At 58.5% G+C, this 57,671-nt stretch carries 49 protein-coding genes and 1 tRNA gene (1 of these 50 running past the window's edge); 22 read left to right on the top strand and 28 right to left on the bottom strand.

The genetic code is table 11. The features are described from left to right. Positions 1–18 precede the first annotated feature (18 nt). From ABCS64_RS03610 to ilvB, 6 genes are all read right to left on the bottom strand, one after another. Positions 19–378, bottom strand: a complete 360-nt coding sequence (locus ABCS64_RS03610) for a cupin domain-containing protein (RefSeq protein WP_418890554.1) — start codon at positions 376–378, stop codon at positions 19–21. A gap of 55 nt (positions 379–433) precedes the next feature. After that, positions 434–1,402, bottom strand: a complete 969-nt coding sequence (locus ABCS64_RS03605; protein WP_418890553.1) for a C-terminal binding protein — start codon at positions 1,400–1,402, stop codon at positions 434–436. A gap of 40 nt (positions 1,403–1,442) precedes the next feature. Then, complete coding sequence (locus ABCS64_RS03600; protein ID WP_418890552.1) at positions 1,443–2,093, bottom strand: phosphatidylserine decarboxylase; 651 nt, start codon at positions 2,091–2,093, stop codon at positions 1,443–1,445. Between the two features lie 245 nt (positions 2,094–2,338). Next, the gene (gene ilvC / locus ABCS64_RS03595; RefSeq protein ID WP_418890551.1) at positions 2,339–3,355 is read right to left on the bottom strand and encodes a ketol-acid reductoisomerase; all 1,017 of its coding nucleotides are present in this window, start codon (positions 3,353–3,355) and stop codon (positions 2,339–2,341) included. 70 nt (positions 3,356–3,425) lie between these two features. Next, positions 3,426–3,923 carry an acetolactate synthase small subunit gene (ilvN, locus tag ABCS64_RS03590; RefSeq protein ID WP_418890550.1) on the bottom strand — a complete coding sequence of 166 codons (498 nt, stop codon included), beginning with the start codon at positions 3,921–3,923 and terminating at the stop codon, positions 3,426–3,428. 11 nt (positions 3,924–3,934) lie between these two features. Beyond that, complete coding sequence (gene ilvB, locus ABCS64_RS03585; RefSeq protein WP_418890549.1) at positions 3,935–5,644, bottom strand: biosynthetic-type acetolactate synthase large subunit; 1,710 nt, start codon at positions 5,642–5,644, stop codon at positions 3,935–3,937. 125 nt (positions 5,645–5,769) lie between these two features. Between ilvB and ABCS64_RS03580 the strand changes: the two genes are divergently transcribed. From ABCS64_RS03580 to ABCS64_RS03555, 6 genes are all read left to right on the top strand, one after another. Then, positions 5,770–6,357, top strand: coding sequence for an RNA polymerase sigma factor (locus tag ABCS64_RS03580; protein WP_418891867.1), 588 nt, complete (start codon positions 5,770–5,772; stop codon positions 6,355–6,357). Further along, positions 6,354–6,731 (top strand): DUF3619 family protein, encoded by a 378-nt coding sequence (locus tag ABCS64_RS03575; protein ID WP_418890548.1) that lies wholly within the window; start codon positions 6,354–6,356, stop codon positions 6,729–6,731. The genes ABCS64_RS03580 and ABCS64_RS03575 overlap by 4 nt, the downstream gene beginning before the upstream one ends. After that, the gene (locus tag ABCS64_RS03570; RefSeq protein WP_418890547.1) at positions 6,707–7,267 is read left to right on the top strand and encodes a DUF3106 domain-containing protein; all 561 of its coding nucleotides are present in this window, start codon (positions 6,707–6,709) and stop codon (positions 7,265–7,267) included. The genes ABCS64_RS03575 and ABCS64_RS03570 overlap by 25 nt, the downstream gene beginning before the upstream one ends. A gap of 834 nt (positions 7,268–8,101) precedes the next feature. Beyond that, on the top strand, positions 8,102–8,563 hold the full coding sequence (locus tag ABCS64_RS03565) for a hypothetical protein (RefSeq protein ID WP_418890546.1): 462 nt from the start codon (positions 8,102–8,104) through the stop codon (positions 8,561–8,563). Between the two features lie 1,139 nt (positions 8,564–9,702). Next, a complete protein-coding gene (locus ABCS64_RS03560; protein ID WP_418890545.1) occupies positions 9,703–9,840 on the top strand; it encodes a hypothetical protein in 138 nt (45 codons plus the stop codon). A 12-nt stretch (positions 9,841–9,852) separates the two neighbouring features. After that, the gene (locus tag ABCS64_RS03555) at positions 9,853–10,479 is read left to right on the top strand and encodes a hypothetical protein (protein ID WP_418890544.1); all 627 of its coding nucleotides are present in this window, start codon (positions 9,853–9,855) and stop codon (positions 10,477–10,479) included. Positions 10,480–10,762: 283 nt separating this feature from the next. On the opposite strand, the gene ABCS64_RS03550 is transcribed toward ABCS64_RS03555, so the two are convergent. The 13 genes from ABCS64_RS03550 to gyrA all read right to left on the bottom strand — a co-directional run bounded on the left by ABCS64_RS03550 (position 10,763) and on the right by gyrA (position 27,166). Then, on the bottom strand, positions 10,763–11,101 hold the full coding sequence (locus ABCS64_RS03550) for a P-II family nitrogen regulator (protein ID WP_418890543.1): 339 nt from the start codon (positions 11,099–11,101) through the stop codon (positions 10,763–10,765). A 79-nt stretch (positions 11,102–11,180) separates the two neighbouring features. Then, the gene (locus ABCS64_RS03545; RefSeq protein WP_418890542.1) at positions 11,181–12,926 is read right to left on the bottom strand and encodes an NAD+ synthase; all 1,746 of its coding nucleotides are present in this window, start codon (positions 12,924–12,926) and stop codon (positions 11,181–11,183) included. A 94-nt stretch (positions 12,927–13,020) separates the two neighbouring features. Further along, the gene (locus tag ABCS64_RS03540; protein WP_418890541.1) at positions 13,021–13,833 is read right to left on the bottom strand and encodes a 3'-5' exonuclease; all 813 of its coding nucleotides are present in this window, start codon (positions 13,831–13,833) and stop codon (positions 13,021–13,023) included. Between the two features lie 3 nt (positions 13,834–13,836). Then, the gene (gene cysM, locus ABCS64_RS03535; RefSeq protein ID WP_418890540.1) at positions 13,837–14,736 is read right to left on the bottom strand and encodes a cysteine synthase CysM; all 900 of its coding nucleotides are present in this window, start codon (positions 14,734–14,736) and stop codon (positions 13,837–13,839) included. Beyond that, on the bottom strand, positions 14,729–15,727 hold the full coding sequence (gene rfaD, locus ABCS64_RS03530) for an ADP-glyceromanno-heptose 6-epimerase (protein WP_418890539.1): 999 nt from the start codon (positions 15,725–15,727) through the stop codon (positions 14,729–14,731). Before rfaD ends, cysM begins: the two co-directional genes overlap by 8 nt. Before the next feature lie 32 nt (positions 15,728–15,759). Then, complete coding sequence (gene rfaE1 / locus ABCS64_RS03525; RefSeq protein ID WP_418890538.1) at positions 15,760–16,737, bottom strand: D-glycero-beta-D-manno-heptose-7-phosphate kinase; 978 nt, start codon at positions 16,735–16,737, stop codon at positions 15,760–15,762. A 19-nt stretch (positions 16,738–16,756) separates the two neighbouring features. Next, positions 16,757–17,923: a lipopolysaccharide assembly protein LapB gene (lapB, locus tag ABCS64_RS03520; protein WP_418891866.1), complete on the bottom strand. Its 1,167-nt coding sequence runs from the start codon at positions 17,921–17,923 to the stop codon at positions 16,757–16,759. A 187-nt stretch (positions 17,924–18,110) separates the two neighbouring features. Then, entirely contained in the window at positions 18,111–18,413 is a 303-nt protein-coding gene (locus tag ABCS64_RS03515; RefSeq protein ID WP_418891865.1) for an integration host factor subunit beta, read from the bottom strand. A gap of 15 nt (positions 18,414–18,428) precedes the next feature. Then, entirely contained in the window at positions 18,429–20,123 is a 1,695-nt protein-coding gene (gene rpsA, locus ABCS64_RS03510) for a 30S ribosomal protein S1 (protein ID WP_418890537.1), read from the bottom strand. 308 nt (positions 20,124–20,431) lie between these two features. Continuing rightward, positions 20,432–22,393 (bottom strand): bifunctional 3-phosphoshikimate 1-carboxyvinyltransferase/cytidylate kinase, encoded by a 1,962-nt coding sequence (locus ABCS64_RS03505; RefSeq protein WP_418890536.1) that lies wholly within the window; start codon positions 22,391–22,393, stop codon positions 20,432–20,434. 40 nt (positions 22,394–22,433) lie between these two features. Next, entirely contained in the window at positions 22,434–23,318 is an 885-nt protein-coding gene (locus tag ABCS64_RS03500; RefSeq protein WP_418891864.1) for a prephenate dehydrogenase, read from the bottom strand. Positions 23,319–23,360: 42 nt separating this feature from the next. Then, positions 23,361–24,443, bottom strand: a complete 1,083-nt coding sequence (gene pheA / locus ABCS64_RS03495) for a prephenate dehydratase (RefSeq protein WP_479686661.1) — start codon at positions 24,441–24,443, stop codon at positions 23,361–23,363. 116 nt (positions 24,444–24,559) lie between these two features. Further along, complete coding sequence (gyrA, locus tag ABCS64_RS03490; protein WP_418890534.1) at positions 24,560–27,166, bottom strand: DNA gyrase subunit A; 2,607 nt, start codon at positions 27,164–27,166, stop codon at positions 24,560–24,562. A gap of 405 nt (positions 27,167–27,571) precedes the next feature. Between gyrA and ABCS64_RS03485 the strand changes: the two genes are divergently transcribed. From ABCS64_RS03485 to ABCS64_RS03435, 11 genes are all read left to right on the top strand, one after another. Then, positions 27,572–28,222: a YiaD family glycine zipper/OmpA-like lipoprotein gene (locus ABCS64_RS03485; RefSeq protein WP_418890533.1), complete on the top strand. Its 651-nt coding sequence runs from the start codon at positions 27,572–27,574 to the stop codon at positions 28,220–28,222. Between the two features lie 187 nt (positions 28,223–28,409). Next, the gene (locus tag ABCS64_RS03480) at positions 28,410–29,765 is read left to right on the top strand and encodes a TRZ/ATZ family hydrolase (RefSeq protein ID WP_418890532.1); all 1,356 of its coding nucleotides are present in this window, start codon (positions 28,410–28,412) and stop codon (positions 29,763–29,765) included. A gap of 77 nt (positions 29,766–29,842) precedes the next feature. Beyond that, positions 29,843–30,523: an OmpA family protein gene (locus ABCS64_RS03475; protein ID WP_418890531.1), complete on the top strand. Its 681-nt coding sequence runs from the start codon at positions 29,843–29,845 to the stop codon at positions 30,521–30,523. A gap of 215 nt (positions 30,524–30,738) precedes the next feature. Next, a complete protein-coding gene (ubiG, locus tag ABCS64_RS03470) occupies positions 30,739–31,452 on the top strand; it encodes a bifunctional 2-polyprenyl-6-hydroxyphenol methylase/3-demethylubiquinol 3-O-methyltransferase UbiG (RefSeq protein WP_418890530.1) in 714 nt (237 codons plus the stop codon). Between the two features lie 144 nt (positions 31,453–31,596). After that, positions 31,597–31,681: transfer RNA gene (locus ABCS64_RS03465), tRNA-Leu, on the top strand. Positions 31,682–31,795: 114 nt separating this feature from the next. After that, complete coding sequence (gene queA / locus ABCS64_RS03460; protein ID WP_418890529.1) at positions 31,796–32,827, top strand: tRNA preQ1(34) S-adenosylmethionine ribosyltransferase-isomerase QueA; 1,032 nt, start codon at positions 31,796–31,798, stop codon at positions 32,825–32,827. 11 nt (positions 32,828–32,838) lie between these two features. After that, positions 32,839–33,960, top strand: coding sequence for a tRNA guanosine(34) transglycosylase Tgt (tgt, locus tag ABCS64_RS03455; protein WP_418890528.1), 1,122 nt, complete (start codon positions 32,839–32,841; stop codon positions 33,958–33,960). A 31-nt stretch (positions 33,961–33,991) separates the two neighbouring features. Then, positions 33,992–34,345 carry a preprotein translocase subunit YajC gene (yajC, locus tag ABCS64_RS03450; protein ID WP_479686646.1) on the top strand — a complete coding sequence of 118 codons (354 nt, stop codon included), beginning with the start codon at positions 33,992–33,994 and terminating at the stop codon, positions 34,343–34,345. A 69-nt stretch (positions 34,346–34,414) separates the two neighbouring features. Continuing rightward, on the top strand, positions 34,415–36,301 hold the full coding sequence (secD, locus tag ABCS64_RS03445) for a protein translocase subunit SecD (RefSeq protein WP_418890527.1): 1,887 nt from the start codon (positions 34,415–34,417) through the stop codon (positions 36,299–36,301). 12 nt (positions 36,302–36,313) lie between these two features. After that, positions 36,314–37,258 (top strand): protein translocase subunit SecF, encoded by a 945-nt coding sequence (gene secF, locus ABCS64_RS03440; protein WP_418890526.1) that lies wholly within the window; start codon positions 36,314–36,316, stop codon positions 37,256–37,258. Positions 37,259–37,721: 463 nt separating this feature from the next. Beyond that, a complete protein-coding gene (locus ABCS64_RS03435) occupies positions 37,722–38,813 on the top strand; it encodes an SEL1-like repeat protein (protein WP_418890525.1) in 1,092 nt (363 codons plus the stop codon). Positions 38,814–39,528: 715 nt separating this feature from the next. Here the strand turns inward: ABCS64_RS03435 and pgeF are convergent. Further along, positions 39,529–40,458: a peptidoglycan editing factor PgeF gene (gene pgeF / locus ABCS64_RS03430; protein ID WP_418890524.1), complete on the bottom strand. Its 930-nt coding sequence runs from the start codon at positions 40,456–40,458 to the stop codon at positions 39,529–39,531. Continuing rightward, positions 40,439–41,611 carry a 23S rRNA pseudouridine(1911/1915/1917) synthase RluD gene (gene rluD / locus ABCS64_RS03425; protein ID WP_418890523.1) on the bottom strand — a complete coding sequence of 391 codons (1,173 nt, stop codon included), beginning with the start codon at positions 41,609–41,611 and terminating at the stop codon, positions 40,439–40,441. The genes pgeF and rluD overlap by 20 nt, the downstream gene beginning before the upstream one ends. On the opposite strand from rluD, the gene ABCS64_RS03420 reads away from it, so the two are divergent. Beyond that, positions 41,583–42,380, top strand: coding sequence for an outer membrane protein assembly factor BamD (locus ABCS64_RS03420; RefSeq protein ID WP_418890522.1), 798 nt, complete (start codon positions 41,583–41,585; stop codon positions 42,378–42,380). The two genes, rluD and ABCS64_RS03420, sit on opposite strands and share 29 nt — an antisense overlap. 833 nt (positions 42,381–43,213) lie before the next feature. Here the strand turns inward: ABCS64_RS03420 and ABCS64_RS03415 are convergent. The 5 genes from ABCS64_RS03415 to ABCS64_RS03395 form a co-directional block, all read right to left on the bottom strand. After that, positions 43,214–43,690, bottom strand: a complete 477-nt coding sequence (locus ABCS64_RS03415; RefSeq protein ID WP_418890521.1) for a DUF3293 domain-containing protein — start codon at positions 43,688–43,690, stop codon at positions 43,214–43,216. A 66-nt stretch (positions 43,691–43,756) separates the two neighbouring features. Next, positions 43,757–45,121, bottom strand: coding sequence for a DNA recombination protein RmuC (locus ABCS64_RS03410; RefSeq protein ID WP_418890520.1), 1,365 nt, complete (start codon positions 45,119–45,121; stop codon positions 43,757–43,759). 169 nt (positions 45,122–45,290) lie between these two features. Continuing rightward, complete coding sequence (locus ABCS64_RS03405) at positions 45,291–48,797, bottom strand: DUF748 domain-containing protein (RefSeq protein ID WP_418890519.1); 3,507 nt, start codon at positions 48,795–48,797, stop codon at positions 45,291–45,293. A gap of 316 nt (positions 48,798–49,113) precedes the next feature. Beyond that, positions 49,114–49,581: a DUF1178 family protein gene (locus tag ABCS64_RS03400; protein ID WP_418890518.1), complete on the bottom strand. Its 468-nt coding sequence runs from the start codon at positions 49,579–49,581 to the stop codon at positions 49,114–49,116. A 249-nt stretch (positions 49,582–49,830) separates the two neighbouring features. Continuing rightward, complete coding sequence (locus tag ABCS64_RS03395) at positions 49,831–50,391, bottom strand: hypothetical protein (RefSeq protein WP_418890327.1); 561 nt, start codon at positions 50,389–50,391, stop codon at positions 49,831–49,833. Between the two features lie 835 nt (positions 50,392–51,226). Here ABCS64_RS03395 and ABCS64_RS03390 point away from each other — a divergent pair. The 4 genes from ABCS64_RS03390 (at position 51,227) to ABCS64_RS03375 (ending at position 56,074) form a co-directional block, all read left to right on the top strand. Continuing rightward, complete coding sequence (locus ABCS64_RS03390; RefSeq protein WP_418890517.1) at positions 51,227–51,670, top strand: META domain-containing protein; 444 nt, start codon at positions 51,227–51,229, stop codon at positions 51,668–51,670. A gap of 27 nt (positions 51,671–51,697) precedes the next feature. Then, the gene (gene mutS, locus ABCS64_RS03385; RefSeq protein WP_418890516.1) at positions 51,698–54,325 is read left to right on the top strand and encodes a DNA mismatch repair protein MutS; all 2,628 of its coding nucleotides are present in this window, start codon (positions 51,698–51,700) and stop codon (positions 54,323–54,325) included. A 690-nt stretch (positions 54,326–55,015) separates the two neighbouring features. Beyond that, the gene (locus tag ABCS64_RS03380) at positions 55,016–55,342 is read left to right on the top strand and encodes a hypothetical protein (protein ID WP_418890515.1); all 327 of its coding nucleotides are present in this window, start codon (positions 55,016–55,018) and stop codon (positions 55,340–55,342) included. Between the two features lie 66 nt (positions 55,343–55,408). Next, positions 55,409–56,074 carry an OmpA family protein gene (locus ABCS64_RS03375; protein ID WP_418890514.1) on the top strand — a complete coding sequence of 222 codons (666 nt, stop codon included), beginning with the start codon at positions 55,409–55,411 and terminating at the stop codon, positions 56,072–56,074. Between the two features lie 80 nt (positions 56,075–56,154). Here ABCS64_RS03375 and ABCS64_RS03370 read toward each other — a convergent pair whose 3' ends face one another. Continuing rightward, positions 56,155–56,508, bottom strand: a complete 354-nt coding sequence (locus ABCS64_RS03370) for a hypothetical protein (RefSeq protein WP_418890513.1) — start codon at positions 56,506–56,508, stop codon at positions 56,155–56,157. 879 nt (positions 56,509–57,387) lie between these two features. Continuing rightward, a protein-coding gene (locus tag ABCS64_RS03365; RefSeq protein WP_418890512.1) for a tetratricopeptide repeat protein crosses the window boundary here: on the bottom strand, positions 57,388–57,671 show its 3' end. It continues 691 nt past the right edge of the window; 284 of the gene's 975 nt are visible here — the last part of the coding sequence; its start codon lies off the right edge, out of view; its stop codon occupies positions 57,388–57,390.

Below are 57,671 nucleotides of genomic sequence, written 5' to 3'. Positions count from 1 at the left end.
CGGGTAATTGACCGGCAGCTACGGTTTTTTGCCGAGAAAATCCTCGCGCTGCGGCGTAAAAATATCGAGCAGCCTGCCCTCGACAAGACAAGTCGCCCCGTGCGGCACCGAAGGTGGCACATAAACCGAATCGCCCGCCTTGAGCAGATGCCGCCGACCGTCCAGCAAAAATTCAAATTCCCCCTCCAGGCAATAACAGATTTGCTCGTGCGGATGATGATGCACATCGCCGACCGCGCCCTGCTGGAGAAAAATTTCGACGATCATCAAGCCGCCGCCATGGGCGCGGATTTTGCGGCTGACCTTGCCTGCTACGAGCGTTTCCGTCGTCAGCGCCGCATCCGGGAAAAACAAAGGGGTATTCAACGTCTCATTCATCACGCGCTTTTTCCTTATTCACCACCATACGGCGACACCACATGCCACACTGCCCTTAATTAACCCGGTAATGCGGCGCTTCGCCGAGCAATACCCGCCGTGCTTCTTCCGCCGCCTTGCGCTTGAGTTCCTGCGCCGATTCCGTCGAATGCCAGGCCATGTGCGGCGTGCACAAAAAGTTTTCGTGCGCGAACAGGGGATGATCCGCGCGCGCCGGCTCCTCGGCCAGCACGTCAAAGGCCGCGCCCGCCAGCCGTCCTTCAGCCAGCGCCCGCGCCAGCGCCGCTTCATCGACGATCCGACCACGCGCTGTATTGATCAGATACGCCGTCGGCTTCATATGGCGCAGGCGCGCTTCGTCAAGCAGATGGGCCGTGGAATGCGGCGCATCCGTCGTCAACGGGCAATGCAGCGACACGACGTCGGAGGTTTGTAGCAAGGTTTCCAGATCAGCGGACGCCATAAAATCCGGCAAGCCCTCCGGCGCGGCATACGGATCGTGCACCAGGATCCGCATTCCCAGCGCCTGGCAGCGGCCCGCCATTGCACGCCCGATGCGGCCGCCGCCGATAATGCCCAACGTCTTGCCCTGCAAACGGAAGACCGGCCGCGTTTCACGAAAGTCCCAGACACCGCGCTTCACCTGCGCATTGGCCAGCGCAATTTTCCGCGTCAGACAAAGCATCAGCGCCAGCGCATGGTCGGCCACTTCCTGCGTGCCGTAATCAGGGACATTGCTGACGACGATGCCGCGTTCAGCGGCCGCTTTCAGATCAACCGTATCGACGCCCACGCCGTAACGGACGATAACGCGGCACTGCCGCAGATGCGCCAGCACCCGGCGCGTCAGCGGCGCATACTGGACAAGCAGCGCCTCCGCCTCGGCGCACTGTACGATCACTTCATCCTCGGTGCGGCAATGCAGCCAGCGCACATTCTGGCAGACATCCGCCAGCGCCTGCCGCTCGGCCTCAATATTTGCGTGGTCGCAATCCGCAACGATGACGGTACGATCGTGACTCACACCGCGCTCCTTTCCATGTCAAGGTTGAAGGGCCCGGCCATCAATGCGATCCGGACGGCACCAGTTCAGCCAGAACCGTGCTCGATGCGAACACTTTTTCCCCGATCACGACCTTGACTTTCGCGTCAAGCGGCAGATACACATCGACGCGCGAGCCAAAGCGGATAAAGCCATAGCGTTGCCCTGCCACCAGTTTCATACTGACCGAAGCGTAATTGAGGATTCGCCGGGCAATGAGTCCGGCGATCTGCACGCAGGTCACATCCTGCCCATCGGTCGTTTTCAGGTGCAGGGCGCAGCGTTCATTCTCGCTTGAGGCTTTGTCCAGCGAAGCATTGAGAAAAGAACCGCGGTTGTACCATTTTTCCTGCACGACGCTGGCAACCGGCGCGCGGTTGGAGTGCACATTGAAAACATTCATGAAAACGCTGATCTTGAGCGCCCGGCGTTTCAGGTAGGGATCCTCGGCCTCCTCAACGACGACGATACGCCCATCCGCCGGCGCAACGATGCTGTTTGATCCGCCGGCGATGGTACGTGCCGGATCGCGGAAAAACTGCAGGCAAAAAAAGAAGGCCAACCAGAACGGCACAGACCAAAAGCCATACGGCGACACAATCAGCGCCAGCACCAGACTCACGGCGATGAAGCGCCAGCCTTCCCTGGCAATGATGGGATGCGGATAATTCATTAATACCTCATTGGTTGGGCCTCAGAATCCGGGCAATCCGGAGCACTGCGGCGGTCAATCCAAAAAAACCAGTTCAAAAAACCCGCCCGGAAACGCCTTGGGCGGCGCCGCACGATCGGCAAGACCGCCCAAGATTCCGGGATGCGCAGCAAAAACGACGAACCATGCCTTGACCGCCGCACGCTTCCGGCCGGTTGGGCGATTACCTATCGACGGTTCCGCTGCATTGGCAGATCAGTTAAAAGTTAGTTTTTCGACTGATCGACCAGCTTGTTTTTCTTAATCCAAGGCATCATGTCGCGCAGCTTGGCGCCGATCTTTTCAATCTGGTGTTCGGCGGTCAAACGGCGGTAGGCGGTCATCGACGGATAGTTGGTGTTGCCCTCAAGGATAAACTGCCTGGCGTATTCGCCATTTTGGATACGCGCTAGCGCTTCACGCATGGCGGTACGCGACTGCGCGTTGATGACCTTCGCCCCGGTGACGTATTCACCGTATTCGGCATTGTTCGACACCGAGTAATTCATCGTGGCGATACCGCCTTCGTACATCAGATCGACGATCAGCTTGAGTTCGTGCAGACATTCAAAGTACGCCATTTCCGGCGCATAGCCGGCTTCAACCAGCGTCTCGAAACCCATTTTGACGAGTTCGACGCAGCCGCCGCATAGCACCGTCTGTTCACCAAACAGGTCGGTTTCGGTCTCTTCGCGGAAGGTCGTTTCGATAACGCCCGCCTTGGTACCGCCATTGGCCGCCGCATACGACAAAGCGATGTCCCGTGCCTTGCCGGATTTATCCTGATAGACGGCGATCAGCTGAGGCACACCGCCGCCTTTGAGGTATTCGGAACGCACCGTGTGGCCCGGCCCTTTGGGCGCAACCATAATGACATCGAGATCCTCGCGCGGCACGACCTGGTTGTAGTGAATATTAAATCCGTGGGCAAAGGCAAGGGTTGCGCCTTTTTTGATGTTCGGCACCACTTCGCTGGAATACACGCCCGGAATATTTTCGTCGGGCAGCAGCATCATTACGACATCGGCGCCTTTGACCGCTTTGGCGACTTCTTCAACCTTGAGGCCAGCCTTTACCGCCTTGCTCCAAGAAGCACCGCCTTTGCGCAGACCCACCGTGACCTTGACGCCGGAGTCGGTCAGATTCTGGGCATGCGCATGGCCTTGCGAGCCATAGCCGATGATCGTCACCTTTTTGCCTTTGATGAGCGAGAGGTCGGCGTCCTTGTCGTAATACACTTTCATGTTTTGCCTTTCAACTGTGCGATGAAAAAAACCGTCTATCAACAAACAAACGGCATGCTGTTAAACCCGATCATGCCTGGACTCTGAGAATCCGGTCCCCGCGGCCAATACCGCTAATGCCCGTGCGAACCGTTTCAAGAATCAGTCTGGCGTCGATGGCCTGAATGAAAGAGTCCAGTTTCGAGCAACTGCCCGTTAATTCAATGACATAGGTCGTTTCGGTCACATCGACGACATGACCGCGGAAAATATCGACCATCCGCTTCATCTCCTCACGATCCTTACCGGAAGCACGTACCTTGATTAGCATCAGTTCGCGTTCAATGTGCGCCGCTTCGGAAAGATCGACGACTTTGACGACGTCGATCAGTTTGTTCAGCTGCTTGGTGATCTGCTCAATGATCTCGTCGCTGCCATTCGTCACGATGGTCAGGCGCGAGAGCGAGGCATCCTCGGTCGGTGCGACCGTCAGCGTTTCGATGTTGTAGCCGCGCGCCGAAAACAGCCCGGCCACGCGGGAAAGCGCGCCAGATTCGTTCTCCAGCAAAACTGAAATAATGTGTCGCATATCGGGCTTCCTCATAAACATTCGGCCAGAACGATTTCAGACAGCCCTTTGCCGGCCGCCACCATCGGGAACACATTGGCTTCCGGATTCGTACGAATATCCAGAAATACGGTTTCGTCCTTGTGCTCGAAGAACGCCTTGCGTAAGGCCGGTTCCAGATCCTCCGGCCGCTCGACACGCAGTCCGATATGACCGTAAGCCTCGGCCAGCTTGACGAAATCCGGCGCAAACTCCATATGGGTTTGCGAATAGCGCCGGTCGTAGAACATTTCCTGCCACTGCCGCACCATGCCCAGATAGTTGTTGTTCAGGCAAAGAATCTTGATCGGCAGGCGATATTGCTTGATCGTCGCCAATTCCTGGATGCACATCTGGATCGACCCGTCGCCGGTAATGCACGCAACCGGCTGCCCGGGGTGAGCCATCGCCGCGCCCATGGCATAGGGAAGACCCACGCCCATCGTGCCCAGACCACCCGAATTGAGCCAGCGGCGCGGCATGTCGAATTTGTAATACTGCGCAGCCCACATCTGATGCTGCCCGACGTCGGAAGCGACAAACGCCTTGCCTTCAGTCACTTTCCAAAGCGTTTCAATGGCGAACTGCGGCATGATTTTTTTGCCCATCTTGTACTTCAGACACGCCCTCGCCCGCCATCCTTCAATTTCTTCCCACCATTTCGCCAGATCGGGCTTGCCGGATTCAGTCTCCAACAGCCGATTCATTTCTTCGAGCACGTCGGCAACGTCGCCAACGATGGGCACATCGACCGGCACGCGCTTGGAAATCGACGCGGGATCGACGTCGATATGAATGATCTTGTGCGGCACCGAAAGGAAATGTTCGGGGTTGCCGATCACCCGGTCATCGAAACGCGCGCCGACGGCCAGCACCACGTCACTATGCTGCATCGCCAGATTCGCTTCCAGCGTGCCGTGCATGCCCAACATGCCCAAAAACTGCGGATCGGTTCCCGGAAACCCGCCCAAGCCCATCAGCGTATTGGTTACCGGCGCCCCCAGACGGCGCGCCAGCGCGGTCAGAGCTTCGGCGGCATTGCCCAGAATCACCCCGCCACCCGTATAGATAATCGGGCGTTTGGCGTTTAGCAGCAGATTAACCGCTTTCCTGATCTGCCCGGAATGCCCTTTCACAATGGGGTTATAAGAGCGCATATGAATCTCGGCCGGGTATTCAAACCTGCATTTGGCCGCTGTAACATCCTTGGGAATATCGATGACGACGGGCCCCGGGCGACCTGTCTGAGCGATGTAGAACGCCTTTTTCATCGTCACGGCGATATCCTCGACGTGCTTGATCAGGAAATTATGCTTGACGCAATGTCGGGTCACACCAACGGCATCGACTTCCTGAAAGGCGTCCTGACCGATATAGGAAGTCGGCACCTGCCCCGTGAGCACAACCAGGGGAATCGAATCCATATAAGCCGTCGCAATGCCCGTCACGGCGTTGGTCGCGCCCGGTCCGGAAGTCACCAGCGCCACGCCGACCCTGCCGGTCGATCGCGCCAGTCCATCGGCCGCGTGTACGGCGCCCTGCTCATGCCGGGTCAAAATATGGCGAACCCTGGGAACCTTATCCTGCTTGAAAAGTTCGTCATATAGATGTAAAACGGCGCCTCCGGGATAACCGAACACGTAATCAACTTTTTCTTCCTGAAGGCACCTGATCACAATTTCGGCGCCGGTCATCATCGTCATTGGTGTTTGCCTTATCATTCGTTTTAACAAGCGGAAATACGGCGTAACAGTACCGTTTAGCCGGTCATTGGTCAAGGCTACAAGGCCTTGGAAACCCTGGAAAACGCCGGGAAACATCGACTTAAATTTTCAGCAAGGATCCCTCTCTGGCCAGTCAACGCGAACTCTCTGATTTTCTTACCGCAACCGAACGCCGCGCCTTCAAACAGGCGGTTTTTGCGGTCAAGGACGAAGACACCGCGCTTGACATCGTGCAGGACGCGATGCTGCGCCTTGCCGAAAAATACGGAGACCGCCCGGCGGGCGAATTACCGCTGCTCTTCCAGCGCATCCTGCAAAACGCAATTCGCGATTACTACCGGCGCAGCAAAGTGCGTTCACTGTGGACAACCCTACTCTCTTCGCTGACCACCAGCGACAAGGACGAAGAGTTCGACCCGCTCGAAACGCTGGAAGTCAACACCGAAACCAGCACCCCCAACACCCCGCACGGACAACTGGAACAGTCGGAAATCCTCAAAGCCATCGAAAACGAAATAAAATCTCTACCGGCGCGTCAACGCCAGGCTTTTCTCATGCGTTACTGGGAAGAAATGGATGTTGCGGAAACCGCCGCAGCAATGGGCTGCTCCGAAGGCAGTGTCAAAACGCACTGCTCCCGCGCAACGCACACGCTCGCCAAGGCATTGAGAACCAAAGGAATCACGCTATGAACGAACAACAGTTTGCCTGCCAGATCCGGAAACACCTGGAGCAAGGGCTGCACGACCTGCCGCAGGCAACGGCGGATCGCCTGGCGCAAGCGCGCCGCATCGCACTGGCGCATCAAAAACAGGCCGTCGCGCAATCATCGCTAGCAACGGCCGGCAGCTTCCTGAATATTCATCTCGACATCCCGCGCCACTACAACCAACTCATCGCAGCGCTGGCGCTGGTCGCAGCCGCCGTATTGACGACATTCTGGCTGGCCGACCGGCAAGTCAACGAACTGAGCGAAATCGACAGCGCCCTGCTGGCCGGCGACCTTCCGGTCAATGCCTACACCGACAAAGGATTCAACGCATGGCTCAAACAGGCATCGCCCTAGCAGCGATCGCCGGCATATTCCTAACGGCGCCTGCCTGGGCGGCGCCCTCCGGCCCGGTACTCATGGCCACGCCGCCGCAGCCCATGTGGTATGAACTGACGACTGCGCAGAAAATCATCCTCGCCCCGCTTTGCGACGACTGGGATGCCATGGAAGCCTACCGCCAGAAAACCTGGCTCACCATCGCCAGCCGCTTTCCTGAAATGACCCCGCAAGAACAACGGCGGGTTCAGGAACAGATGCAAACCTGGTCCAAACTGACAAACGAAGAACGCATCGCCGCCCGCGAATTTTTCCAGGAAATGGCGCAAATGCCTGCGGCGCAAAGAGAACAGCTGCGCCAGCAATGGAAAGCCTACTCCAGCCTTCCGGAAGAAGAAAAAGAAAAACTCAAGAAAATGGCCGCCAAGCCCCCGCAATCGCAAACAACGCGCCCGGCCGCCCCACCCCCCACCCCCTCCCCAGCGCCCAATCCCGCCGACACGCCGGCAGCGCCCGCCCCGACCGAATCCCCCCAAACCCCCGACGCCCAATAACACACCCAATCGTTTCCTAGGGCACGGCAGCACGGCAAAGCGCCGCGACCGCCAGCCGCGCAGGAAGGACGCATTGCCGGCTGAATTACCACCGCTGGCGGCCGCAGACCCACCACAGCACCCACCACAGACCGACGACAACACCTGCCATACCCCCGCCACAAGGCCGCCCTGAACCCCGCGTAAAACGGGCATTTCCGGAGGGGCTGCCCGCAAGCCCACTGTTTACGGGCGTTTCCAGCCGACTTATCCGCTAGCCCACTGTTTACGCGGGTTTCCGGGCAGCCTACCCGCAAACGCCCTATTGACGCGGGCTTGCGGCCGGAAGATTTAGATAACCGAGCACATCTGAAAGGCGCAGACAGCAACTCGGCAAGCCACAGTAAAAAACGAGTAGTGTGCCTCATCGCCGTCGCTATCGCCGCAAACCACAAATCAGCCGGCCGCGTACCACCAGCGCATCACTGCCTCTTTTCGTACAAAGCCACGCCCCAAAAATTTAAGAGCACTACATCCACTGCACTTTTCCACAATCCTTATTCCAACCCATTGACAATTGGGTAACGCAGGACTAGCCTGCCACGTATTACTTTCTGATATTGAGACAGCGCTCAAAGCTAACGTATCGAAATATCTTCATACTCAGTGTCTCATCAAAGCAAGAGGCACAAGGATGAAAAATACAACGTCTTTTACAAAACACTCTATATCCTGTAATCATTACAGCACTTTTTCCAGAAATTTGTTAAGCCCCATAAATAATATTTTATTGCAAAAAAGTATATTGTGGTATTTGAATATTAAAAATACTCAATCTATCAAAAAGGGCGAGAAATGAAAAACTCCACAAATAAAAATACTACTGACACGTCGGTAGATAAAGAAATGCCATTAAAGAAGAGAAAAGCGCTCTATAAAAGAACAAAGGATATGCTGCGTACACACTCCTTGGGTGGAGTAGTAGCAGGAGTTTGTACTACATATGTGTCTTTAGAAAGTGCACCTGATAAAAATATTCCCGTTATAGATTTTATCAAGAGCAATATGCTGTATATTTACTTATCAATATTATTTATGTGCATTGTTTTTGCTATTCACTTTTATAGAAAAGATATTTCTATTTATTCTGAGTTCTTTAAAAAACTCAATCAATCAGATTATCTTCGTGACATTAGTGACGAAGAAAGTGCTTTAATATCAACTCAGTCTCTCTTTCAAGCCTTTGCGGTGCTCATTTTCTCTATGTTTGTTTCGTCTTTTATAGCATTCATGATTCTTCGGGAAGCCTTTGCCTGAAGCTTTGCCGACCAGCCCCAAACCCGCAAAGTATGGACAATGACGAAAGATTTCGTACTGCCTGCCCTAAACCCCGCGTAAAACGGGCATTTCCGGAGGGGCTGCCCGCCAGCCCAGCATTTACGGGTGTTTCCAGCCGACCTATCCGCTAGCCCACTGTTTACGCGGGTTTCCAGACTACCAGCCCGCAAACACCCTATTGACGCGGGCTTGCGGCCGGCCGATTTAGATAGCCGAGCACATCTGAAAGGCGCAGACAGCAACTCGGCAAGCCACAGTAGAAAACGAGCAGCACGCCTCGTCGCCATCGCTATTGCCGCGAGCTACAAGTCACAAGCCGGCAATGCCGCTACGGAAAAATGAGCTGTACGCCTCGTCGCCGTGAACCGCAAACCGCGAGCAACGAGCCAGCACAGCCGAAAAAACGAAGTTTCTGCAAAGCGTGGATAAATCTTGGTTTGCCGTCTCGAACATCCCGCAGCCGCCCGCGCATCACCGGCGCACCACTGGTCACGCAAGAGCAAAGCATCACTTCGGCTGTCGGCGCTTCGACAGTGCCTTACCTTGCACCGCCGGTCGCGCGGGAAGGAAACATCGCCGGTTGAACCGCTGGCGGCCGCATACCTGCCATAACACCACCACAGACCTACGACAACAATCGCCACAACACCTGCCCCGAACCCTGCGTAAAACGGGCATTTCCGGAGACTCTGCCCGCCAGCCCACTGTTTACGGGCATTTCCGGTCACCCACGGCTGAAACACCTATTCCACGCGGGTTTCCAGCCTACCTGCCCGCAAACGCCCTATTGACGCGGGCTTCAGGCCAGCCGATTTAGATAGCCGGGCGTCACACCCAGAACACGCAAACAGCAACTTGGTAAGCCACAGTAAAAAACGAGCAGCACGCCTCGTCGCCGTCGCTATCGCCGCAAACCACAAGCCAGCCGGTCGCGTACCACCAGCGCATCGCTGCCTCTTTCCATATAAAGCCACGCCCCAAAAATTTAAGAAGCGCTGCATCTTTCCACACTTCCTATTCCAGCCCATTGACAGCCGTATATCAGAAGACTAGCCTGCTCGCATCGTTTTTGCTGACGGTGCCTGACTCTCAAGAGACTTTACCCAAGGAGACGCTGTATGGCCTATCGCCAGATGCAAGGCAAAAATCAAATTCGTATGCCGCACGTCAGGCGGCCGCTGTGGGCAATTTGTTTTTCGGATCAGACGGGCGGAAGAGTGATTAAACAAATCAAGAATATAAATAATAAAAAGTGAAAAACTGTATTAATGAATATCAGTCAGAATGGTTTTTTATTCGTATTAAAAGCTTCTATGAAAAGTACCAAAATACAAGATTATAAAATAAAACATTACCGCGGAATGGCAGCAGCATGGTTTTTTATAATACTATGCGTTGAGTTTGGGCTGGCTTATTTACCGATTGAAAAAATAGGTTTGTTATCTCAATTAACCTTGATTCTTGAGTCAAGAATTCCATCAATATGGTCCGTAGCTAATGAAAAAGCAAGAATATATATGGTCACGACACTCATTTTTATTCCGTTAAAATTGTGGAATGCTTATGCAATAGGTACAATAACAGATAATTGTAAAACTGAAATTCCATTACCCTCCAAAAAGAATAAGATTACATTACGCATGACCATATGTTTTATAGCTTTGTTATCATTTTTTGGGTATGCAATATATCTTACTTTTATTGAAAAATTTATAGGAGACGTACCTTATATGTCTCAACATGAGCAAAACTATAGTGCATTCGTAATATGGTATGAATGGTCGTTTTATAGGTTGGGTTTTTTCTGTATCATAACAGTAGTAGTTTTTACTTCAATAAAAGCTTATTTTAAATATTTTATGTATTTAATCAGTAAAGATTATTATAAGGAATAGTATCAGAAAAACTGTATAGATTGCAGCGTTAATGCAATTAGGGGATTACAAAAAATACTAAAAAATAAATAGCAGAAATCCCGCCGCTATTGCCCGCTTGGGTTCGCAGCGTTTTCCGGCGCCAGATCATCAGTGCTTTACCTGCAAACCGCGTGAGCATGATTGAAGGGCGGCGGGTCAATGCTTGGTCAATGCCATCCGGGCGTTCGTTGCTCTTGTGCGTGGTGCGGCGTGGTGTGGGCGGCCTGGCGTGGCTGCCCCCGATCCTGAACGCCTCTCCCGATCAGAGGGCGTTTTCGCCCATTTCGCCGGTGCGGATGCGCACGACCTGCTCGACGCCGGAGATGAAAATCTTGCCGTCGCCGATCTTGCCGGTTCGGGCCGCCTTGATGATGGCTTCGATGACGCTTTCGACGGTATCGTCCGGCACGACGACTTCGACCTTTACCTTGGGCAGAAAATCAACCACGTATTCCGCCCCGCGATACAGCTCGGTATGGCCTTTCTGCCGCCCGAATCCTTTGACTTCCGTTACGGTCAGGCCGGAAACGCCGGTTTCGGAAAGGGCTTCGCGCACCTCGTCGAGTTTGAAGGGTTTGATAATGGCTTCGATTTTTTTCATTGCCGGATGCTCCGAAAAGAATAATGCCCATGCGGCGCCGGTTGCGGCCGCCGCACGAAGCGGGCGGAACGCTCAAGATTCAATAGGCGCCGCGATAGCGGTTAGTCACCGGGTAACGCCAGTCCTGGCCGAAACTGCGCCGCGTCACGCGGATGCCGATCGGCGCCTGGCGGCGCTTGTATTCGTTGATGCGCAGCAGACTCAGCACGCGCCGCACGTCGGCTTCGGCAAAGCCCTGCGCAATAATCTCCTGCGCGCTTTGGCCGTATTCCACATACGCTTCGACAATGGCGTCGAGCGTTTCATAAGGCGGCAGGCTGTCCTGATCGGTCTGCCCCGGCTTGAGTTCCGCCGAAGGCGGGCGGGTGATGATGCGCTCCGGAATGACGCTAGAGACGCTGTTGCGCCAGCGCGCCAGCCGATACACCAGCGTTTTCTTGACGTCCTTGAGGACGGCAAGGCCGCCGGCCATGTCGCCATAGAGGGTGCAGTAGCCAACGGCGATTTCCGATTTGTTGCCGGTTGTTAGCACCAGCGCGCCCGTTTTGTTGGAAAGCGCCATCAGCAGCGAGCCGCGAATGCGCGCTTGAATGTTTTCTTCCGTCGTATCGGCGGGCAGCCCGGAAAAGGCGGGCGCCAGCATCGTCTCAAACGCCGCCATGCCCGGCGCGATCGGGATTTCTTCGTAGCGCACGCCCAGCCGGCGCGCCATGTCGCGCGCATCGGCCAGGCTGATTTCGGCCGTGTAGGGCGAAGGCATCATGACGGCGCGAACCTTGTCGGCACCCAGCGCATCGACGGCAATCGCCAGCACCAGCGCCGAGTCGATGCCGCCGGACAGGCCGAGGAGCGCACCGGGGAAGCCATTTTTCCCCAGATAGTCGCGCACGCCCAGTACGAGCGCCTGGTAGACCTCCGCTTCAAGCGCTTGCTGCGCAGCAACCTGACCCTGGCGTAAAGCGCCGGTGAGCGCTGCGCCCTCTCCGCCTTCGCCACCCTCTCCGCCTTCGCTGCGCGCTCCGGCAAATTCGACGATTTCCAGCGCTTCCTCAAAAGCCGGCAGGCGGCAGCACAGTTCGCCGTGCGCATCGAGCGCAAAAGAAGCGCCGTCGAACACCTGCTCATCCTGCCCGCCCACCAGATTGACCCGGATGACCGGCAACCCCGCCGCCTTGGCCCGTGCGCGCAAGCGGGCAACGCGCTCAGACGGCGCGCCCATGCGATACGGCGACGCAGCGGGCGAGAGCAGCAATTGCGCCCCGGCAGCACGCGCCGCCTCGGCAACACCCTCCGCCTCCGCATCCGTGCCGATGGCGACAGCGCAGCGCACCCCATTGATGTCGATCACGCAAACATCGTCGGCCGATGCGCAATTCGTCGCACGATTCGTCTCACAATCCGCCGCATGATTCTGGGTCGCCCCCTCGCCCGCCGCAAAGTAACGCTGTGCATCAGCGGCCTGAAAATCGGAAAAATCCGGAAAGTAGCGTTTGTGGCAGGTGGCCAGCCGGCGACCTGCCCCCAGCAGGGTCGCTGCGTCAAAACGCCGCCCTTCGTGCATCAGCGGATGGCCGACGAGCAGCAGGATGCCCGCCGCTTCCGGCGCCGTGGCAAGGGTTTCGAGCGCGGCATCGCACGCTGCATAAAAATCCTGGCGCAGCAGCAGATCTTCCGGCGAATCGCCGCACAGCGCCAGTTCCGGCGTCAGTAAGAGATCGGCCCCCTGCGCCCGGGCGCGCCGGGCCGCAGCAAGAATCTTCGCCGTATTCCCCGCCAGATCGCCCAGTACCGGGTTGATCTGGGCCATTGCAATCTTGAGTGACATAGGTATGAACAATCAGCGTAATAACCGTAACGATCGATGCGGCAGCGGGCGGCCACGATGCGCTTGCCGCCGCCTGCGCCTTCTTTCCAGAAACTCAGGGCAGCGTATCGACAGCCGGCGCCGGCGGCCAGGCCGCGAGGAATTCCCGCCAGTGCGGCTTATCCAGCCGGGCCAGTTCCGCGCGCACATAGGCAATTTCCGCCTCGTACTCTGTTTTCGTCAGCTCGCCGCGCATCAGGCGGAAACGGAGCGAAACAAGATAGGTATTTATAACGTCGGTTTCGCAATAATCGCGGATACCGGCGATTTCGCCGGCCAGCCATGCCTCCCAGACCTTGCCGCCATCCATGCCCAGCTTGCCGGGAAAGCCGATCAGTTTAGCCAGGTCGTCCAGCGGCGCATTGGCGCGCGGCTGATACAGCGCCAACAGATCCATCAGGTCGAGATGGCGCGTGTGGTAGCGGTTGATGTAGTTGTTCCACTTGAAATCGCGGCTGTCGGCAAAATCACCGTCACCGAAATCCCAGTAGCGCGGCGCGGCGACGCCATGAATCAGCCCGCGGTAGTGCAGCACGGGCAGGTCGAAACCGCCGCCATTCCACGAGACAAGCTGCGGCGTAAACCGCTCGATGCCGTCGAAAAAACGCTGAATGATTTCGCCTTCATGCTGTTCCGGTTCGGCCAGCGACCAGACTTTCAGGTCTTTTGCCGTGCGCAGTGCACAGGAAATCACCGCGATGCGCTGTAAATGCAGGGGCAAAAAATCGCTGCCGTTCTGGGCGCGCCGCTGCTGGAAGGCAAGTTCGGCGACCTCCGCGTCGGAGAGGGCAGCGTCAAGGTTGTACAGGCGACGCACGCCGGCCACGTCAGGAATCGTTTCAATATCGAAGACAAGTACGGGAAACATCGATCAATCCGGAAATACGCCGGTGGACAAATAGCGATCGCCACGGTCGCAAACGATGGTCACCAGCGTGGCATTTTCTACTTCCGCGGCCACACGCAGCGCCGCAACCAGCGCACCGCCGGAGGAAATGCCGGCAAACAGCCCCTCTTCGCGCGCAAGACGCCGCGCCATTTCCTCCGCCTCGCCCTGTGACACCGCTTCGATGCGGTCGACCAAAGCCGGGTCGTAAATCTTGGGCAGGTAGGCTTCCGGCCACTTGCGAATGCCGGGAATCTGCGATTCCTCATCCGGCTGGCAGCCAATGATGCAAACCGCCGGGTTTTGCTCCTTGAGGAAACGCGCAACGCCCATAATCGTTCCCGTTGTTCCCATGCTGCTGATGAAATGCGTCACCCGCCCCTGCGTCTCGCGCCAGATTTCCGGCCCCGTGCTGTCGTAATGGGCGCGCGGATTGTCCGGGTTGGCGAACTGGTCGAGGACGACACCGCGCCCTTCAGCGCGCAGCTTCTCGGCCACATCACGCGCCAGTTCCATGCCGCCATCCTTGGGCGTGAGCATCAGTTCAGCGCCCAAAGCGCGCATCGTTTGCCGGCGCTCCAGGCTCTGGTTTTCCGGCATGACGAGAATCATCCGGTAACCGCCAGTAGCCGCCGCCATCGCCAGGGCAATGCCGGTATTGCCGGATGTCGCCTCGATCAGCGTATCGCCCGGCCGGATTTCGCCGCGCTGCTCGGCGCGCCGGATCATCGACAGCGCCGCCCTGTCCTTGACCGAACCGGCCGGGTTGTTGCCTTCCAGCTTGGCGAGGAGAACATTGCCGCGCGCCGCCACCGCCGCGCCCGGCAGGCGCTTCAGGCGCACCAGCGGCGTATTGCCGATCACATCTTCCAGCGTTTTATACATGGCGCCGGCTCAACCAGTCGACATACAGCGCAACACCCGTTTCGACATCGGCAAACGGTGCCTCGTAACCGGCTTCACGCAGGCGCGTCAGATCAGCCTGCGTGAAACTTTGGTACTTGCCCTTGAGCGCTTCCGGGAAAGGCACGTATTCGATCAGCCCCTGTTCCAGCAGGGCGGCAAGCGGCAGTTTCGGCGCGCCGCTGAGCGCCCGGCAACTATTGACGTTGGCCGCCGCCAGTTCGTTAAAGCTCTGCGCCCGCCCGGTGCCTAGGTTGAAAATGCCCGATTTGTCGGGGTGATCGAGAAAAAAGAGTTTGACCTTGGCAACATCGCCAACATAGACGAAATCGCGCTTCTGTTCGCCGGCAGCGTAGCCATCGCAGCCCTCGAAAAGCCGAACTTTGCCTTCGGCGAGGAACTGGTGATAGTGATGAAAGGCGACCGAGGCCATCCGCCCTTTGTGCGATTCGCGCGGGCCATACACATTGAAATAGCGGAAACCGGCAATCTGTGAATTGGCGTGTGGCAGGCGCTGGCGAACGACCTGGTCGAACAGGAATTTTGAATATCCGTATACGTTGAGCGGGGCTTCGCACGCCCGTTCTTCGCGGAATTGATGACTGGCGCCGTAGGTTGCCGCACTCGATGCATAGAGAAACGGCACTGCCTGATCCAGGCACCAGTCCAGCAGATCCTGCGAGTAGCGGAAATTGTTTTCCATCATGTAACGACCGTCAGATTCCATCGTGTCCGAGCAGGCGCCTTCGTGGAAAACCGCCGCGATATCACCATCGAAATCCCCGGCCAGCAGGCGGTCCAGAAAATCTTCCTTATCGAAATAATCGGCGATCTCGCAATCGACCAGGTTGCGGAACTTGTCGGCGCGCTTCAGGTTATCGACGGCGAGAATCCGCTGCTCGCCGCGTTCATTAAGTGCCTTGACGATATTGGATCCGATGAATCCGGCCGCGCCGGTGACGATGACATACATTAGGTTTCTCCTCAGTCCATTTTCAGCGCCGCTCAGCGCCCGGCCCCTAGCGCCGCTTCCAGCTCCTTGCGCGTACAGACGGCCGTGCCCAGCTTTCCAACGACGATGCCGGCGGCCATGTTGGCCACATGAATGGCCCGGCTCCAGCTGGCGCCGCTTGCCAGCATGACCGCCAATGTGGCGATGACGGTATCGCCCGCACCGGAAACGTCATACACTTCACGCGCCACGGCTTTTTCATGCATCGTACCACCGTCCCGGAACAAGGACATGCCCGCTTCGCTGCGCGTTACCAGCAAAGCGTCCAGTTTCAGGGATTCGCGCAATGCGGTAGCCTTGCGTTCAAGTTCCTCCTCATTCTGCCAGCGGCCAACGATCTGGCGCATTTCCGCACTATTGGGCGTAATGACCGTCGCGCCCGCATAGACCGAATAGTCCTCGCCTTTGGGGTCGACGAACACCAGTTTATCGGCGGCCCGCGCCAGCTGGATCATTTCGCTAACATGCGTCAGCCCGCCTTTACCGTAGTCGGAAAACAGCACGGCATCGAATTCCGGCAAACGCCGTTCAAATTCGGACAGTTTGGCAAGCAGCACGTCACGCGACGGCACATTTTCAAAGTCGATACGCAGTAATTGCTGCTGGCGCGCAATCACGCGCAGCTTGACAACCGTGTCGATGGCTTCGTCGATGTAGAAGCAGGTGTCGATGCCCTCTTTCTCCATCATCCGCTTCAGGCTCACCCCCGGTTCGTCATCCCCCGTCAAGGCCAGCAGCGAAACGCTCGCGCCGAGCGCCGCGGCATTGCGCGCCACATTGGCCGCGCCGCCCGGTCGTTCTTCACTGCGTTCAATTTTGACGACCGGCACCGGCGCTTCCGGCGAGATGCGCGAAGCATCGCCAAACCAGTAGCGGTCAAGCATCACGTCGCCGACGACCAACAGGCGAACGTTCGAAAAATCGCCAAGCGGCGCGGACGCTGCGGCAGACATTGAGGGCATTGCGCTCATTTTCCAGGCTTTCCTTTTATCAGGGCATCAGTTCAAATTCTTCACTGCGCTTCGGTGAATAGGTTTCCCAGTCACCGCAGGCCGGGCAGCGCCAATAGAACTGGCGCGCCTTGAAACCGCAGCTATCGCAGCGGTAACGGGCCAGCCGGCGGGTATAGCCCTGGATGATACTCTTGGCCAGATCGAGGTCGACGCGCATTTCGGGCATCGCCATCAATACACGCGCTTCGACCAGCTTGTCCAAGCCGAGCAGGGTTGGATTGCGTTTCAGCTCGTCACGCACCAGCACATAGGCGGCCTCCGCGTCCTCGCTCTCCAGCACCAGCTGGAAGACGACATTGAGAAGATCGAATGATGGGTAGCGCTCAAGATAGCCGCGCAGTAACTGCGCACCTTCATCACGCCGGTCGAGCTTGCGAAAGGCGTCAAGCAGGCGGTTGGCCGCCAGTGCCAGAAAGGCCGGATCCTGCCGTTCGATACGCTGCCAGCAGGCAATGGCTTCGTCGTAGCACTCCCGCGAGACTTCGATGTCGCCTTGCAGCAGGCTGGCACGCACGCACTGCCGGTTTTTTTCCAGCGCTGTCCGCAGATACTCCGATGCCTCATCAAGGCGCGAGCGGATCAGCGCCGCTGCCGCCAGCTCACAGTAATACTCGGCGATTTCCTTGTGGGTGGCGACATCGGGCAGTTCCTCGGCAATGGTAATGGCGCGCTCCCAGTCCTTTTCCAGCTGGTAAATTTCCAGAAGACTGCGCTTGGCTTCCTCGTTCAGATCGGTACTGCGCAATTGCTCAAAAATGGCTTCCGCACGGTCAAGCAACCCCGCTTTGAGAAAGTCTTGCCCCAGTTCGGCCATGGCCTGCAATTTGAGATCCTGCGGCAGATCGTCGCGCTCGACGAGGTTCTGGTGCATACGGATGGCGCGTTCGGTCTCGCCACGCCGGCGAAATAGGCTGCCCAGCGTAAAGTGCAATTCAACGGTCTGCGGATCGATTTTCACTGCCTCGACGAAGGCTTCGACGGCGCGATCCTGTTGTTCATTGAGCAGAAAGTTCAGCCCCTGGAAGTAAGAACGCGGCAACGCGCGCGATTCCCTGACCAGATGCTTGATGTCGATGCGCGCCGCCAGCCAGCCCATGCCAAAAAACAGGGGACATAACAGCAGCTCCCAGTATTCGAATTCAATCATCTTTTGTCCCCTTGTACCGCCCGGGGCTTTTCGTGCCCGCATTTGCCCTGCAAAAAAATAGGCGGCAAACCGCTGTTGCCGCCTAGGGTCGATACATTCAATGTTTCTGCTATAGCTCGCCCTGCTATCCCGCCCTCAGCGGGCGGCCTTGCATGGAAAGCCGGAGTCATCGATTACACGCGCTTCACTGCGCCTTACCGGCTTTGACGGTGCGATCAACGCATTCGCGCAATTCCTTGCCGGCCTTGAAATGGGGCACCCATTTCTCGGGGACGCTTACCTTGTCGCCGGACTTGGGGTTTCGCCCCATGCGCGGCGGCCGGTAATTGAGTGCAAAACTGCCGAAGCCGCGGATCTCGATACGATCGCCCCTGGTCAGTACCTCAGACATCGTATCGAGTATCATCTTGACGGCCAGATCGGCATCTTTCGCACCCAACTGTGGAAACCGCTCCGCGAGGCGCGCGACCAGATCTGACTTGGTCATCATTCCCAAGTCCCTCTATTGCTGGTTGAGCTTGGCCTTCAGCAAGGCGCCGAGGTTGGTCGTACCGGAGCTGGCACTGCTTTCCGCAGACAGTTTCTGCATCGCCTGATGCTGCTCGGCCTGATCCTTGGCCTTGATCGACAGGTTGATCGAACGCGTCTTGCGGTCGATGTTGATGATCATCGCCTCAACTTCGTCGCCTTCCTTGTAAACCTTGGTCAGATCGTCGATACGCTCGCGCGAGACTTCGGAAGCACGCAGGTAGCCTTCCATCTCGCCTTCCAGCGCAATCACGGCACCACGCGCATCCACCGACTTGACGGTTCCCTTGACGATGGCGTTCTTGTCATGCGTTGCGATAAACGCGGTGTAGGGATCGCCGTCAAGCTGCTTAATACCCAGCGAAATACGCTCTTTTTCGGTGTCGATCGCCAGCACGACGGCTTCCACCTCGTCGCCCTTCTTGAAGTTGCGAATCGCCTCCTCGCCTGGCGTCGACCACGACAGATCGGAAAGATGCACCAGACCGTCGATACCGCCCGGCAGGCCAATGAAGATACCGAAATCGGTAATCGACTTGATTGCGCCCTTGACCTTGTCCCCTTTCTTGTAGTTCATCGCAAAGTCATCCCACGGATTCGGCATGCATTGCTTCATACCGAGCGAGATACGGCGGCGATCTTCGTCGATTTCGAGGATCATTACCTCGACTTCATCGCCCAGCTGGACGACCTTGGACGGATGGACGTTCTTGTTTGTCCAGTCCATTTCCGAAACGTGAACCAGGCCTTCGATGCCCTGTTCGATTTCGACGAACGCGCCGTAATCGGTCAGATTGGTCACCTTGCCGAACAGGCGCGTGCCCTGCGGGTAACGGCGGGCAATACCAACCCACGGATCTTCGCCCAGTTGCTTGAGACCGAGCGATACGCGGTTCTTCTCCTGATCGAATTTGAGAATCTTGGCCTGCACTTCGTCGCCCACCGCCAGCACTTCGGACGGATGGCGCACACGACGCCAGGCCAGATCGGTGATGTGCAGAAGGCCGTCGATACCGCCGAGATCAACGAATGCGCCGTAATCGGTAATATTCTTGACGACGCCCTTGATGATGCTGCCTTCCTTGAGATTGGCCAGCAGCGCTTCGCGTTCTTCGCCGACTGTCGCCTCAAGCACGGCGCGCCGCGACACAACCACGTTGTTGCGCTTGCGATCCAGCTTGATCACTTTGAATTCGAATGTTTTGCCTTCGTACGGCGTCGTATCCTTGACCGGACGCAAATCGACCAGCGACCCGGGCAGGAAGGCGCGCACGCTATGCGCCATGACGGTCAGACCACCCTTCACCTTACCGGTGATCGTTCCGGAAATCAGAGAACCTTGCGTTAGCGCTTCTTCGAGGTAATTCCAGGCTGCGACGCGCTTGGCGCGTTCACGCGAGAGACGGGTTTCACCAAAACCGTTTTCGAGCTGGTCGATGGCCACCTGAACAAAATCGCCCACTTGCACTTCAAGCTCACCCTGGTCGTTGAGGAATTCCTCACGATCGATATAGCTCTCAGACTTCAGTCCGGCGTTGACAACAACAAAATTCTGATCGATGCGCACGACTTCGGCGGTAATTACTTCGCCCTGGCGCATTTCCTGACGGTGCAGGCTGGCTTCGAAAAGATCGGCAAAACTCTCTTGCGTGGAAGGAATGTTGGACATAAAAGAAAATTAAAAATTGAATGAATAAATTGACCGCATGATTGCGGGATACACTAAAAAACGCTGCCTGAGCTTAAAACCGATGCACTGTTCCGACTAACATCCGCGGAATACGCCCAATCCTCCGTCAGACAACCCCAAACGCCTGAACAAGAAGCCTGCATAATTCCCGCCGTTTCATCCGGTCACTTCCGAAAAAACCGCAGAATCTGCCGCAACCCACAGCGCGCTTACTACACTTGCTTTACCGCTACTACAAAAAACACAAAAGCCCATCAAGCCCATCGCTGCCGGCATTGAAAAGCGCCCTAAACCGCTTCGCCATGCCAGGCCAATACTTTTTCGACGGCCTGCTCGATCGTCAGATCGGAGGTATCGAGTAGACAGGCCTCTTCACTTTGCCGGAGCGGCGCAACCGGACGTTGACTATCGCGTTCGTCGCGCTCACGCAAATCCTGCAAAATGGGCTGAATGCTAGCAGACATCCCATTTTCTCTCAACTGCTGATAGCGTCTTTGCGCACGAACTTCGACACGTGCGGTCAGAAAAATCTTGGTCTGCGCATCAGGAAAAACGACCGATCCCATATCACGCCCATCCGTCACCAAGCCCGGCGCGCGCCGGAAAAGGCGCTGACGGAATAGCAATGCTGCACGCACGGCCGGCCATGCCGCGACCTGCGAGGCGCCCGCGGAAATTACCTCGCTGCGAATTGCCGCGCTCACCGGCTCGCCGGCAAGCCACACTGAGTCCGAATCAAACCTGACATTCAGCCGGGCGGCGATCACCGCCAACGCCTGTTCATCATCCCAGGTGACGCCGGCACGCTGTGCCGCCAGCGCCGTCAGACGATACAGCGCACCGGAATCGAGATAATGCCAGCCGAGCGCCGTTGCCACGCGCGCCGCCACGGTTCCCTTTCCCGATGCCGAAGGCCCGTCGATGGCGATCACCGGAACCGCCTGCGTCACCTCGGCAAAGCGGGCAAAGTAATCGGGAAAAGTCTTGGCGACACATCCCGGATCGTTGATGCGCACCGGCGCCCCGAACGCGGCCAATGAAAAACACATCGCCATGCGATGATCCTCATACGTATCGACGCCTTCCGGCGGCGAAGACAGCCCGCCCGATGGCGGATGGATACGCAGCCAGTCCGCCCCCGCATCCACCGTGGCGCCCAGTTTTTTCAGCTCGGCGGCCATCGCGGCAATACGATCGGTTTCCTTGACGCGCCAACTGGCGATATTCCTCAGCGTCGTCTCCCCTTCGGCAAAGAGCGCCGTTGTCGCCAGCGTCATCGCCGCATCAGGAATCGCATTGGCGTCGAGGTCGATGCCGTGCAAACGCCCACTTGCCGGCGCACGCGCGGTAATGGCGCGGTCGCCGACATCAATACGTGCGCCCATCTGAGCCAGCGCCTCGGCAAAACGCACATCGCCCTGTACCGAGTCGGCACCGACGCCTTCGACACGCACCGGCCCGCCCCCCAGCGCACCCAGCGCCAGGAAATACGAAGCAGAAGACGCATCGCCTTCGACGCGCACCCGCCCCGGCGAGCGATAAGCACTGCCCGCTGGTACGACGAAGCGCCGCCCGCCTTCACGAATGACCTCAACACCAAAGCGTGCCATCACGGCCAACGTCATTTCGACATAAGGCCGGGAAATCAGCTCACCGGTCACCTCGACGGCCGTTTCCACGCCGCCCAGCGGAAGCGCCATCAGCAGGCCGCTGAGAAACTGGCTGGACACGTCGCCGCGAATTTGCACGCATCCGCCCGGCCGAACCGTCCCCGGACGGATGGCCAGCGGCGGGTAATTTTCATTACCCAGATAATCGATGTGCGCTCCCAGACGGCGAAGCCCATCGACCAGATCACCGATCGGCCGTTCGTGCATGCGCGGCACGCCGGAAAGCGTGTAATCGCCGCCAGCCAATGCCAGTACGGCGGTCAGCGAGCGGAAGGCCGTGCCGGCATTGCCCAGAAATAACGCCGCTTTTCGCACGGGAAAGCGTCCGCCGACCCCCTGCACCCGAACCCCCGACACACCCTGCGGTTCGATGCGAACGCCCAGAATCCGCAGGGCATCCAGCATACGTGCCGTATCATCGGATGCCAGCAGGCCGGAAATTTCGGTTTCACCCGCAGACAACGCGGACAGCAGCAGCAGACGGTTGGACAGACTCTTTGAACCAGGCAGGCGCACGACGCCGCCCGCCGAGCACACGGCCGGCAGATCAATAAATGCCTGTTTTTTCGTCACCCCCATACGCCTGCCTTCTCCAGTGCTTCCGGTTTTTCTGTTGTTCCTATTTTTCCGCCTCGCTAGCCCAGGCGCGGCGCGCGGCGCGCGCGGCGGTAAAGACATCGTTCAAGCGCCCGCCATCATTGGCCTCCAGCGCCGCATACAGCGCATCGAGCTGCCGTCGGTAAGCTTCCAGTTCCGCCAGGAGCGGAAGGCGGTTGGCCAGGCAGATATCGCGCCACATTTCCGGATGGCTGGCGGCAATACGGGTGAAGTCGCGGAAGCCACTGGCGGCAAAGGCAAACAACCGTCCGCTGTCCTCGCGCTGCGCCAGATCGTACACCAGCGCATACGAGAGCAGATGCGGCAAATGGCTAACGGCAGCGAAAATACGGTCGTGCTCTGCCGGCGACAATTCATGGATCTGCGCTCCGCACCATTCCCAAGCCGAACGGATACGGGCGACATCGAGCGGGGTGTTTTCCGGCAGCGGTGTCAGAACGACCTTCTTATTACGGTAAAGATCCGCGCGCGCCGCCGCCGGCCCACTGTGCTCGGCGCCTGCGATCGGATGGCCGGGGATGAACTGTCCGATCCTGCCGCCGAAAAATTCGCGCGCGGCAGCCACCGCATCCATTTTGGTGCTGCCGCCGTCAGTCACCAGCGTCCGCTCGCCGAGGTAGGGGGCGATACGTGCCATGACTTCTGGCATCTGCGCCACGGGCGAGGCAATCAGCACGAGGTCGGCATCGGGAATTTCATGCCCCGGATTGATGCCGACACGATCGACGATACCGAACTCCAGCGCCTGTTTCATCCCTGACAGGCTGCGGCCGAAGCCGACAACCTCCTGCACCTGCCCGGCAGCCTTGAGCGCCAGGGCAAAGGAGCCGCCCACCAGTCCCGCACCGAAGATGACCAGCTTGCCGAATTCTGCCTGTTCGCGCATTGCCATGCTCTGCCGCCTCCCGATTCCCTGTTTTCCTGCCACTCAGTAGAGCGCCGCCGGGTAGGAGCCCAGTACGCGCAGATAGGCCGCGCGCTGCTCCAGCGCCGTCAGTGCCTGGGTAACGTTGGCATCCTGCCGATGCCCGTCGATATCGACGTAAAACACGTATTCCCACAGGGTATGGCGCGCGGGGCGGGATTCCAGGCGCGTCATCGACACGCCGTGCTCGGTAAAAGGCATCAGCAGGTCGACCAAAGACCCCGTTCGGTTTGGCGCCGACATGATCAGCGAGGTCTTATCGCGGCCGGAAACACCGGCATCCTGATGACCCAGCACCAGAAAACGGGTCGTATTGTTCGGTTCGTCCTCAATATTTTCCGCCAGCCGTGGCAAACCATAGCGCTCGGCCGCCGCATCGCCGGCAATTGCCGCCGCCCCTGCTTCACCGCCAGCGGCCATCTGCGCCGCCTGCGCATTGCTGCCCACCGAAATGCGCTGCGCTTGCGGCAACATACGGCTCAGCCACTCATGGCATTGCGCCAGCGACTGTGCATGCGAATACACTTTGGTGATTTTTTCCAGCGCCGTTTCACGGGACAGTAAATGCTGCTGGATGCGCATGAGAACTTCGCCGCAGATACGCAAGGGCGTCGTCATCAGCAGATCCATCACCCGCCCGATGGCGCCTTCCGTTGAATTTTCAGTGGGAACAACGGCATAGTCGGCATGGCGGGCTTCGACCACACGGAAAATGCGGTCAATCGAATCTTGCGGGAACAAACGCGCCGCATGGCCGAAATGCTTGACGGCAGCGCTTTCCGAAAAAGTGCCGAGCGGTCCGAGAAAAGCCACGCCCAGCGGCCGTTCGAGCGACAAGCAGGCGGACATAATTTCACGAAAGAAACGGACAACCCCTTCGTCAGACAAAGGCCCGCGGTTCATCTCCCGAATGCGCCGCAGTACCTGGGCTTCCCGCTCGGGGCGATAGATTACGTCCGCTTCGCCATGTTCCGCCTTGATGGCGCCGACGCGCTGCGCGCAGGCTGCACGCTGGTTGAGCAGCGCCAGCAAACGCGCGTCGATGGCGTCAATCTGGTCGCGCACTTCCGCTAGTTGGCGGGACAGCGCCTCATTCGGCTTCATTCATCGCCCATTCCTGAATAGTCCTTCTGTATCGCAGACTCATCCCGCGCCCTTCCTCCAGCCAGACCGCCCGCTGGGCGACACCGGATGCATGAGATTCAAGCGCTGTCTTCTCCGGCGGAGTGCGCATCGTTTTCCGCCGCCTCGTCGGTATTGTCGTCGGCCTCGGCGATCTTTTCCAGACCGGCCAGCTTTTCACCCTCATCCAGCGCAATCAGCGTCACCCCTTGTGTTGCCCGACCCAGTTCGCGAATTTCGCGCACATTGGTGCGAATCAGCACGCCGCCCGTAGTGATCAGCATGATTTCGTCTTCGTCCTTGACCAGGCATGCCGCGACGACCTTGCCGTTACGTTCGCTAGCGGCAATGGCAATAACGCCCTGTGTGCCACGCCCGGAATGGCGGAAATCAGCCAGCACCGTGCGCTTGCCGAAACCATTTTCGGTCGCCACCAGCACGCTCTCCTGATGATTGTCGGCCACCAGCAGCGAGAGTACCTGCTGCCCTTCGCCCAGCCGCATACCGCGCACGCCGCGTGCTGTACGCCCCATCGGCCGCACGTCTTCCTCATCGAACCAGACGGCCTTGCCACCGTCAGAAACCAAAACGATGTCCTGTACGCCATTGGTAATTTGTGCACCGATCAGGTAATCGCCTTCATCGAGCGCCACGGCAATGATGCCGGCTTTACGCGGATTGGAAAAATCGGACAGCGGGGTCTTTTTGACCGTGCCGCGCGCCGTGCACATGAAGACGAAGCGATCGTCGGCGAATTCTTTGATCGGCAAGATGGCGCTGATTTTTTCCCCTTCTTCAAGCGGGAACATATTGACGATCGGTTTACCGCGGCCATTACGCGAACCTTGCGGCACTTCATAGACGCGCAGCCAGTAGAGACGCCCGCGGTTGGAGAAACAGAGAATCGTATCGTGCGTGTTGGCGACGAACAGCTGATCGACGAAATCGTCTTCCTTGATCGCCGCCGCCTGTTTACCGCGCCCGCCGCGCCGCTGCGCCCGGTAGTCGGCGAGCGGCTGCGATTTGATGTAGCCGCTATGCGTCATCGTCACCACCATATCCTGCGGCGTGATGAAGTCTTCGATGCTCAGATCGTGGGTATCCAGCACAATCTGTGAGCGGCGTGCGTCGCCGAACTGGGCGCGCACGGCGCTCAGCTCTTCGCGCAGGATATCGGTAATCCGTTCCGGCCGCGCCAGGATATCCATCAGATCGGTGATTTTTTCCAACAGATCGGCAAAGTCGGCGACGATCCTGTCTCGCTCCAGTCCGGTTAAACGCTGCAAGCGCAAATCCAGAATCGCCTGCGCCTGCGCTTCGGACAACAGATAGCCATTGTGCGACAGTCCGTATTCCAGCCCCAGCCCCTCCGGCCGCGTGGCGTCAAGCGCAGCGCGTTGTAGCATCTCCGCCACCGTTGTCGAGACCCACAACCTGGCCATCAGTCCGCGGCGCGCATCGGCGGGTGTCGGTGAGGCCTTGATGAGCGCGATAATTTCATCAACATTGTCCAGCGCGACGGCTAAGCCTTCCTGAATATGCGCCCGTTCGCGTGCCTTGCGCAATTCGAACTCGGTACGCCGCGTGACGACTTCACGGCGATGGAACAGGAAGCAATCGAGCAATTGCCGAAGATTGAGCAGACGCGGCTGGTTATCGACCAGCGCCACCATGTTCATACCGAAGGTATCCTGCAACTGCGTCATCTTGTACAGATTGTTCAGGACGACTTCGGGGACTTCGCCGCGCTTGAGTTCAATGACGATGCGCATGCCGGATTTGTCCGACTCGTCGCGCAGATCGGAAATGCCCTCGATCCGCTTCTCGTTGACCAGCTCGCCGATTTTTTCAAGCAGGACGCGCTTGTTAACCTGGTAAGGAATCTCGTCAACGATGATGGCCTGACGATCGGCGCTGCCCTTGATGTCTTCAAAATGCGTCCTGGCGCGCATGACGACGCGTCCGCGTCCGGTGCGGTAGCCTTCACGCACGCCAGAAACGCCGTAGATGATGCCGGCTGTCGGAAAGTCAGGCGCCGGCACGATCTCAATCAGTTCATCGATGCTGATTGCCGGATTGTCCAGGACGGCCAGGCAAGCATTGACGATTTCGTCAAGGTTGTGCGGCGGAATATTGGTCGCCATACCGACGGCGATCCCCGATGAGCCGTTGATCAGCAGATTGGGAATACGCGCCGGCAACACCTGCGGTTCCTGCTCGGCACCATCGTAGTTTGGCCCGAAATCGACAGTTTCCTTGTCGATGTCGGCCAGCAGCTCATGCCCAATGCGCGCCATGCGCACCTCGGTGTAACGCATGGCGGCCGCGCTGTCGCCGTCAATCGAACCGAAATTTCCCTGCCCGTCGACCAGCATATAGCGCAGTGAAAAATCCTGGGCCATGCGCACGATGGTGTCATAGACCGCCGTATCGCCATGCGGGTGATATTTACCGATCACGTCACCGACGATACGCGCTGATTTTTTGTATGCCTTGTTCCAGTCGTTACCCAGCTCATGCATGGCATAGAGCACGCGGCGATGCACCGGTTTGAGGCCGTCGCGCGCATCGGGCAGCGCCCGGCCGACGATGACGCTCATCGCGTAATCGAGATACGAACGGCGCATTTCATCTTCGAGGCTGACGGGGAGTGTTTCCTTGGCAAAGGCGTCTACAGGCTGTTCCATTTTTCTCGCACAGAGTTGGAGTGTTTTTCTGAACGCATCGCGATTCTTGGCGGAAAATCGTCAAACCCTACCGGATTTGCCGTTCAGAACCCCACGATTGCGCGCAAGTTGGCGCAATACAAACAGGATTTCAGACTTCCCCAAGAACCTGCGCAACAATAAATATATAGAGGCATAATTTTAGCATGGAGCCAATGCCCTTCCTGGGAGCGCATGACAGCACAGCCAATGCACCATAGAAACATCAAGCCGCGAAAAACTGTCACATGAATGACAAAAGCTGGCGAATTCACTCGCGTTATATGAAATATAGAATGGTTTACCATGCGTTTGCTGGAACAGCCTACGACTATGGCGATAGGCCGGCGATATATCCATAACGACTGCATGAAAGGAGATCGCATCATGAAAAAGAGCTTTATTTACCTGACAGCCGCAACACTGACCCTCGGCGCCTGTGCGACCATGGAGCCGCCGAACTCTACGACGGCAACGCACACCGGCATTGGCGCAGCAGCAGGCGCGGCTGTCGGCGCCGCCGTCACGCGCGGCAACAACCGCCTGCGCGGCGCGGCCATCGGCGCAGCCATCGGCGGTGCGGGCGCCTATCTGTGGTCAAAGCACATGCAGGAGCAAAAAGCGGCCATGGAACAAGCAACGCAAGGCACGGGCGTGACGGTCAGCCAAACGGAAGATAACCGCCTGAAGCTCGACATCCCCAGCGATATTTCCTTCGACAGTGGCCGCTATACCGTCAAGTCCGCTATGTATCCGGTACTCGACCGCTTTGCCACAACGCTAAATCAGCATCAGGCAACCCGCGTCACCATCATCGGCCATACCGACAGCTCTGGATCAGACGCAATCAATAACCCCCTGTCGATCAATCGTGCAGCCGCTGTGCGGGATTACTTAGTTGGCCGAGGCGTCAATATCAACCGCATCACCGTCGATGGCCGCGGATCGCGCGAACCCATTGCGGACAACGCCAGCGCAAGCGGTCGTGCCAGAAACCGGCGCGTAGAAATCTTTGTTGCCGAAAATACCGGCTCCTGAGCGCTATCGCATTTCATAGGCCTTTTGCCATAAGGCGCCTCTGAAGCCCTTGTAAACAAATAGAGCCCCTCCAAGGGGGTGCCCGGAATCCCTTATAAACAGGGCATCTCCGGGCGCCCTGCCCGGAGATCCTTTATCCACGCGGGTTTCAGAGCGCCCGTCCGAAAATCCGCTTAGGCGCCATCCCATGAACAACACTGCCCACGCGCCGAAACTATCGCCGCCTGTTCCCATCGACCTGCTGATCGAAGCGTGCTGGATCATCCCTATCGAACCAGCGAACGTCACGCTGGAAGACTATGCACTTGCGATTGATCAGGGCAACATCATCGCACTCTTGCCGCAAGCCGAGGCGCGCACGCGCTTTGCGCCCCGCGAGACGGTTCTGCTGCCCAACCACATCCTGATGCCCGGACTGGTCAATCTGCACACACATGCCGCCATGACGCTGCTGCGTGGGCTGGCCGATGACCTTCCGCTTATGGAATGGCTGAAAAACCATATCTGGCCGGCCGAAGCCAAACATGTTTCACCACAGTTTGTTTATGACGGCACACGGCTTGCCTGCGCCGAAATGCTGCAAGGCGGCATTACCTGCTTCAACGATATGTATTTTTTCCCGAAAGCGGCAGCCGAAGCGGCCCTTCATGCGGGCATACGCGCCTCCATTGGCCTGGTGACCATGGAATTCTCCACTGCCTATGCGACCGATGCGGACGATTATCTGGATAAAGGTATGACGGTGCGCGACCAATTGCGCAATGAAACATTGCTCAGTTTCTGCCTGGCACCCCATGCGCCCTATACGGTCAGTGATCAGAGTTTTGCCAGAATTCTGACATTATCCGAACAATGTCATTTGCCGATTCATCTGCACCTGCATGAAACCGCACAGGAAATTACTGATGCCGAAAAACAGTACGGTCAGCGGCCGCTGGAACGCCTGCGCCAGATCGGCTTGCTCAGTCCGGGATTGATTGCCGCACACGCCGTTCATCTGACCTGCGACGAAATCGATACATTGGTTGCGCATGGCTGTTCCGTCGCACATTGCCCAAGCGCCAACCTCAAACTGGCCAGCGGCATTGCCCCGGTTGCTGACATGATCGCTCATGGCCTCAACGTCGGCCTGGGCACAGATGGCGCAGCAAGCAACAACCGACTCGACATTTTTATGGAAATGCGCATGGCCGCGCTGCTTGCCAAGGCGCAGAGCGGAGATGCCGAGGCTGTCGGCGCACACCAGGCATTACGTATGGTGACACTAGCCGGTGCACAAGCACTCGGCCTAGATGCTCGCATCGGATCACTCCGTCCAGGCAAAGCCGCCGACCTATGCGCCATCGACACGGCAAAAATCCCACTCACCCCCTGTTACGACGCGGCTTCACTCGCCGTTTACAGCGCCGGTCGTGAGCATGTCAGTGACGTATGGGTTGCAGGAATACAACGCTTAAAAAGCGGTCAACGGGTTGAAAATGACGAAATCGAGTTGATAAACTCCGGACGCCTATGGCAGAATCGGGTTCGTCTAAGTAAGTGATGTTTGACATTTTTTAACTGAGGCGTTTCGGGCTTGTCGGCTACCACCGCAGGCTTTAACCATTAGAGGACTTTCAGATGAAGAAGACAGCAAAACATAATTTGATGGCCGCACTGGCCGTTACCCTCGGCTGCTGCGCGTCATTCGCCCAGGCTCAGGCCTCTGAAAATTTCACCAGCGTTTACGTTATTGACCAGCGCGGCGAAGTGGTTCTCAACAATTATGGTCAATGCTGGCGCACCGGCTACTGGACGCCGGCAGCCGCTGCACAGGACAAGAATGGTTGTAAATGTGACAAAGATCTGATTCCGAGAGAAGTTTGCGAACCGGCTGCTGCGCAACCCGTACCGCAACAACCTGCTGCTTTCGGTGAAAAAGTGACAATTGCCGCTGACGCGCTGTTCGACTTCAACAAGTCTGTGCTGCGTCCGGAAGGCAAGGCCAAACTTGATGAAGTTGTCGCCAAGGCTGGAGAACTTGAACTTGAAGTCGTGATTGCCGTCGGCCATACCGACCGCATCGGCGGCGCCGCTTACAACCAACGTCTGTCCGAAAAACGCGCGGCTTCCGTCAAGGATTATCTGGTTTCCAAGGGTATCCCGGCTAACCGCGTTTACACGGAAGGTAAGGGTAAGACCCAACCGAAGACCAAGCCGAATGAATGCCGTGGTCCGAAGAGCAAGAAGGTTATTGCTTGCTTGCAACCTGACCGCCGCGTCGATATTGAGCTGATCGGTCGCAGAATCACGAAGAAATAATCGGCAGTATTGAGGAACTTAAAAGCCCTGCTCCGGCAGGGCTTTTTATTTCCCATATTTGTTCGGCGCGGTCTTTTTGCCGCTTCTGGCGCTACCCACACCTCTTTTCTCCAGCAAGCCTCGCCTCCTGCATTATTTTTGTGACGCTATAGCACTCTCAAATTTCTCCTGTTGCTTTATCCTATTTTGAGTCTATTTTTAAAAACTCCAAAGTCATGCAAAACGCCGACCTGAAAGAATTGGATAAATTCAGCCAACTAGCCCATCGTTGGTGGGATCTAAACAGTGAATTTCGCCCATTACACGACATTAATCCGCTCCGTATCGGCTGGATCAACGAGATTATCTCGGTCAACGAGAAAAAAATTCTTGATGTCGGTTGCGGTGGTGGCATTCTGGCGGAAGGGCTGGCAGCGCTTGGGGCACAAGTCACCGGCATCGATCTGTCCGAAAAAGCGCTAAACGTCGCTAAATTACACTTGCTGGAAAGCGGGCACAGTATCGATTACCGCCACATCGCGGCAGAAGATCTGGCTGCACAATCGCCGGAGACCTACGACATCGTTACCTGCATGGAGATGCTGGAACATGTTCCTGATCCGGCCAGTATCGTCACAGCCTGCGCCGCACTGACCCGGCCCGGCGGGCATCTCTTTTTCTCTACGCTTAATCGCAATCCAAAATCTTTTCTTTTTGCTGTGATTGGTGCCGAATACCTGCTACAACTACTCCCCAAAGGCACTCATGAATACGCCAAATTTATCCGCCCTTCAGAACTGTCGCGCTGGGCAAAAAATTCCGGCCTATCACCGAGCAGGCTTATTGGCCTGAGCTACAACCCTATTACACGTACCTACTCCCTGGGCAGCGACACCAGCGTCAATTATCTGATGCATGCCGTCAAACCAGCACTTTGCATGACACAATAGCGCCACCAGAAAAACCTGAAAACACAAAGCACCGCACAGCGACGAACACACCGCTTCTTTACCGTCGTTCTTCCCGCCACTTGTTCTCATCCCCTGAATCAAGGATAATTCGCGCTCCTTCGGTGCAAACCGAATGCGCGTGATGCCCCGATGGCGGAATCGGTAGACGCAGCGGATTCAAAATCCGCCGCCGCAAGGCGTGCCAGTTCGACTCTGGCTCGGGGCACCAGAATTTTCTAGATACCTAAAATTACAGCGCTGCCGAAATGCCGTCCTACGGCAATCTCCCGCCCCTCCCCCGTACCGCGCTACCCCACATCGAAACTGGCGGGGGAAATTTCGTATGCTGACCCTTGACGATTTCGACTTCGACCTGCCGGCCGAATTGATCGCCCAACACCCCTCCAGTCAACGCACGGACAGCCGTCTGCTCCATGTCGAGGCCAATGCGCTGCACGACCTGCGCTTCGGTGATCTGCTGCAATGCATTCTGCCCGGTGACCTGCTGGTATTCAACGACGCCCGCGTCATCAAGGCGCGACTGTACGGCCGCAAGGCCAGCGGCGGACACATTGAAGTCATGATTGAACGGATCATCGATCCTCACCATGCTATCGCCCAGATCCGCGCCAGCAAAGCCCCCCGGCCAGGCAGTGTGATCGAGCTGGAAAACGCCTTTACCATGACAGTGCTCGGACGTGCCGGCCGACACGGCGAATTCTTCGAACTCCGCCTGACGGAACAGGGCGACTTGTACGCATTGACCGAACGCCACGGCCACTTACCGTTACCGCCCTATATTACCCACACGGCCGCAGCCGAGGACGAAACCCGCTACCAGACGGTTTACGCCCGCCACGCCGGCGCGGTGGCAGCGCCCACCGCTGGCCTGCATTTCGACACAGCGCTACTTGCCGCATTCGAACGCAAAAACGTCGCACTTGCCTACCTCACCCTGTATGTGGGCGCCGGCACCTTCCAGCCTGTACGCGTACATAACATTGCCGAACACCGTATGCACTCGGAGCGCTTTGAACTGCCGCAAGCCACTGTCGATGCCATCGCCCATACCCAGGCAAATGGCGGTCGCATCGTCGCCGTCGGCACAACCAGTCTGCGTGCGCTGGAAGCCGCCGCACAAAGTGGAACCCTGCGCGCTGGCGCAGCCGAAACCGATATTTTCATCACGCCCGGTTATCGTTTTCGCGTCGTCGACCGGCTCATCACCAACTTTCACCTGCCAAAATCGACGCTGTTGATGCTCGTCTCAGCCTTCGCCGGGCAGGATGTCATCCGTACCGCCTATGCACACGCCATTGCCAAACGCTACCGCTTCTTCAGCTATGGCGACGCCATGCTTTTAGAGCGGCAGTAAAGGACGCAACCATGCAGTTTGAACTCCTCGCTCACGACGGCGCCGCCCGCCGCGGCCGCCTGACACTGGCCCACGGCGTTATCGAAACCCCCGTGTTTATGCCTGTCGGCACATACGGCACGGTCAAGGCGGTCACGCCGCGCGATCTGGCCGGCATCGGCGCACAAATCTGTCTCGGCAACACCTTCCACCTGTGGTTGCGCCCCGGACTCGAAACGATTGCCCTGCACGGCGGCCTGCACCGCTTCATGGGCTGGGACAAACCCATTTTGACCGACTCCGGCGGCTTTCAGGTTTTTTCACTCGGCGCGTTGCGCAAAATCAGTGAAGAAGGCGTCCGCTTCGCTTCACCGATCGACGGCAGTCAGCGTTTTCTGACGCCGGAAGAATCAATGCGCATCCAGCATACGCTCAATTCAGACATCGTCATGATTTTTGACGAATGCACGCCTTATCCGGCGGATTTTGATACCGCCGCGCAGTCGATGCGCCTGTCGCTGCGCTGGGCGCAGCGCTCGCGCGAGATGCACGATCGCCTGGGCAATCCCAATGCCCTCTTCGGCATCGTCCAGGGCGGTATGCACGAAACGCTGCGCGACGAATCGCTGGCCGGCCTAGCCGACATCGGGTTTGATGGCTTTGCCATCGGCGGCCTCTCCGTCGGCGAACCCAAAGAAGAAATGGCGCGCATCCTGGCGCATACCGCACCGCGTCTGCCGCAGGAAAAACCACGTTACCTGATGGGCGTCGGCACGCCGGAAGACCTGGTGCATGGCGTACAAACCGGCATCGACATGTTCGACTGCGTCATGCCGACGCGCAACGCCCGCAACGGCCACCTGTTCACCCGCCATGGCGACATCCGCATCAAAAATGCGCAGTACAAAAACGACCTGCGCCCCCTCGACGAGACCTGCGACTGCTACACCTGCCGGCACTTCTCCCGCGCCTACCTGCATCACCTGTTCCGCGTCGGCGAGATCCTCGGCGCCCAACTCAATACCCTCCACAACCTGCGCTACTACCAGACGCTCATGAGCGAATTGCGCACGGCGATCGCAGAGGGCGGCCTGGAGGCTTTCACCCGGCGTTTCCGCGCCGGGCGCGCGCAGCAGGGTGATATAATCCGCTGATTATTTTTTTGACCTTTTTCAGGAGATTACCGTGCTGATCAGCTCCGCTTATGCCCAAGCCCAGGCTGCCGCACAGCCAGGCGGCGGTTTTGAACAGATTTTCCTCATAATTCTGATGTGCGCCGGCATGTATTTCTTCTTCATTCGCCCGCAGAACAAGAAGGCCAAGGAACACAAAACAATGGTCGAAGGGCTGGCGAAGGGCGATGAAGTCATCATGCAAAGCGGTATGGCCGGCCGCATCGCCAAAGTCAGTGATGACCTCATCACCGTCACGATCGCCGAGAACGTTGACGTGCTCTTCAAAAAAGAGGCCGTCGCCATCGTTCTGCCCAAAGGAACCCTGGAAAAACCGGGAACAGCGGGCACGCCGAAAAATACCTAAACACCCGCCACCTTCAATTCCACCGCGCCGCATCGCCCAGCCGCCTGATTTATTGCCCTTTTTCGCCCCATGAACCGCTATCCGCTCTGGAAATACATTCTTATCGCCATTGCCCTGCTGCTGGGCTTCATCTACACCCTGCCGAATTTTTTTGGCGAATCGCCCGCCGTACAAGTCTCCAGCGCCAAGGCCACGATCAAGACCGATGGCAAGACGCTCGAACGCGCCGAGGCTGCGCTTCAGGCCGCCTCGATTGCGCACGACGGCACCTTCCTCGACACGGTCGGCGTCAAGGTGCGCTTCAAGGATACCGACACCCAGCTCAAAGCCAAGGATATCCTCGAAAAAGAATTCAACCCGAACGCCGCCGATCCGGAATACGTCGTTGCGCTCAACCTGCTCTCCAGCTCGCCGCAATGGCTGACCCGCCTGCACGCGCTGCCCATGTACCTGGGGCTTGACCTGCGCGGCGGCGTGCACTTTCTGCTCCAGGTCGACATGAAAGGCGCACTCTCCAAACGGCTCGACTCGCTGGCCGCCGACCTGCGCAGCCAGATGCGTGACAAAAACATCCGCCACAGCGGCATCAACCGCGAAGGAGAACGCATCAGCATCCGTTTCCGTGACGCCGAGACCCGCAACAAGGCGCGTACCTTGCTGGAAAACGACCAACCCAGCCTGGCGCTGACCGAACAGGGTGACGGCGACAACCTGCGCCTGGACGCTACGCTCAAACCGACGGCGCTGAAAGAAATCCAGGAATCGGCCATCCGCCAGAACATGGGCACGCTGCATAACCGGATCAACGAACTGGGCGTGGCCGAGCCGGTCATCACCCAGCAAGGCGCCGACCGCATCGTCGTTCAGCTGCCCGGCGTGCAGGACACCGCCAAAGCCAAAGACATTCTTGGCCGCACGGCGACGCTGGAAATTCGCATGGTCGATGACACGCCGGGCGCGCTCGAAGCGGCGCTCACCGGACAGGTGCCGTTCGGCACCGAGCTGTACGTCGAGCGTGGCGGCCATCCGCTGCTGGTCAAGAAACAGGTTGTCCTGACCGGCGACCGTCTGACCGACGCCCAAGCCGGCTTCGACAACCAGACACAGGAACCGGCCGTGCATCTAACGCTGGATTCGGCTGGCGCGCGCATTTTCCGCGACATCACGCGCGAAAACGTCGGCAAACGGATGGCGATCCTGCTCATCGAAAAAGGCAAGGGCGAAGTCGTCACCGCGCCGGTTATCCGCACTGAAATCGGCGGCGGCCGCGTCCAGATTTCCGGCCGCATGAGCTCCAGCGAAGCAAGCGACGTCGCCCTGCTGCTGCGCGCCGGCTCGCTGGCCGCACCGATGGAAATCGTCGAAGAACGCACCATCGGCCCCAGTCTCGGCGTCGAAAACATCCGCAAAGGTTTCCATTCCACGCTCTGGGGCTTTGTCGTCATCGCCGTTTTCATGATCGCGTACTACATGCTGTTCGGCCTCGTCTCGGTCATTGCCCTGAGCGCCAACCTGCTCTTCCTGGTCGCCCTGCTCTCCTTCCTGCAAGCGACGCTGACGCTGCCCGGCATCGCCGCCATTGCCCTGACGCTGGGCATGGCGATCGACTCCAACGTGCTGATCAACGAGCGCATCCGCGACGAGCTGCGGCAGGGGCTGACACCGCACGCCGCCATCTTCCAGGGCTACGACCGCGCTTTCAACACGATTCTCGACTCGAACATCACCACGCTGATCGCCGGTCTCGCGCTGCTCATTTTCGGATCCGGGCCGGTACGCGGCTTTGCCGTCGTTCACTGCCTCGGCATCCTCACCTCGCTGTTCTCATCGATCACCGTCTCGCGCGCACTGGTCAACCTCATCTACGGCCGCCGCCGCAAAATCGAATCGCTGTCTATCGGGCAGGTCTGGAAACCTGATCACGACACCCGGACAACGGCAAAAACAGCAAAATAAGGATCGACGTTCATGGAATTTTTCCGCATCAAAAAAGATATTCCGTTCATGCACTATGCGCCGGTGTTCAACGTCATCTCACTGATCACCTTCATCCTGGCCGCATTCTTTCTCTTTCACCGCGGACTGCACCTTTCCGTCGAATTCACCGGCGGCACGCTGATCGAGGTCAGCTACGAACAGGCGGCCGATCTGGAAAAAATCCGCACTGGCATGACCCGCGCCGGCTACAACGACGTTGCCGTGCAGAATTTCGGCTCCAGCCGCGACGTCATGATCCGCCTGCCGCTCAAGGAAGAACAGAACTCCGCCAAGATGGGCGAAGAAGTCATGAAGACGCTGAATGCAGAAGCCCCCGGCGCGACCTTGCAGCGCGTCGAATTCGTCGGCCCGCAGGTCGGCCGCGAACTGGCCGAAAGCGGCGCCATGGCGCTCCTTGTCGTCGTCATCGGCATCGTCAGCTACTTGGCCTTTCGTTTCGAGTGGCGCTTCTCCGTGGCGGCGATCGTCGCCAACCTACACGACATCATCATCATCCTGGGCTGTTTCGCCTTCTTCCAGTGGGAATTTTCGCTCTCCGTCCTGGCGGCCGTGCTCGCCGTGCTCGGCTACTCGGTCAATGAATCAGTTATCGTCTTTGACCGCGTGCGCGAAACCTTCACCAAGGTGCGCGGCCTGACGACGCCGCAAGCCATCAACCACGCCATCACCAGCACCATCTCGCGCACCGTCATCACCCACGGCAGCACGCAGGCGATGGTCCTGTCGATGTTCATTTTCGGCGGCGAAACCCTGCACAATTTCTCGCTGGCGCTGACCATCGGCATCTGCTTCGGCATTTACTCCTCGGTACTGGTCGCCAGCCCGCTGGCCATGTGGCTCGGCGTCAAGCGCGAGCACTTCATCAAGCCCAAAAAGGGCATTGAAGGCGCCAACTCGGAAGGCGCCGTCGTCTGAGCGGCGCCGGCAAGCGCCATTCCTCAAAAACGGCGGAGCCACCGCCAGTGCCTGCTGAGCCGGAGCCACCGCCGCCGCACCCCGGTTGATCGACAGCTAAACGCTCAAAAATTGCTTGCCGGAAGCCCGCGTCTTTTGGGCATTTCAGGCAGGGCGGTGCTGAAGCCCACGTCTTTTGGGCGTTTCAGGCAGGGTAGCGCTGGAACCCGCGTTAATCGGGCATTTGCGGGCAGGCGCTCCGGAAACCCTTATTCCACGCGGGTTCCCGGCCTGCCTGGCCGGAGAAGCCCGTTTTACGCGGGCTAGAGCGGTGACGATGAGGCGAAAGGCGGAGCGCCGAGCGCGGCAGGCACTGGAGAAAATGCGCGAGAAGCGTTGAGTACGCGCGGCAAATAGCCGCTGGATATAATGCGCCGTACCTTCATTCGCACAACACCGTGAATCAATTAAGGGAGACCAAACGATGAAAAAGTTTTTACTGGGCGTCTGTCTGCTCCTGTCTGCCACACTGGCGCTGGCGCAAATGCCCGAGGAAACATGGCAAGAGGTAAAGCAGGCGGCTTTGCAAGGGAATAGCGCACATGTCGAGCAATTGTTGCGCCCCTGGGCGGAACGTGGCGATGCCCGGGCGCAATACAACCTTGGTGTGATGTATAGCAATGGTCAAGGCATCGCGCAGAATTACGCCAAGGCACGAAAATGGTTCGAGAAAGCAGCTGCCCAAGGGCTGGCAGCAGCGCAATACAACCTTGGCTTTATGTATCACGATGGCCGAGGCGTCGCGCAGGATTACGCCAAGGCGCGAAAATGGTTCGAGAAAGCCGCTGCCCAAGGGCTGGCAGCGGCGCAATACAACCTTGGCTTTATGCATCACGATGGTCAAGGCATTGCGCAGGATTACGCCGAGGCACGAAAATGGTTCGAGAAAGCGGCTGCTCAGGGGTTTGCCCAGGCACAATACAACCTTGGCTTGATGTATTACCATGGTCAAGGTGTCGCCAAAGATTACGCTAAAGCGCGGGAATGGTTGGAGAAAGCGGCTGCCCAAGGGCTAGCAGCAGCGCAATACAACCTTGGCGTGATGTATCGCGATGGTCAAGGTGTTGTGCAGAATTATGTCAAGGCACGCGAATGGTTCGAGCAGGCGGCCGCTCAGGGGCATGCAGAGGCGCAGTACAACCTTGGTGTGATGTATTACCATGGCCAAGGCGTCGCCAAGGATTACGTCAAAGCGCGGGAATGGTGGGAAAAAACAGCCGCTCAGGGGAATGCGAGCGCACAATACAACCTTGGCGTGATGTATCGCGATGGTCAAGGCGTTGCGCAGGACTCCGCCAAGGCGCGGGAATGGCTCGAGAAAGCGGCAGCGCAGGGGGATGCCAAAGCACAATATAACCTTGGCCTGATGTATTACCATGGTCAAGGCGTCGCCAAGGATTTGTTCAAGGCGCGTGAATGGTATGAGCAGGTCGCTGCGCAGAGAGAAAATGCAGAAAATGCTGAAGTGGTGCGCAAAGCGCGGCAGATCCTGGAGCAAATACGTCAAGTGCGTTGAGTGCGCGGCGGGTTGAACGCCCGCAGTAATTGGCCACAACGACCGGCCGCAAGCCCACGTCTTTTGGGCATTTCAGACATGGCAGCGCCGCAAGCCCACGTCTTATGGGCGTTTCAAGCGGGTCAACGCTGAAACCCGCGTCAATCGGGCGTTTGCGGGCAGGTGCTCCGGGAACCCTTATTCCACGCGGGTTTCCGGCCTGCCTAGCTGGAGATACCCGTTTTACACGGGCTGGAGGGGTGATGATAGAGCAGTACGCCAAGCACGGCAGACGCTGAAGCCAATGTGCCAAGGGGGTTGAGAGAGTGCAGTAGCTGACAGCTGCGGGCTGAACGCCTACAGTGACTGGCCGCAACGACTGCCCGCTAGCCCACGTCCAGTGGGCATTTCATCCATACGCCCGCTGCCTGTGCCTGCTGCGCCAGCGCATATTCCTGAAGCACTGGGTCGCAACTCACCACAAGGCCGCTGCCTGCCCGCTAAGCGGAGACACCACCTCCGCACCCCGTTTGATCGACAGCTAAACACCCAAAGACCACCTGCCGGAACCCCGCGTCTTTTGGGCGTTTCCGGAGTGCCTGCCCGCTAAGCCGCGTCCAGTGGGCGTTTCAGCCATGCGGCTGTCGCTACCCTATCACCAGCCCTGCCGGCTATTTTCTCATTGCACGCTGTGTTCCGGCCCAGCCGTCTGCGCAACGCGCCGGGCAGGGGCGGATCATGCTAGCCAGATCAGCGTCGCCATACGCCCGGTGACACCGTCGCGCCGGTAGGAGAAAAACCGCTCGGCGTCGCTGACGGTACACAGCCCGCCGCCATAAATGCGCCGCACGCCCAGGCGCATCAGACGCTGGCGGGCCAGGCCGTAAATATCGGCCAGATATTTGCAGGCAAGGGGGGCATGCGGGCGATCGAACGCTTCGCCTGAATGCTGCGTGCCGGACGCCGCATTCGCCTCGCCGGGGGAAGCGGACATTGCGGCGCTGGCTAAATTTCTGACCGCTCTTTCGGCGTCCCGCTCGCCTTCTCCGGCAACGGCAATGGGCCGGAAAGCCGCATCCGCAGCGGCATCCGCCGCGACAAAGGCGGCCCGTACTTCCGCGCCCACTTCAAAGGCCTGCGGCCCGATCGCCGGCCCCAGCCAGGCGAGCAGCGCATCGCCCGGCGCGTTCATCGCCGCGACAGCCGCTTCCAGCACGCCGCCGAGCAGCCCGCGCCAGCCGGCATGGACGGCGGCAACCACACTGCCCGCCGCATCGCACAGCAGGACGGGCAGGCAATCGGCCGTCATCACGGCGCAGACGACGCCGCGCTGCCGGGCAAAGGCGGCGTCCGCTGCCGGTGCGTCTGCATTTTGTCCGCCGCTTGTGCGCGATTGCGCCGCCGCATCGACGACGCGCTGGCCGTGCACCTGTTGCAGCCAGCAGGGCTCACCGCCAATTTTTTCCGCCAGCCAGGCGCGGTTGGCGGCCACCGCAGCCGGGTCGTCGCCGACATGATCGCCGAGGTTGAAGCAGGCATAGGCGCCGCGACTCATGCCCCGCCCCGCTCCGCACAGGCGCGTGGTCGACACACAGCGCACGCGCGCCGGCGCCGGCCAGTCGGGAACGATGCCGATTTCGGCCAGTTCAGTCGAGGTCGGCATCATCGTCTTCACCGGTATCGTCGCCGCCATCCATTTCAGGGGAATCGCCGCGCACGTAGAAAATTTCCGGCCCATCCGCGAACGCTACCGCCATCTCTTCCTCCGTGCGCACGGCGGCTTCGGCCGCCTGCTGCCGCGCCTGCGCCACGAGCAAGGCCATGTCTTCGGGCAGCGCCGAGGTCCACGTCATCGTTTTGCCGCTCAGAGGGTGGATCAGCCCCAAACGGCGCGCATGCAGCGCCTGTCGCCCGAAAGCCGGGCCGGACGGCACGCGGCTGGCCCGCGTCCCATAGACCGGGTCGCCGACCAGGGCATGCCCGATCGATTCCAGATGCACGCGAATCTGGTGCGTGCGCCCGGTTTCCAGCGCGCATTCGAGCAGCGTGCAATCGACGAAGCGCTCGATAATCCGGTAATGCGTGCGCGCCGGCTTGCCGCCCGGCGTCACCGCCATGCGCGTACGCAGGCGCGGATGCCGGCCAATCGGCGCATCCACCGTGCCGTCGCCCGCCAGCATGCCGCGCGCCAGTGCGTAGTAATGGCGCCTGACCGTGCGCGCCTGCAATTGACGCACCAGATCCGTCTGCGCCGCCGGCGTGCGCGCCACCACCAACAACCCGCTGGTTTCTTTATCCAGCCGGTGGACGATGCCCGCGCGCGGCACCCGCTCAAGTTCCGGCGCATGGAAGAGCAGCGCGTTGAGCAGCGTGCCGCTCCAGTTGCCGTTGCCCGGATGCACGACCAGTCCGGCCGGTTTGTCGATCACCAGCAGGCATTCGTCTTCAAACACGACCTTCAGCGCGATGTTTTCCGGCATCGACGCCCGGCCGGCGACATCGAGGATTTCATCGACCTCGATTTGTTCGCCGCCCCATACCTTTGCCTTCGACTCACGCGCCGGCACGCCATCCACCTGCACGCGCCCAGCGCGAACCCAACCCTGCAAACGGCTGCGCGAATGTTGCGGACAAAGCTGCGCCAACGCCTGATCCAGCCGCAGGCCAGCGCAATCGGCCGGTATCTGCAAGGCAAGCGGGCCGTTTGCGCTATAATCGGCGACACTTTCCGCCGCCGTTCCCGGATGGTCGGGCGCACCCGGCGGCAACTCATTTTTTGGGGTTTTCATCATGCGTCGTAGTGTAGCGGTTATCGCCATGCTTTGCCTTGTTGCGCTTCAAACCGGCTGCGGTCTGTTGCCGGAGGTCAAGGATGAGACCATCGACTGGTCGGCCAACAGGCTTTATACCGAAGCCAAGGAGTCGCTCAATAGCGGCGATTACACCAACGCCATCAAATACTTTGAAAAACTCGAATCGCGCTACCCCTATGGCCGCTACGCCCAGCAGGCGCAACTCGAAATGGCCTATGCTTACTGGAAATCTCAGGAAATCCCCCAGGCCATCGCCGCCTGCGACCGCTTCATCAAACTGCATCCGAACCATGAACGGCTCGACTACGTTTATTACCTCAAGGGGCTGATCAATTTCAACGAAGACCTCGGCCTGCTCAGCAGCATCAGCCAGCAAGACATGACCGAGCGCGATCCCAAAGGCGCGCGCGAATCCTTCGATGCTTTCAAGGAACTCGTCACCCGTTTCCCGAACAGCAAATACACCCCCGACGCCACTTTGCGCATGAAGTACCTGGTCAATGCGCTGGCCAAGCTGGAAGTGCACGTCGCCCGTTACTACATGAAGCGCGGCGCCTACCTCGCCGCCGCCAACCGCGCCCAGTACGCCATCCAGAATTACCCGAACACCCCCATGATCGAGGAAGCGCTGTACATCACGATTCTGGCCTACGAACAACTGGGCATGAAAGATCTGCGCGACGACGCCGAGCGCGTCATGCGCCAGAATTACCCCAACAGCCGCTTCTACACGCAAGGGCTGCAATACAAAGACCCGTGGTGGAAGCTCTGGTGAGCGGCATACAGGGCATTCCCCAAAAGATGCCCTGATCCCCGCGTATTTAGGGCATCTCCGGGTACCCTACCCGCCAGCCCTTTATTTATAAGGGTTCCAGAGGCGCCTACCCGGAGCGCCTTTATCCATGCGGGTTTTGGAAGTGCCTGCCCGAAAACGCCCTATCCACACGGAGTTGCGGGCAGCCCTTTTTAAAAACCAGACAATCTATAGCGGCTCGACTTTGCCAAAAGACAAGGCGGCGAGCCGCTGGCAGTACGCCTAGTACGGCAAGGCGAGCCAACGTAGTATTTTGGCAAAGGAAGCCGCTATGGCTCGACTTTGCCAAAGACAAGGCGGTAAGCCGCAGACAGTACGCCTAGTACGGCAAGGCAAGGCCAACACAGCAACGCCGTATTTTGGCAAAGGAAGCCGCTATTTCAGAAAAGCGCGGGGCGGCTTGGCGGAAGCAAGGGCTTGATTGTTTGAGCGTAAGCGAGTTAATTAAGCCCGCCGCCAAGCAATCCGCGACAAGGAAAATCTGCGCCTCGGGGTCGCCTTTCTTTGCTGACTTTCTTTGGCGAGATAAAGAAAGAAGGTAGGAAAGTCAGCGGGGCGCGCTGCCGCTCAGCGCAACGGCATCAAGAAAAGCCTTGCGGGCGGAGCCAGCACTTACAGTCAAACAACCCTTTCAATCCTTGTTTTTAGGTTCTTTCGGGCACCTGCCCGCTAGCCCGCGTATTTAGGGCATCTCCGGAGGGAATGCTCTGAAACCCTTATAAATAGGGCGTTTCAGAGGTGCTTGCCCGAAAACGCCCTATCCACGCGGGTTCCAGAAGGGGTGCAGCCCTCGCTTACTCCGCCGTCCAAAGCAGGAGCGGCACGCCGTCTGCTTCGCCGTAGACGCAGGCCAGTTGCCCAAACGCATGCGCGAGCGCACGTGCCCGCGCGGCGTCGATCCCCAACAGCAGCAGGCCGGGTTCATCCGGCCAATCGCCGCCGTCGGCACAATTGCGCGCGTGGAAGCAATTCTGCCCCAACCGCCAGCCCGCCGCATGCACGTGCGCCAGTAAACACTGCTGCCGGCGCGCATTGTCGGCCGGCGTATGGCGCTGCGCTGCCGGATTACAGGCCGTGACGATCGCCCAGCGGCTGACGCCACGGTTTTTCAGAAAAGCGGCAAATGCCGTGTGGCGCTGATCAATGCGCAGGTCAAACACGCCGGCATCGGTGCTGACGCGGTAAGTTGTTGTCCGGAAAGCAGTGTCTTTGGCGGCGTCCTTGGCGGCATCTACGGTGCCCAGCGGCGCACTGGACTTAAGCGCTTTCATGATGGCTGCGGAGCGATAGAAGCGATGGGTGGGTGAAGATGGGTGGCGCTTGCGGGCGGCAGCCGTTCATTCACCTGTCGTTGCCTCGGCGTCCAGCCCCGGCAGATCGCCGAGGCGGCGCTGCGCTTCCGGTGCGGAAAGCGCTTCGACGCCGCGCAGCTTGCGCTCAATTTGGCGCGTGCGCACGCCCGCCGATTCGATGCTACGGGTAGCCTGTTCCAGCTTGCGCTGGGTCGCTTCGAGCACTTCGCCGAATTTGCCGAATTCGGTCTTGACAGCGCCCAGGACGGCCCAAACCTCGGACGAACGTTTTTCGATCGCCAGCGTGCGAAACCCCATTTGCAAACTGTTGAGCAATGCCGTCAGCGTCGTCGGCCCGGCCAGGCTGATGCGGAATTCGCGCTGCAAGGTTTCGGCCAGCCCGGGGCGACGCAGCGCTTCGGCGTACAGCCCTTCGGTGGGGAGGTAGAGCAAGGCGAAATCGGTGGTGTGCGGCGGTTCGACATATTTGTCGCGGATTTTTCGCGCCTCCTCGCGCAGGCGGGTTTCCAGCGCCTTGGCCGCCTGTTCGACGGCGGCAACATCGGCACGCTCCTGCGCGTCGACCAGGCGCTGATAATCCTCAACCGGAAACTTGGCATCGATAGGCAGCCAAACCGGCGCCGCCTCGCCGCCTGCCGCAGGCGCGCGGCCCGGCAGGCGGATGGCGAACTCGACGCGTTCGCCACTGCCGGGGCGCGTCATCACGTTTTTTTCGAACTGCCCGGCCGCCAGCACTTGCTCAAGCAGCGCTTCCAGCTGCACTTCTCCCCAGGCGCCGCGCGTCTTGACGTTGGTCAGCACTTTCTTCAGATCGCCCACACCGGCCGCCAGCGTCTGCATCTCGCCCAGCCCTTTATGCACCTGCTCCAGCCGGTCGCTGACCAGGCGAAAAGATTCGCCCAAACGCTGTTCGAGCGTTGCGTGCAGTTTTTCATCGACCGTCTTGCGCATGGCTTCCAGCTTGCTGGCGTTATCGGCCTGAATCGCCGCCAGGCGCGTTTCGACCGACTGGCGCAGCTGCTCGAAGCGCTGGTCATTGCTTTGCGTCAAACGCGATAACTGCTGCGCAAAGGCTTCGAGCTGCCCCCCCTGCAACTGACCCAGCTGGCCGACCTGCGCTGAGAGCGACTGCGCCAGACGCCCCAGCGCCTGCGTTTGCTCCTCGCGGTCGCCACGCGCCTGCTGCGCCGCTTCCTGCCGGTTCAGCGCCAATTCCTGGCGCAGTTCCGCTTCCAGATGCGCCAGCCCATCCTGCTGGGCGCGGATCTCACGGCTGAGGCGCTCCGTCACCTCACCGCGATTACGCCAGAGGAGGACGATCTGCAACAGCAGCAAAATCGCCATGCCCGTCAGCAAACCATACACGGCCCATTCCGCCGGATCACTCACCCTGTTTCTCCACGCTTACCGCGCGCATATCCATGCCTTTGCGCCTTTTTCTAGGCATTGCCGCGTATCTCTACGCATTCCCGGAAGTTCCGGAAGGGCATCATGACCACGGCTCGGTCGCATCCCGCCCATCCGCCCTATCCACCCCTCTGCCGCCTTGCGTCCGCGTTCATTTCAGTGAGAACTCGACACGGCCATTCCCCGCCGGTTTGTCCTTCTGTTTACCTTCATCGTCCGCTTTTTCCTCACGCTTGTCGGCTTCGTCTGTCTGGCTCTTTTCCTCATCCGCCTTCGTCTCCGCGCCAGTCTCCGGTCGGCCGCCCTCTTCCACCTTCACCGGCAGCAGGAAAATCCGTTCGGAATCTACGCCGTGCTCAATCAGCCAGTCCCGCACCCGTCTGGCGCGACGTTTGCCCAGATTTTGCAAGTCCTCGTCATCGACCGTGGTGTGGGCCAGCATCAGTTTTTCCATTTCCGCCACTGGCAGAGATTTGGTCAAGCCAATCATATTGCGCGGTTTAGGGAATTTCTCGGCGCGATAAACGCGCTCCAGCAGCGCCGGATATTCTTCAGCGCTGACTTCGACCGATGCAGTCTCTCCTTCGGTATCCTTTTCGCTGTCCTGCTGCTTCAGCGCCTCAACTTTGCGCTCGATACTGGCGCACTTGACTCCTTCGCGGTCGTTTTCCGGATCGACGACGGCGGTAATTTCCAGCTTGAGGGCAGGACGGTCGGCCAGCGCCTTGGCAAGATTTTCCAGACGCTTTTGCATCGTTTCGCTGATATTCGCGCGCCCCGGATCAAATGCCACCATCGACATCTCTTCGCCGCCGTCAAACAGCGATCCCAGCAGCGCGAAGGGGGACGTCACTGCCTTGGTTAGCAGATTGACAATGACCTTGACGACGAGACCGCCCACACTGAATTCCGGGTCGCTAAGCGTACCGGAAATCGGCAGGTCGAGATCAATTTCGCCCTTGCGGTTTTTCAGCAGTGACACGGCAAGCTTGACCGGCAGGCTGGTCGCGTCGGGACTGTCGGAGCGCGTGTCACCAAAGGTTAGCTGGTCGATGAAAACGCGGTTCTGCGCCTGAAGCTCGTCGTTTTCGATCTTGTAATTGACCGTCAGCGACAGCTTGCCTTTCTCGATGGCGTAACCCGCGTATTTGGCGGCATAGGTGGACAGCGAAGTCAGCTCGACGCCCTTGACCTCGGCCTGCAGGTCGAGATACGGCTTGGCCAGCAGCGGATTGATCTTGGCGCTGATCGTCAGCGGCGCAATGTTGTTGTAGCTGCCGCGCAATTCAAGACTGGCGATCGTTCCCGGTGTGGACGACAGCTGGGTCACATTACCGCCGACTTTTTTCAGATTGGCCGTGTAGTTCGGTTTGACAAAATTATCGGTAAAGCGCACGTTGCCGCCCTGCAAGGTGATTTTGTCGATACGGATGGGCGGCAGCGGCGCGGCATTGGCTGACTTGGCCGGGACGGGCGCGCTGGCCTCGCCTTCCCCTTTATTTTCGACCTTGTTGGCATTCGCCGCCGCATCCGCCTGCGCAGCAGCCACTTCCGGCGACGGAACAGGCGAAGCCGCAACGCCGTCCTGACGGACGATCTGCGTCAGATTCAAGCGTCCTTCCGGGCTGACAATCACGCGCGCGAAGAAGTCGGACAGGGCGATTTCGCCGACAGTGATGGACAAGGGTTTGAAATTCACGTCGACCTTGCCGAAGTAGAGCGACTTCCAGCGCAGGAAATCCTGAGAACTTATCTTATCCACGGCACGCAGATTACCCAGCGTCGCCTGCCCGGCAAACTTGCCTTCCAGCGCACTGCCACCGGCTTTACCGGCCGCTGCCTGCTTGTTTGCCGTTTGCCGCACTTGCAGAGTGCCATCAGCGGTCAGCTGTCCGCGCGTCAGCGCGATATTGAGCTGGCTGTCGAAATACGGCTGTAAGGGCAGCAGATCGAGCGATTTGATGATCAGGTTGAGGTCGGCCGCCGAATTGAACGGTTCGACCTTGCCATGCACGACGATCTCGCCCGCACCGTTGAGCCGGAAAAATGTTTTCAGCTCGGAAGGCTCGGCCCCCTTGCTATCCAGATGTTTCAGGTTCAGGTCGAAATCCCCAATCTGCGTCTTGATCGGCGTTCCGCGCGATTCGTCGAGCACGTGCACGAGACCGTTGGTCATATCCAGCTCACCGAGCGACCAGACGAGCGTCTGTGCCGGTGTGGAGGCTTTGCGCGACGCTTCGCTGGATGCCGTTTGACTCGTGCTGTCTGTCGTCGATGCCGTCGCCGGATCGGCATTCGCCGTACCTCCGGCTGCCGCTTCCGCACCGGCCTCACGCGGCGCGGTGGCTGCGACGCCCGCTGGCTGTCCGGTGCCGGAATCCGCGTCAGACGGCGCTTCCGTGCGAGTCTGAGCAGATGCCGCATCCGCCTGCGCCGGTATTTCCGCCGTTTGTGGCGCTGCCGTTGGGGTCTGGCGGGCGGCGGCAGCCTTGCCCTTCATGGCACGTTGCTTGGCCTGGCGCCGCGGCTTCTTCGCCGGCAGTTTTTTCGTGGGTTTCTCTGTCGCCTGCACCGCCTTTTGCGACGGCGTTGACGAGGCGGCCTGCAAGGTTGTCAGATTGAGCCTGCCCTGCGGATCGATACGAACGTTGACTTCGGGCGCATCGAGCGCGATGCGGTCAACGACGAAGTTCTGCGCCAGTACGTCCGATTTGCCCAGCGCAATATCGAGTTTCTTGAACTTGGCCAGTGCGCCACCGTCATTTTCCCGAATATCAAAATTCTTCAGTGACGCCGTTCCGGAAACCTGGAGCGAGGCTTTCTGACCATTGTGGAACACGATGCTCAACGCCGTATCCAGCGTCCCCGAAGCCAGCCGCACCGGCGGCTTGACCGGCGAATACACCAGGTAACCCGGCACCTTGACGCCCGACAGATCGAGCACCAGCTCGCTATCCATCGACTCGGTAAACGGTTTGCTCTTGCCCTTGGCCTGTAGGGCTGCGCCATTGACGACGGCGGAAAATGCCGGTTCGACGAAAGTCTGCACGGCATATTCCATGTTCGAGACAAAGGGCAGCGCCAGCGTGATATCGACCGCTTCATGTTTCTCGCCAACGACGCGATCGTCGAATACCAATTTACCGCCGCTGATCTGGATATTGTTCAGTGAAAAATTGAATTTGGAATCCTGTTCTTCTTCCGTCTTTGGTTTATTGGCGAACTCATCGACCAGATCGGAGAAATTGAAGCGGCCGCCTTTCAGCCGCACGATGCGCGCCTGGGGATTGACCAGTTGAATCTCGCTGAACACGATGCCGCCCTTGAACAATGAGGCGGCGTCGAGATCGGCATGGAAATGATCGAAACCGACAAAAACCTCCTCGCCTTCGCGCTCTTTGATCGACAGCCCGTCGACATCGAGCGTCATGGCAAACGGATTGACGCGGATATCCTCGATCGCCACCGGACGATGCAGTGCCTTGCTTGCCTGGCTAATCGCCACGGATTTGGCGACCGGCGGCAGCACAAAGAAACCCAGCAATGCAAAAACGGCAACCAGAATGACGAGCCAGACGGAATAGCGCAGCAGCCGGCGGGTACGGTACGCGTTGACCAGCGAAGACATTAGGGTTTGCCTGCGGGGTTGCTCATCCATGACATTCTCTCTGTTTTCAGTACTTATCGGGCGATCGTTCAACAATCCTCCGTTGAGGAATTTATCACAATCGATGCCGTCCTACCCGGCAGGCGCGGAAATATCGACCCGCTAACAGAGGATGAGCCGTATGCGGAAAATGCAGCCGGTCAGGCAACGTCAGACTGCGCGCATTGATCCTTGTCAAAATACCGGAAAGAGGAAGCATTTTTCGCATGATTTCGCATGACGCCCCGGCGCTGCACGAAGCCTCAGTCACTCCGCCACGCCGTCATCCCCACTTAGGATGTATGTCGATATGACGCGCACGATGCCCCTAATGTGCTTTCTCTTTCTTTAACAGCGGTAGCAGCATGACTTCAATGCCTTCATCTTGCAGGTTTTCATACTCTTCCAGGCTGGCTTCGCCGCGGATCGGCCGCTCCGGCGCTTCGAGATAATGGATGCGGCGCGCTTCCTCGGCAAATGCGCTGCCGACGTCTTCCGTGTTGGCGATGATCGAGGAAACCATCTGCCGGAATAGCGACATCATGGTTTCGGGCGTCACCGTCACGCTGCCGGACAGCGGCGTACCGGCTGCGCCGCGAACTGCCGCGTGTCCGGCATCCGCGCCCGAATCTTTTCTGGAAAAACGGATGGCTGACGGCACCCGACGAATTTGCATCGAACCGCAATGAGGACAGGCGATCATGTCCTGCGCAAGCTGCGCCTCAAACACTTCCATGGACTGGAACCAGCCTTCAAACGTATGCCCCAGGCCGCAGGTCAAATCAAATACGATCATTGGCAAATAGCGGCAAACAAAAAAGAGGAAGACAGAAAACGACTTTGTATGTTCATTAAGAGATTTCTTGGAGATTTTTAAACAACTTATCCTTATTTACAACCTGACTAAGATCAAGATAAGCAGCCTGCGACATCCAAGCATAATCCATGACTTTTTTCATATCGACGCTCATGATGTTTTCTCCTGTGCAGAAGCTGAAGCGGGTTTAAGAACTTTCATAATAAATTCTTGCCTACGAAGCGAGGGTTATTCACACACCCCAGAATTTCCACGCGCGGCATACAGGCCATTAATAGCCCTTTCCAGCCAGCCGCCAGCATAGGAGATATTGACGTAACGCCCAAGTACTTCGCCGGTTGCCCGAACATAAATAAGCTTTTCGTCACGTAAATAAATATCTTTAAGATTCCCAGGTTTGTATTTATAAGCGTATTCACTCATTGGTGTAATGTCGACCTCGCGCAAGTACGTTCCGTCAGGGCGCAGGCTAAGGCGTGAATACTTTCCAGGAGAATCTTCACCTTCCATAAACTGATATTTCCCGATGCCTAACCAGCCTTTATCTGGCCGAATACTCGGGCTTTCAAAGCCTTTCACCCCTTCTACAACCCGATAGATGTGCAGCCCGCCCTCCTGCGCGCAAAGCCGTTTGAGTTTGTGGCGGCCATACATCGCATCGGCCGTGGGAATCAACAGGGCAATCACGATCACTAGCGCTTTGCCCCAATAGGGTTTAACCCGTTTAAGCACTTTCCGGACGACGCGGTAATACAGCCAGGCCAGAAAGAAAATAAGCAGTGCGGCCATTTAAGCGGCCTCTTTGTAAAAGTAAGGATAATTGGCGCTGACATATGGGCCGAAAGCGCCGTTAAATTCATAGGTGTCGTTCCCCGCGCCGCCATTCAATGTGTCGGCACCCGCGGTCGATACCAGCGATTTTACGCAAGCGCAGCGCTCCGGTAAAATGGCTCGCCTCACCGCCCGGGTGGTGAAATTGGTAGACACAAGGGACTTGAAAATTGAGCACCGGGAAGCGAAAGCGCCCGCGTGAATCCCCTCAAATTCGGCGAACCCCCTGGTGGGGCATCGGCAATGATGCAACCACCGCGGCAACGCCGAGCCAAGCCCAGCAATGGGAAGGTGTAGAGACTAGACGGGGGGCGCCTGTCGCGCATTGCGCTACGGCGAAGGCATAGTCCAGCGCACGAACGGTTGTGGTTACACGGCCGGCGGCGAAAGCCGAAGTGTGAAGAAAATCCCTCGGCCGCAAGGCTATACGGGTTCGACCCCCGTCCCGGGCACCATAAGACATCACTGACGTACCGGCGATATCACAAAACAGTGAAGTATTGATTTCACCGGATCAGATACGGCGCATGTTATGCGCCATGAGCTATCGGCCGGGCGAGATGTGCCGGAGTGTCAGCCAGGCGGCCGCGTTTCTGATGAACGCATCCCACCGGCCATCGCCGGCCACAGCACATGGCGGTGATCCTTGGCAGGGCTTATCTACTGCGCGCGTGGCGAGTTGGCCCTGCCAGAAACCTCCTGGCTTTCATCCGAACGCTTCCAGTCCGGAATGGAAAAAGGCTGCTTTATAATGGCTATCACGAAAACCACATAATGACCAGAGAGAAACGCCATGGAAAAAATGCCCAAAATTGCCAGCCTCATGACCGCACTCTTGCTCGCCGCCTGCCAGGCCGGCGTATCCGGTGCGTCGCAAACCACAGATAACAGCGGCAACAGCGCACACAGCGGCAGTAAATGGATACTCGTTGCCGGCAAGGTAAAAGGCAAGCCCCTGAATACCCAAGACGGCAAAATCACCCTCATCCAGGAAAAAGATGCCTTCACGGGCGTTTCCGCCATCAACCACTACCGCGTGCCGGTAAAAATCCACGACGGCCGCATCGAACACACCGAACCACCAACGACTACCCTGATGGCCGGCCCGGCGGAAACCATGCGTCTCGAAAGAGACTACCTGGATGCGATCAGCGTCGTTAAAACCCTTAAACACGAAAGCGACCGGCTCACCATCAGCGGCGACGGCATCGAACTCCAATTCCGTCCCGCACCCTAAGCCCCGGTTATCCAAACACGCCGAGGCATGAGCAAAGACAAGCTTTCCTCGCACACGCCGATGATGCGCCAGTATCTCGGCATCAAGGCGCAGTATCCCGACCTGTTGCTGCTCTACCGGATGGGCGACTTCTATGAACTGTTCTACGAAGATGCCGAAAAAGCCGCCCACCTGCTCGATATCACGCTGACCACGCGCGGCCAAAGCGCCGGCGCGCCGATCAAGATGGCCGGCGTGCCCTACCACGCGCTTGAGCAATACCTGGCCCGTCTCGTCCGGCTCGGTGAATCGGTCGTCATTTGCGACCAGATTGGCGATCCGGCCACCAGCAAGGGGCCGGTCGAACGCGCCGTCACGCGCATCGTCACGCCCGGCACGCTGACCGACGCCGCCCTGCTCGACGACAAGCGCGACGCCCTGCTGATGGCTGTCAGCACGAACCGCCAACGCGTCGGCCTGGCCTGGCTGAATCTGGCTAGCGGCGAATTTCAGGTCAGCGAAATAGCGCCCGATGCGCTGGCGGCAAGCCTCGAACGTATCCAGCCGGCTGAAATCATCGTCCCGGAAAGCCAGCAAGAACCGGCCTTGCTGCAAGCGCTCTCCGCACCGGCTGCAGCCATTGCCCTCACCCGGCAGCCTGACTGGCATTTCGACAGCGAAGCGGCCACGCGCGACCTATGCGCGCATTTCAAAACCGCCTCGCTCGCCGGCTTCGGCGCAGACGGTTTACGCCCGGCCATCGCCGCCGCCGGCGCCCTGCTGCGCTACGCCCGGACGACGCAGGCGCGCGCCCTGCCGCACGTCCTCTCGCTGAGCGTCGAACGCGACAGCGCCTTTCTCGGCCTCGACGCGGCAACGCGGCGCAATCTGGAACTGACGGAAACCCTGCGCGGCCAGGCATCGCCAACGCTCTTTAGCCTGCTCGATGCCTGCGTCACCTCGATGGGCTCGCGCGCGCTGCGCCACGCCCTGCACCACCCGCTGCGCGACCCGGCGACCCCCGCCGCACGCCATACGGCTATTGCCGCGCTGCTTGACGCAGGCGGCCAGGCCGCACGCGACATCCGCCGCACCTTGCGCGGCTTTGCCGACATTGAACGCATCGCCGGACGCATCGCGCTGATGAGCGCCCGCCCGCGCGACCTTGCCGGCCTGCGCGACAGCCTGCGCCGGCTTGCCGAACTGCGCGCGCCGCTGGCCGCCGAAAGCGCACGCGCCGCCCCATTGCTGCAAACGCTGCATGGCGAACTGCAAACGCCGGAGAGCGCGGCCGACCTGCTTGCCCGCGCCATTTGCCCGGAACCGGCGGCACTGCTGCGGGACGGCGGCGTCATCGCCGGCGGTTACGACGCCGAGCTGGACGAACTGCGCGGGATCAACGACCACTGCGGCGCCTACCTCATCGAACTGGAAACGCGCGAACGCGAACGCACCGGCATCGCCAACCTCAAGGTCGAATACAACCGCGTGCATGGCTTCTACATCGAAATTACGCACGCCAACGCCGGCAAGGTGCCGGACGATTACCGCCGCCGCCAGACGCTGAAAAATGCCGAGCGCTACATCACGCCGGAACTCAAGGCGTTCGAGGACAAAGCCCTGTCGGCGCAGGAACGCGCGCTCGCGCGCGAAAAGCAGCTCTACGAAGCGATCCTGACCACCCTGCAGGCCGACCTGCCGCGCCTGCAGAGTATCGCCCGTGCCGTTGCCCACCTCGACCTGCTTGCCGCGCTGGCCGAAACCGCGCACACCTACGATTACTGCCGCCCGGAATTCTCATCCGAGCCGGGGCTGCACATCGAAGGCGGACGCCACCCGGTCGTCGAAAACGAGCTGCCCGGCGGCGAAACCTTCATCGCCAACGACACGCACCTGACCGACGCTCGCCGCCTGCTGCTCATCACCGGCCCCAACATGGGCGGCAAATCGACCTACATGCGGCAAACCGCGCTGATCGCGCTGATGGCGCACATCGGCAGCTTCGTGCCCGCCCGGCGCGCCGTCATCGGCCCGCTCGACCAGATTTTTACCCGTATCGGCGCCGCCGACGACCTCGCCTCCGGCCGCTCGACCTTCATGGTCGAAATGACCGAATCGGCGGCCATCCTGCATCACGCCACCGCCAACAGCCTGGTGCTGATGGACGAAGTCGGGCGCGGCACCTCGACCTTCGACGGCATGGCGCTGGCCTTTGCCATCTGCCGGCATCTCATCGAAAAAAACCGCGCGCTGACGCTATTCGCCACACACTATTTCGAGCTGACGCTGCTCGCCGGCGAATACCCGGAACTGGCCAATGTCCACCTCGGCGCCATCGAACACGGCGACAAAATCGTCTTCCTGCACGCCGTCGAAGAAGGCCCCGCCAGCCAAAGCTACGGCATCCAGGTCGCCGCGCTGGCCGGCATTCCCGCGCCGGTCGTCAAAGCGGCGAAACAGCAATTGCGCGAATTTGAACAACGCACTGCGATCAACCCGCTGCAACCTGACCTATTCGCCGCCTTGCCCGAACACGCGCCGCCCGCCGCCGTAGAATTACCGCCGCCCCCGCCTTCGCCGCCGCCCGCCCTGCTTCGTTTACGCACTCTCGACCCGGACAGCCTCACCCCCCGGCAAGCGCTCGACCTGCTCTACGAACTGAAAAAACTGGCGTAATAGGCAAATTTCATGCCCCCTTCATTTCTTGCTGAAATAATTTTTTATAAACCGTAACTTACGCTCATTTTTAGCCCGATAGCACCGCAAATGCTGCTTCAAATCGCCAAATTGCTCCTCCAGCAGAATACGCGAACCTCAAAGATGAAAAAGGCCGTCTGCAAGAGAAACTTCCACAAAATTAAAACGCAATTTCAGCACAGCCAAATGGGGAAAAACCTTCGTACATATAGGTTTCAAAAAGGTTTCAAAAATTCGCACAGCAGTAGTCTGCTTGAATTTTATTGGGATGCTTGGTATACAAAGGGGCGTCTAATCATAATCTTATTGCAGTATCCAACTTAAGAGAGGTATCCAAAAATGCGTATTTCCCAATGTACTCTTGTCGTTTTGTCTGCTTTTGCCTTACTGACTGTGACTGCCTGCCAAAAAGAACCCGAGCCGACTCCGCCCCCTCAGGCGCAGGAGCAAGCTCCCAACCCTCATCCCGCCCCACCTGCTCCGCCAGCGCCTACACCCAACCCTCAGCCCGCTCCACCTGCTCCGCCAGCACCTACTCCCGAGCCCGCTCCCAGCCCCAGCCTGATCCGCGAGCCGGCTGCCCCGCAACAGCAGCAAGACCCGGCCGCGCAGGCCATCCAGTCCAAACCGTTTGGCGAAGGGGGCACACTGGCCTTAACCAAAGTAAAAGTGGTCGGCCAGATTCTGAATGTGGAATTTATGTTTATACCGGCTAAAAATGAAAACGGCGGCTATAAATATACGACCGCGCGTACCGGCAAGGTTGCCGATTTTGCCTATATCGACGAAAGCACCAGCAAGCGCATCAGCCTGCTGCAAGACGAAAACGGCAAATATATGGTTGACCCCTCTCCCCAAGGCAAGGATATAAGCGTGTCAGGCAGTTCCCCCAGAATCGTCGCGCTCAAATTCCCCGCCCCGGCCGCCACAACGCCCACCATCACCATCGATTTCCCCGGTGCGGGCTCGTTTGATTCGGTGCCAGTGAGCCGCTGATTTTCCACTTGGTGATGTGCAGGCTGCTTAGGGCGGTCTGCACACCGCTCCAGTAGAGATTGTTTTATGAAAACATTGCGTTTCCTTACCTGTGTTGCGGCACTCTCCGCCCTGTGTGCCTGCGGACAGGAACCCGAACCTGCCAAGCCGCAAAATCAGGCTTCTGCCGCCAGCACGACTGTAATACCGCAAACCCAGCCTAATGCCTCGGCACCTGTTCCCGAACAGGCACCCGCCGCTGCTCCTGCTGAGTCGGTTTCTTCCACCCTGTCGGCACAGGGCAACAACCTTTCTACCCAAGGAAGCAGTCTGTCGGCGCAAGGCAGCAGCTTGAGCGGCACGGAAACAGGTTTCAACATCCAGATCAATTTATCGTCGGATGTATTATTTGATTTCGACAAATCCGAACTCAAACCCGAAGCCGATGCCGAACTGCAAAAAGCCGCCGATGTCATCCGTCAAAAAGGCAAAGGGCTGATTCTGATTATCGGCTATACCGACAGCAAAGGCTCTGATGCTTACAACCAACGCTTGTCTTTGGCACGTGCACAGGCAGTAAAAAATTGGTTTGAAGCGAAAGGCCTGAATCAGAATTATCAAGTCAAAGGCCAAGGTGCGACAAACCCCGTTGCGCCCAATACCCACCCCGACGGCAGCGATAATCCGGAAGGCCGTGCCAAAAACCGACGTGTGGAGATTATTGTCAATAAAACCACGCAGCTGGGCGGTTAAGTTTCCGCCTTTGTTTAAACAACAAAAGGCCGTCTGAGAGCAAAAAAATCTTTCAGACGGCCTTTTTGCACCTGCAAATATTAAGACTCATATCGGGTATGGTAGCCCAGGTTTTCTTCGGGGCGCAATTGGTTGGGTAACTGGCGGTCGGTGGTGATGTCTACTACGGTTTGCTGAATCAGCTTATAAACTTCGTAGGGATTTTCCACGTAACGCAGCGCGTTTCTGGCACCGAAGCGGATAGCGCCCCGTTTGAACACGGCTCCCAGCGCGCCCACATCCACCCGCAAACTCTGTACTTCAGGCAGCTTGGCACTGGCAATATCCAGCCCGATCAACCCGGAGGTGCAATACAGGCGTTTATTGGTGAGCGCATAATCAATTCGGTACCCGTTGAAAAAGCAGTAAACCGGCGAAAATATTGCGTACCACACCGGAGCCAGATGAAAAAGTATGAAGAAATTCAGGCGTAATGAACAAAACAGGTGTTTTTTTCGAGACGTAACGCTCTAATAGACAAAATAGGTGTTTTTAGGACGGATCCTTTGCGAAATAATGTTTTATAAACCGCAACTTATTCTCCTTTTTCAACCCCCGATGACACCGCAAACGCTGCTTCAAATCGCCAAATTTTTCCTCCAGCAGATTGGTCGTATTTGGGATGCCCAGGTCGGGAAAGCGTTCGTAGGTAAACAAACATGAAATGCCCAAAAGACACGGGGTTCCGGCGGGCGGTATTTTGACGTTTTGCCGTCGATCAACCTGTGGGGGCTCCGGCTCAGCAGGCGCTGGCGGCGGTTCCTGCTCAGCGGGTGCGCAGGCAGCGGCCTTGTGGTGAGTGCGCCCCAGCGCTTCAGGAATATGCGCTGGCGTAGCAGTGCAGGTGCAGGCGTCGGCAGCCGTATGGCTGAAACGCCGGCTGGAAGTGGGTTGGCGAGGGCTAGCGAGCAGGTACCCGGGAAACGCCCAAAAGACGCGGGGTTGCGGCGGGTCGTTGTGGCCAATTACTACGGACGTTCAACCCGCCGCACGCATCAACGCTTCCCGCGCATTTTCTCCAGCGCCTGCCGCACTTGGCGTTCCACCTTTCGCCTCATTAGCTTACCCCTCCAGCCCGCGTAAAACGGGCTTCTCCAGCCAGTCAGGCCGGGAACCCGCGTGGGATAAGGGTTTCCGGAGCACCTGCCCGCAAACGCCCGATTGACGCAGGTTCTAGCACCATCCAGTCTGAAATGCCCAAAAGACGCGGGCTTCCGGCCGGCCATTGCGGCCGGTCATTGAAGCGTTCAACCCGCTGCACTCACTCAACGCCCTTAGCGCATTTTCTCCAGCGCTTGCCGGGCTTTGCGCACCGCTTCAGCATTTTCTGCATTTTTTGTCTGCGCAGCCGCCTTCTCGAACCATTCGCGTGCCTTGGCGTCATTCTGCGCGACGCCCTGACCATATTCGTACATCACACCAAGGTTCGATTGCGCGCCCGCATTCCCCTGAGCGGCGGCTTTTTCCCACCATTCGCGCGCCTTGGCGTAATCCCGCGCGACGCCTCGGCCACGGTAATACATCACGCCCAGGTTGGTTTGTGCCTCTACAAACCCCT

Source organism: Dentiradicibacter hellwigii, assembly GCF_041770905.1.
Classification (GTDB): Bacteria; Pseudomonadota; Gammaproteobacteria; order Burkholderiales; family Rhodocyclaceae; genus Propionivibrio; species Propionivibrio hellwigii.
The sequence above is the reverse complement of the archived record's forward strand: the minus strand, read 5'-3'. Positions and strand labels throughout refer to the sequence as shown.

Excerpts from the sequence above, each read along its gene's own strand:
- rfaE1 (WP_418890538.1), bottom strand. The coding sequence starts at position 16,737 with ATGAGCGCAATGCCCTCAATGTCTGCCGCAGCGTCCGCGCCGCTTGGC.
- ABCS64_RS03390 (WP_418890517.1), top strand. The coding sequence starts at position 51,227 with ATGGAAAAAATGCCCAAAATTGCCAGCCTCATGACCGCACTCTTGCTC.
- ABCS64_RS03600 (WP_418890552.1), bottom strand. The coding sequence starts at position 2,093 with ATGAATTATCCGCATCCCATCATTGCCAGGGAAGGCTGGCGCTTCATC.
- cysM (WP_418890540.1), bottom strand. The coding sequence starts at position 14,736 with ATGTATAAAACGCTGGAAGATGTGATCGGCAATACGCCGCTGGTGCGC.
- mutS (WP_418890516.1), top strand. The coding sequence starts at position 51,698 with ATGAGCAAAGACAAGCTTTCCTCGCACACGCCGATGATGCGCCAGTAT.
- rluD (WP_418890523.1), bottom strand. The coding sequence starts at position 41,611 with ATGGCGATAACCGCTACACTACGACGCATGATGAAAACCCCAAAAAAT.
- ABCS64_RS03420 (WP_418890522.1), top strand. The coding sequence starts at position 41,583 with ATGCGTCGTAGTGTAGCGGTTATCGCCATGCTTTGCCTTGTTGCGCTT.
- ilvB (WP_418890549.1), bottom strand. The coding sequence starts at position 5,644 with ATGACGATGATGACCGGCGCCGAAATTGTGATCAGGTGCCTTCAGGAA.
- ABCS64_RS03435 (WP_418890525.1), top strand. The coding sequence starts at position 37,722 with ATGAAAAAGTTTTTACTGGGCGTCTGTCTGCTCCTGTCTGCCACACTG.
- ABCS64_RS03575 (WP_418890548.1), top strand. The coding sequence starts at position 6,354 with ATGAACGAACAACAGTTTGCCTGCCAGATCCGGAAACACCTGGAGCAA.
- tgt (WP_418890528.1), top strand. The coding sequence starts at position 32,839 with ATGCAGTTTGAACTCCTCGCTCACGACGGCGCCGCCCGCCGCGGCCGC.
- ABCS64_RS03485 (WP_418890533.1), top strand. The coding sequence starts at position 27,572 with ATGAAAAAGAGCTTTATTTACCTGACAGCCGCAACACTGACCCTCGGC.
- ABCS64_RS03560 (WP_418890545.1), top strand. The coding sequence starts at position 9,703 with ATGGCCTATCGCCAGATGCAAGGCAAAAATCAAATTCGTATGCCGCAC.
- ABCS64_RS03405 (WP_418890519.1), bottom strand. The coding sequence starts at position 48,797 with ATGGATGAGCAACCCCGCAGGCAAACCCTAATGTCTTCGCTGGTCAAC.
- ubiG (WP_418890530.1), top strand. The coding sequence starts at position 30,739 with ATGCAAAACGCCGACCTGAAAGAATTGGATAAATTCAGCCAACTAGCC.
- ABCS64_RS03570 (WP_418890547.1), top strand. The coding sequence starts at position 6,707 with ATGGCTCAAACAGGCATCGCCCTAGCAGCGATCGCCGGCATATTCCTA.
- secD (WP_418890527.1), top strand. The coding sequence starts at position 34,415 with ATGAACCGCTATCCGCTCTGGAAATACATTCTTATCGCCATTGCCCTG.
- ABCS64_RS03375 (WP_418890514.1), top strand. The coding sequence starts at position 55,409 with ATGAAAACATTGCGTTTCCTTACCTGTGTTGCGGCACTCTCCGCCCTG.
- ABCS64_RS03415 (WP_418890521.1), bottom strand. The coding sequence starts at position 43,690 with ATGAAAGCGCTTAAGTCCAGTGCGCCGCTGGGCACCGTAGATGCCGCC.
- secF (WP_418890526.1), top strand. The coding sequence starts at position 36,314 with ATGGAATTTTTCCGCATCAAAAAAGATATTCCGTTCATGCACTATGCG.
- ABCS64_RS03550 (WP_418890543.1), bottom strand. The coding sequence starts at position 11,101 with ATGAAAAAAATCGAAGCCATTATCAAACCCTTCAAACTCGACGAGGTG.
- rpsA (WP_418890537.1), bottom strand. The coding sequence starts at position 20,123 with ATGTCCAACATTCCTTCCACGCAAGAGAGTTTTGCCGATCTTTTCGAA.
- ABCS64_RS03400 (WP_418890518.1), bottom strand. The coding sequence starts at position 49,581 with ATGATCGTATTTGATTTGACCTGCGGCCTGGGGCATACGTTTGAAGGC.
- queA (WP_418890529.1), top strand. The coding sequence starts at position 31,796 with ATGCTGACCCTTGACGATTTCGACTTCGACCTGCCGGCCGAATTGATC.
- ABCS64_RS03565 (WP_418890546.1), top strand. The coding sequence starts at position 8,102 with ATGAAAAACTCCACAAATAAAAATACTACTGACACGTCGGTAGATAAA.
- ilvN (WP_418890550.1), bottom strand. The coding sequence starts at position 3,923 with ATGCGACACATTATTTCAGTTTTGCTGGAGAACGAATCTGGCGCGCTT.
- ABCS64_RS03610 (WP_418890554.1), bottom strand. The coding sequence starts at position 378 with ATGAATGAGACGTTGAATACCCCTTTGTTTTTCCCGGATGCGGCGCTG.
- rfaD (WP_418890539.1), bottom strand. The coding sequence starts at position 15,727 with ATGTATGTCATCGTCACCGGCGCGGCCGGATTCATCGGATCCAATATC.
- pgeF (WP_418890524.1), bottom strand. The coding sequence starts at position 40,458 with ATGATGCCGACCTCGACTGAACTGGCCGAAATCGGCATCGTTCCCGAC.
- ABCS64_RS03545 (WP_418890542.1), bottom strand. The coding sequence starts at position 12,926 with ATGTCACTCAAGATTGCAATGGCCCAGATCAACCCGGTACTGGGCGAT.
- ABCS64_RS03515 (WP_418891865.1), bottom strand. The coding sequence starts at position 18,413 with ATGACCAAGTCAGATCTGGTCGCGCGCCTCGCGGAGCGGTTTCCACAG.
- gyrA (WP_418890534.1), bottom strand. The coding sequence starts at position 27,166 with ATGGAACAGCCTGTAGACGCCTTTGCCAAGGAAACACTCCCCGTCAGC.
- ABCS64_RS03555 (WP_418890544.1), top strand. The coding sequence starts at position 9,853 with ATGAATATCAGTCAGAATGGTTTTTTATTCGTATTAAAAGCTTCTATG.
- ABCS64_RS03505 (WP_418890536.1), bottom strand. The coding sequence starts at position 22,393 with ATGGGGGTGACGAAAAAACAGGCATTTATTGATCTGCCGGCCGTGTGC.
- ABCS64_RS03500 (WP_418891864.1), bottom strand. The coding sequence starts at position 23,318 with ATGCGCGAACAGGCAGAATTCGGCAAGCTGGTCATCTTCGGTGCGGGA.
- ABCS64_RS03475 (WP_418890531.1), top strand. The coding sequence starts at position 29,843 with ATGAAGAAGACAGCAAAACATAATTTGATGGCCGCACTGGCCGTTACC.
- ABCS64_RS03395 (WP_418890327.1), bottom strand. The coding sequence starts at position 50,391 with ATGGCCGCACTGCTTATTTTCTTTCTGGCCTGGCTGTATTACCGCGTC.
- ABCS64_RS03540 (WP_418890541.1), bottom strand. The coding sequence starts at position 13,833 with ATGTTTCCCGTACTTGTCTTCGATATTGAAACGATTCCTGACGTGGCC.
- ilvC (WP_418890551.1), bottom strand. The coding sequence starts at position 3,355 with ATGAAAGTGTATTACGACAAGGACGCCGACCTCTCGCTCATCAAAGGC.
- ABCS64_RS03480 (WP_418890532.1), top strand. The coding sequence starts at position 28,410 with ATGAACAACACTGCCCACGCGCCGAAACTATCGCCGCCTGTTCCCATC.